The sequence below is a fragment of the Siccibacter colletis genome, assembly GCF_000696575.1.
Lineage (GTDB): Bacteria > Pseudomonadota > Gammaproteobacteria > Enterobacterales > Enterobacteriaceae > Siccibacter > Siccibacter colletis.
The window spans coordinates 1-52,740 of the sequence record NZ_JMSQ01000020.1 but is presented as its reverse complement, the minus strand read 5'-3'; the positions used below and the strand labels follow the sequence as shown (position 1 = coordinate 52,740).

Sequence of the window (52,740 nt, the reverse complement as noted above, 5' to 3'; positions counted from 1 at the left end):
GAAACGCCGACCGAAACGCCGACCGAAACGCCGACGGAAACGCCGACCGAAACGCCGACCGAGACGCCGACCGAGACGCCGACCGAAACGCCGACGGATACGCCGGAGCCGTAAATACCGCGATCGAGCCATGGCGGGGTTACGTACCCGCCATGATAGTAAAATCATATTCAGGACAATCACACTATGCAAAACGCCGCACGTCTAAGCGATGCCATCAACCACGGGGGATCCGTTACCAGCGGTTCCGGTGATGTTTTTATCAACAATATTTCTGCTGCGCGGGTCGGAGACAGCGTAAATTGTTCCCAGCACGGAGGTAGCTCAATTGCCGCCGGATCCGGCAGCGTTACCATAAATGGCGCTCCGGCAGCGCGTCTTGGCGATCCTGCCGGTTGCGGAGCCACGATCTCAAGTGGTTCCGGGGACGTGTTGATTGGGTAATCGTTATGGAGTTGAGGCTTATCTGGCCTGATACTCAGGCCGCTTTTCAGATTACAGAAGGGTTTACATCGGAGCACCCGGCCTGGTTCTGTCCCGAACGGGGACTTTTTTCCACGTCATGTCCCGAGAGCGAGGCCGAACGCATCCTGTTTTACTGGCTTTTTTCGCTGCCGGTGATCGTTAATCGTTCGCGGGATTATCTGTGCCGCGTTGGCACACATATTCTGGACTATGGTCAGTCTCGCCCGCTGTTACCGGGGCTGGAAATCCAGATCGGGCAATATCGTATGCAGGTGCAGCAGTATGCCGCATCGTCGCCTGCGGGTGATGCGCTGGCGAAGCGCGTATTTAGTAGCGCCATGCAGGAGGCCGTGTCGGAGATGCCGGAGGATCTTCTTCCTCATATCGGGCACTACATGGCATGGCGGGCGCAGCACATTGAGGGCGATGAGGATAACAATCCGCTTAACGCCCTGGCGAATGAGTATAAAAGCGTGGTGCTGTGGGGCGAGCAGGGCAGCCGTACGGGCGTAACGATGGCGCGCGAGATCTCGCCCATGGCACCTGAAAGCGGGCAGTTTCTGGCATTGCGCGAGCAGATGGAAAAGAAAACCGTGACGGATTGTATTCTTGATACCGCCGGTCTGATGACGCGCGTGTGTGAGGAGCTGGATCTCAGCATGCAGGGAGAGATCGTCCAGCCGGAGGCGCCAAAGCATGACATCCTGCTGCTGCTTGCGCCGCCCCATTTGCAGCGCAATAAACCTGCCTCTCATTTATCATCGCTGATGCTTAATGAATTCTACAAAGCCGGGCTGGACACGCTGCTATAAGAGGCGATACCAGTCCCCCGTACGATCAAGGAGGAAGTATGGGGCAAAAAATTAAATATTTACCTACCCTGCTCGACAGGCTGCTGGATGATGAACCAAAAAAACAGCAAGAAGCCTGGGACGCGTTTCATTTTAACAGCCGGACGATGCGCGCCATTGTGCAACGCGATCTGCTGGCAATGCTGAACAATACCAATATTGAAGACCAGCTGGATGAACATCGTCATCACGCCGTCGCCGAGTCAGTTATGAATTACGGCGTGGCGGCGATGACCGGTGGCTGGAGCCATGCTCAGTCATGGACGCGCATTGAAGCGACCATCAGGCGCGCCATTCTCCGTTTCGAGCCGCGCATCATTGCGCAGTCGCTGCTGGTACGGCCCGTACTGGATAAAGACAATCCGTCGCGCTACGGTGTGATTCTTTTCGAAATCAGGGGATTAATCCACTGGGAACCGCGACCCTTCGATCTCTGCTTTCAGGCCGCCTGGGACACTGAAACGCACGGCGCACGTGCTGTCTGATGGGCATTCATCCATCCGCATCAACATAACGCAATGTGATGTGCTTGCTTTCACTCAATTTGGATATTCATGAAAAGGGAAATTAATAATCGGCTCCCGGGAGCCGATTCCGATCGCAGAGTGAAGAGATAAAAGATGTGATGACCGTCGGGGCGGCGCGTATGCCCATCGGCTGCTTTCAGAGCAGGTACTCATTGCCGAAGCCGGACGGCTAGTAACAGGGGCTTCCCCACTTCCGTATTCGCGTGCGCGTTAGTTCCCTGCGGTCCGTAATAGCGGTAACCCTATAGTACCGATCCTCATCGCCTCCCTGTCAAATTGTCGCCGCTCGCCTTGTGCTGCCGTCCAAATAAGAGCGCTATATGATTGTCACTCTTGTTATTATTGTTTTGGAAATAAATAGACATATCTATGACGGTCTGACTTTTTTAAATAAATGAGTAAATACAATCAGTTAAAATAAATTATTCAGGCGGGGTTCATTTTTGGTTTCAAAAATGAAAGTGTGATCGTTATTTGGTTTCAGGAGCCCGCAAGCCATTTTTATTGACGCCAGTCACGCTGCCGTATGCCATTTTTTTTGAAACAGACAACTACGATCTCGATCACCAAAAGCGCAATAATAAAAAAATAAAATCACATTCCATAAAAACGAAACATTATTTCAATAGGGGAAAGGTATGTTTAAGAAAACATTAGCGCTGGCGGTATTATGTGGGTCGAGTTTCGCTGCTCAGGCGGTCACCGTTGATTTACGTCACGAGTATATTGACAGCGGTTCGAATGCTGACCGCGTTGCCGTTTCACACCGTTTTGATAACGGCGTAGGTTTTTCCGTTGAGGCAAAATGGAAATCAGGCGGTGATAAACAGGACCAGCCTTTCTCAGATGTGGTAGGTAACGGTCATGAAGATCAAATTAGCTGGCGCTGGAAGGCCACCGACAATATCGCGATTACGCCAGCGTTCACCATTGAAAGTACTGACAGCCGCACTATCTATAAACCGAATATCCATGCGCAGTACAGCTTTGATAACGGCTTCTACGTGGCGGCACGCTATCGTTATGAATATACACGTAATCCGAGCACACCGGACCGTGAGGATGATAAGGTTAACCGCGGTGATGCATGGGTTGGTTTTGCGCTGGGTGACTGGCGCACCGAGCTGAATTATGTGTATGCAAAAAGCACCGAAGGCACCATTCGTAATAATAACAAAGACTATTCCAACGAATATAATGCCAAGCTGGCATATAAAATTGATAAAAACTGGTCTCCGTATGTTGAAGTGGGTAACGTCGGGGTAAAAGAAACCGATGAGCGTCAGACGCGTTTCCGTCTCGGCGTCGCTTACTCCTTCTGATAAATAACCCTCCTTTCGGCCCCGTTTATTTAAGGGGCCGTTTTTATTTCCCGCCAGGGAATATTTTTGTTTCTGTAAGACAGCATAAAAAAAGGCCCTCCGCGAAGGAGGGCAAGGCCAGTTACAGAAAAACACACTCAGTTAAACGGTAATCATCTCCCGCTGTTCCGGTAATTTCGCAATATACAGTGCCGGCTTACCGTCTTTATCAGAGCTGTACAGGATGGCGGAATCATCCGGCGTGAACGACGGGTGCGGATGGGTGACCTGGCGGCTGTTGGCGAAGGTGGCCCAGGAGGTGTCGTGACGTGCCACGCGGAAATACGCTTTTTGTTTTACATCGAACACGTAGAGGTAAGGATCGTTTTCAATGCGGTAACCGCTGGTGTCTTTTACGTCAACCGGGGTGCCGGAACCGTCGCCAACCAGCAGCGTGCCGTCGAAGTTGCTCATCAGGTGCGAACAGGCCGGTATCGGCATAATTTCTTCATTAATAGCGGTTTCAGGATCGAAGCGGTAAACCGTGCGCCCTTGTTTGCCTTTCAGGTAGGAGACGTACACCAGCGCCGATCCGTTGGGCACCCAGAATTCGTGCGTGCAGCTTTCGCCCTCGGCGTGATCTTTTACCTTGCGTACGTTGCTGCCATCTTCATTCACCAGCCACATACGGGCGTCCACCAGATCGTGCGGCCCCTCGTGACAGAACGCCACGGTATTATCGTCAAACGGACGATAAATAGGATGACCAAGCCAGATGCGCTCATCGTGGATCACGGCACTTTCACCCGTCTGCAGATCGACGCGCAGCAGGCGACAGTGCGGCCCTTTGTGGAAGAACTCCTGGAAAATCTGCCAGTCGTTGAGCGGCACCCAGTCGCTTTTAGCAATTTCGATGCCGACCAGTTTGGTGCAGTCGCTGTTAGCTACCCAGGTGCCGTAGCCAACCCATTCATCGGGAACGCGGTAGATCTCGCGTTCCTCGAGCGTGGCCAGATCGACCTGCAGCAGGGAACGCTCGTTTTTCACATAGTAGAGCGACTTATCGTCCGGGGCCAGGAAGCCGCCAAAGGTGTTATCACCCGCGCCCTCGGTGAGCTGTATCGCGCTGGCATCGACCAGATCGAGTAGATAGTAGTTCCAGTGACCATCGAACTCGCCGGCGAACAGCAGGCGGCTGCCATCCTGGGTGAAGCACTTCTGATAGAAGTAGTTGCGGTGACAGGTTACTTCCGGTGGGGTTAAGCGGGTGACTTCTGCGCCGGTATCCGGGTCCCGGCTTACCTCATAATTAAGCTTAACCTTCATGCCTTTAGCCATCATGCACTCCTTTATTGCCGTCCCCGGCGCGTCGAATATGATTGGTTTGAAAACTAGGTATTAATTTATCAAAACAACGTTTCAAGGTGTGTGATTGCTCACGCACTTTACCAGGCTCGCGCCGATTTTATTTGCCAGGCTTATGAATAACGCCGTGACGCGGGTGCGGCATCACGCCGCCGGGTTAATGAAAAAGGGGTAGCAATACGATCCAGATCAACTCAGGAGTGTTTATATTTAACCAATTGATTATTAATAATTTTTTTCGGCTAGGATTTTCGTGCGCCTGGGCCATTCGTGATCGCAATTCCAATTCTATTAATTCTTTCGCAAAAAAGTGAAACAACGTTTTAGTTATAATTGAAAACACGTTTTAACCGGGATAAGATGACCGTAGTTAAGAAACGGAACAGCGTTTTGCTGTTACATCCACGGGCAAATCGCACCCACCTAATTCCCCAGGAGGTTATTGTGGAAGTCAGACAAAGTATCCACAGCGCACATGCCAAAACCCTCGATACTCAGGGTCTGCGTGACGAATTTTTGGTAGAGAAAGTGTTCGTCGCTGACGAATACACCATGGTGTACAGCCACATCGACCGCATCATCGTTGGCGGCGTGATGCCGGTTGCGAAAACCGTATCCGTCGGCGGTGAAGTCGGTAAGCAACTGGGCGTGACCTATTTCCTTGAGCGCCGCGAACTGGGCGTTATCAACATCGGCGGTCCGGGCACCATCACCGTGGACGGTCAGTGCTACGAGATCGGCCATCGCGACGCGCTGTACGTCGGTAAAGGTGCGAAAGAAGTGGTATTCGCCAGTGTTGATGCCTCTCAGCCCGCGAAGTACTACTACAACTGCGCCCCGGCACACACCACGTATCCGACGAAGAAAGTGACGCCGTCTGAAGTGTCGCCGGTGACGCTGGGCGATCCGCTCACCAGCAACCGCCGCACCATCAATAAATACTTCGTGCCGGACGTGCTGGAAACCTGCCAGCTCAGCATGGGTCTCACCGAGCTGGAGCCGGGCAACCTGTGGAACACCATGCCGTGCCATACCCACGAGCGCCGCATGGAAGTCTACTTCTACTTCAACATGGACGAAGACGCGTGCGTGTTCCACATGATGGGGCAGCCGCAGGAGACGCGTCATATCGTTATGCACAACGAGCAGGCGGTGATTTCACCGAGCTGGTCGATTCACTCAGGCGTGGGTACCCGCGCTTACACCTTCATCTGGGGCATGGTTGGTGAAAACCAGGTCTTTGATGACATGGACCACGTCGCTGTTAAAGATCTGCGCTAGTCGCGGACAGCATGAACTTATGCCTGTCCGGGACAGGCCTGACATAAAGGAAATCACATGATTCTGGATTCATTCTCTCTTCAGGGTAAAGTTGCCATCGTTACCGGCTGTGACACTGGCTTAGGCCAGGGTATGGCAGTAGGTCTGGCTCAGGCGGGCTGCGACATCGTCGGTATCAACATCGTTGAGCCGACCGATACCATTGAACAGGTTACCGCGCTGGGTCGCCGTTTCCTGAGCCTGACCGCCGACCTGCGTCAGATTGATGCCATTCCTTCTCTGATCGAACGCGCCGTTGCCGAATTCGGTCACGTTGACGTGCTGGTGAATAACGCGGGTCTGATCCGTCGCGAAGACGCGATTAACTTTAGCGAAAAAGACTGGGATGACGTGATGAACCTGAACATCAAGAGCGTGTTCTTTATGTCCCAGGCCGTGGCGAAGCAGTTTATCGCCCAGGGTAACGGCGGCAAGATCGTCAACATCGCCTCCATGCTCTCCTTCCAGGGCGGCATTCGCGTACCGTCTTACACCGCGTCGAAAAGCGCAGTGATGGGCGTGACCCGTCTGCTGGCGAACGAGTGGGCGAAACACAACATCAACGTGAACGCCATCGCGCCGGGCTACATGGCGACCAACAACACCCAGCAGCTGCGCGCCGACGAGCAGCGCAGCGCGGAAATCCTCGACCGTATCCCGGCGGGTCGCTGGGGTCTGCCGAGCGATCTGATGGGCCCGGTGGTGTTCCTGGCTTCCAGTGCGTCCGACTACATCAACGGTTACACCGTTGCCGTGGACGGCGGCTGGCTGGCACGTTAATCAACGCCAGTTATGGAAGAACCCTGCTACGGCAGGGTTTTTTTTGACTAAAAACCAGTCAAGTCCATATCAATGCCAGCGAAATATCCATACTTAAATCGACCCGCACTTCGAGTTTCCGTTTTAAATCGATAGTTATTAGCCAGTTGTGATTTGAACTTGAGAATAATCTAAAATTATAAAGCGAAATGTCCATCACAGAACCATAACCCGTAGCAATTAAATCCATATCTTCGCGTAATACCGCCTGACACCTCTGTGCATTGTTCTCCTAACTTCAGATAACGACTTTCTCTGTTCAGGCAAGGAACATGACCACTATCAGCAATCACTCAACTACCATGCCGCGTGCGCTGCAGGATTCACGCCGCATGAATCTGTTTGTTTCCGTCTCCGCCGCCGTGGCGGGTCTGCTGTTCGGGCTTGATATCGGGGTGATCGCCGGGGCGCTGCCGTTTATCACCGATCACTTCGCATTAAGCAACCGCCTGCAGGAGTGGGTGGTGAGCAGCATGATGCTCGGCGCGGCCATCGGCGCGCTGTGCAACGGCTGGCTGTCGTTCCGCCTCGGGCGCAAATACAGCCTGATGGTGGGCGCGATTCTGTTTGTCGCCGGCTCCATCGGCTCGGCCTTTGCCACCAGCGTGGAGATCCTGCTGGTCTCGCGTATCGTGCTCGGCGTGGCAGTGGGTATCGCCTCCTACACCGCGCCGCTCTATCTGTCGGAAATGGCCAGTGAAAACGTGCGCGGCAAAATGATCAGCATGTATCAGCTGATGGTGACGCTCGGCATCGTGGTGGCGTTTCTTTCGGATACCGCATTCAGCTATTCGGGCAACTGGCGGGCAATGCTGGGCGTGCTGGCGCTGCCGGCGGTGATCCTTATCGTGCTGGTGATTTTCCTGCCCAACAGCCCGCGCTGGCTGGCAGAGAAAGGGCGTCATGTGGAAGCGGAAGAGGTGCTGCGCATGCTGCGCGATACCTCGGAAAAAGCGCGGGAAGAGCTGAATGAGATCCGCGAGAGCCTGAAACTGAAGCAGGGCGGCTGGAAATTATTCAAAGCCAACCGCAACGTGCGCCGGGCGGTGTTTCTCGGCATGCTGCTGCAGGCGATGCAGCAGTTCACCGGCATGAACATCATCATGTACTACGCGCCGCGCATCTTTAAGATGGCGGGTTTTACCACCACCGAACAGCAGATGATCGCCACGCTGGTAGTGGGCCTGACCTTCATGTTCGCCACCTTTATCGCCATCTTTATGGTGGATAAAGCCGGACGCAAACCGGCACTGAAAATTGGCTTCAGCGTGATGGCGCTGGGTACGCTGGTGCTCGGTTACTGCCTGATGCAGTTCGATAACGGCACCGCCTCAAGCGGGCTGTCCTGGCTGTCGGTCGGCATGACCATGATGTGCATCGCCGGATACGCCATGAGCGCTGCGCCGGTGGTGTGGATCCTCTGCTCGGAGATCCAGCCATTGAAGTGCCGCGACTTCGGTATTACCTGCTCGACCACCACCAACTGGGTATCGAACATGATTATCGGTGCCACCTTCCTGACGCTGCTGGATGCTATCGGCGCAGCGGGCACCTTCTGGCTCTATACCGCCCTGAACATCGCCTTCGTGGGCGTCACCTTCTGGCTGGTGCCGGAAACCAAAAACGTCACTCTGGAGCATATTGAGCGCAACCTGATGAAGGGCAAAAAGCTGCGCGATATCGGGGTGTAAGGCGGCCAGTTGCCGCTAAAAAAAAGCCCTGCCGTTATCCGGCAGGGCAGGGTAAGACCGCAGTAACGCTTAGCGCATCGCGCGTTTCAGAATGCGCTCCGCCTGACGCTGGAATTCGGCAGCCGTCTCTTCCACGGATTTCTGACCGTAGTCGATGTACTGAATCGCGGTGCCGAACTGAGACACGATCTGCGGATCGTCGAAGTACGGCGAAACCGACAGGGTCGTTGGCAGCGACTGGGCCAGTTTCAGCCCGGCAACCGCCGGATCTTCATCTTTGATCACGCCGTCCTGGGTCAGCTGCGCCACCGCCTGTTTGCTCAGCGGTACGCCGCGCTCCAGGCCCAGCGTCGCCACGCCCTCTTTGCTGTTCAGCAGGAAGTTGATCAGCTCCGCGGCCTGTTTCGGGTTTTTGGTGGACTTACCGATGGACAGCATCTGCGCCGGTTTGAAGAACAGGCCTGCGTCCTTCGCACCCGGCAGCATCGGATACGCGCCCAACTCCAGCTTCGCCGGCGGCTTCAGGTTGTCGGAGTATTTGGTAATGGTGGAGTTCCACATGTAGGTGCCGCCCCACTCCCCGGCAATCCACGGCTTCATCTCGTACATGTTGCTCTTACCAAACGAGGCATAGTATTTGGTGTCCGGCATCACGTGGCTGTCCACCAGCTTTTTGTACATGCCGAAGAACTCAACCCACTGCTCTTTGCTATAGGTGAATTTTTTGGTCTTCTCATCCACCGCCGGGATGTTGTATTTCTGCACCATGTACGAGTTCAGCAGCGCCAGCGTATCCTGGTGCTCCAGCACTACCGGGTAGTACTGTTTACCCAGCTTCGCTTCGAAGGCTTTCCCCGCCGCCATCAGCTCGTCCCAGGTTTTCGGGTACTCAACGCCCGCTTTGCTCCAGGTTTCGTTGTTGTAGTAGAACACGCGCGCCGTTACCGAGATCGGGATGCCGTTAAGCTTGCCGTCGATGGTGGTGGTCTGCAGCTCTTTCGGGTCGAACTGGCTGAGGTCAATGACGTCTTTCACCTGGTTCAGATCGTAGAAGCCATCGCCTTTTTTCGAGAAGATCGGCAGCCAGTTCCAGTTGGTCTGCATCACGTCCGGCTCGGTGCCGCCGGCAATCTGGGTGGTGAGGCGGGAGAGGTGCCCGTCCCAGCCGGTGTACTCCGCTTTCACGGTAATGTTCGGGTGCTGCTTGTGGAACTCCTCCAGCGCTTTCAGCGTCACCTGGTGACGGCCGTTGCCGCCCCACCAGGACATACGCAGCGTCACATCGTCAGCGGCATGGGAAGGAAAGGCACAGAGGGTAACGGCAGAGGCAATCGCTGTGCTAATCAGGACTTTTTTCATGGTACAGGACTCCTGTCAGAGGGAGATGTTCTGTTCTGTTTTTGCGTCAAAAAGATGACACTTATTCATATCGAACGTGAAATACACCTTACGATTCAGCCCCTTCTCAATCATCGGTTTGGCTTCATCGGAAGGAATGCGGCAGGTCAGCTCGAAGTCCGCCACCTTCAGGTAGACGAAGAACTCGTGACCCATATTCTCTACGCGCACCATCTCGCCGGTGACGTAGTCGCCCGCCAGCGGCTCATCAGACAGCACCACGAATTCCGGGCGCACGCCGAAGAAAATGTCCTGGCCCTGATAGCCGGCGGCTTTCTCCTGCAGGCGGTCGTTCAGCGCGAGGGTGTCATTTCCCACCGTAATGTGCAGACGGCCCGCTTTCTCAATCAGCTTGCTGGGTTTGATGTTCATTTCTGGCGCGCCGATAAAGCCCGCCACGAACATATTTTTCGGAAAGTGGTAGAGGTTGTCCGGGGTATCAACCTGCATGATGTGCCCGAGCTTCATTACGCAGATGCGGTCGCCCATGGTCATCGCTTCGGTTTGATCGTGGGTTACGTACACCGTGGTGGCTGGTTTGCCGGATCTTTTCAACTGCTTATGCAGATCGGAGATGCGGATACGCATAGAGGCGCGCAGCTTGGCATCAAGGTTAGAGAGCGGCTCATCGAACAGGAACACGTCCGGTTTCTTCACGATGGCGCGGCCCACGGCCACGCGCTGGGCCTGACCACCAGAGAGCTGGCGCGGAAGACGATCCATCAGCTCTTCCAGCTCCAGAATTTTCGCTGCCTCATCCACCTGTTGGTTGATCTGCTCCTTCGGCATTTTGCTGAGCTTCAGGCCGAACGCCAGATTCTCGCGCACCGTCATATGCGGATAGAGCGCGTAGTTCTGGAACACCATCGCGATACCGCGCGACTTGGGCGCCAGGTTGTTCACCAGCTTCTCGCCGATGCGCACTTCGCCGCCGCTGATGGTTTCCAGCCCGGCAAGCATACGCAGGGTGGTGGATTTGGCGCAGCCGGACGGGCCGACAATCACCATGAACTCACCGTCCGCAATGGTCAGGTCGATACCATGTACCGCTTTGAAGCCGTTGGAGTAGACTTTTTCCAGTTTGTTGAAAATCACTTCAGCCATGATATTCCCTCGTTAACCTTTGATTCCGCTGCTTGACACGCCCTGCACGAAGTAGCGCTGAGCCAGGAAGAACACAATGATGGATGGCAGGATGGAGATACTCGCCATCGCCAGAATTTCGTTCCACGGCGCCCCTTCGGTGACGTCGATGGACATTTTGAGCGCCAGCGCGATCGGGTATTTATCCACGCTGTAGACGTAGATCAGCGGTCCGATAAAGTCGTTCATCGACCACATGAACTGGAACAGCGCCACCGAGATAATCGCCGGCTTGAGGATTGGCACCACCACATACCACAGCACCTGGAACGAGTTGCAGCCGTCGATCTGCGCCGCTTCTTCCATGTCACGCGGCACGCCGCGCAGGAACTGGATCAGCATGAAAACAAAGAACCCTTGCGTGGCGAACGCCAGCGGCAGGTAGAGCGGCAGGTAGCTGTCCAGCATGCCCATTTCGCGGAACATCAGGTACTGCGGGATCAGCAGCACGGTGCTCGGCAGCAGCATGGTGGCGATAAGCGTGGTGAACCAGAACTTCTTCCACGGAATTTCGAAGCGGGCGAAGCCGTAGGCCACCACCGTGGAGGAGATGATGGTCAGCAGCACTTTCGGGATCACATACTTAAAGGTGTTCAGCATGTAGTGCCCGAAGTTGTACTCGGTCCCGGTCTTCCAGCCGTTGATAAACCCGTCCCAGGTGGCGTTTGACGGCCACAGCCCGAGGGTAGTGAAGATCTCATGGTTCGGTTTGAACGACGCCGAGAACATCCACGCCAGCGGGTAGAGCATCAGCAGGCCGACAAACAGCAGAATGATGTAGCGGAACCAGGCGCTGACTTTTTCGCGGCGCAGGGTGCGGGCCACTTCCACCTCGCCGGCCTGCATCCGTGCGGATAACTGACTCTGTTGAATATCAGCCATTTTTGCCTCCCTTATCGGCAGAGTAGAACACCCAGTACTTCGACGATTTGAAGGCAATCGAGGCGAAGAGCGCGACCACGAGGAACAGCACCCACGCCAGCGCTGCGCCGTAGCCCATATCAAAGTATTTAAACGCCGTGTCGTAGATGTAGAGCGAAAAAAGATAGGTGTAGTAGGTCGGGCCGCCGCCGGTGATCACGTACGGGCCGGTAAACTCCTGGAACGCCTGGGTGGTCTGCATAATGAAGTTGAAGAAGATAACCGGGGTGATCAGCGGCACGGTGACCTTCATGAACATCTGCCACTTCGACGCGCCGTCGATCATCGCGGCTTCATACTGCGACTGCGGCACGTTTTGCAGCGCGGCGAGGAAGATGACCATTGCCGAACCGAACTGCCAGACGCGCAGCAGGGTCACCGACATCAGCGCCAGCGACGGCTCACCCAGCCAGTTGATCGGGTCGAGGCCGAACACGCCAATAAAACTGTTCAGCAGGCCGTCGATGGCAAACAGCGCACGCCACAAAACGGCGATGGCCACGGAGCTACCGAGGATCGACGGAATGTAATAGGCGGTACGGAAAAAGCCGATGCCGCGCAGTTTGAAATTAAGAACAAACGCGATGCCCAGCGCAAATGCCAGCTTGAGCGGAATAGTAATAAACACGTAGGCGAATGTGACGCCCATCGATTTCCAGAACAGATCGTCCTCGGTCAGCATGTAACGGTAATTTTCAATACCGTTAAATACCGGTGGGTTCATCAGGTCATACTCGGTAAAGCTGAGGAAGAACGATGAGACAAAGGGGAAGGCGGTAAAGACTATCAGCCCAATTATATAGGGTGATATCCACGCCAGTCCCAGCAGCTTGTTTTCATTCATACATACCTACCTGGTATTCCAGAGTTAATAAAATCGTGGTCAAGAAAGTGAGTCGGTGCGTGCCACCTGAAACTGTCACATAACGCAACCAGTACCCGACGTAAGCTAAAGCGATACACAGGTATGCTGCTGTTATTAAATGTTTTTTAAACATGGTGATGCGGGCGCAGTCTGGTGGGAAGCATCGGTTTTAGAAATCTGATGAACCGCTGTTCCTGATTTGTAAAACGCCGTTTTAATTTATCTTATTGCGATTTGTTTCGGCGTCATTCTATTCATTTCAGAAATGTGATCAGGGTCGAAACGGCATTTCAATTAATTGAAGTGGACGTCAAAATCCGAATCTGAGGGTTGAGTTGGTGTAAAAGCCAATTTATTTGCGCACGCTCACAAAAAATAATTCAACGCTTAATCATTGCTGTTTTGCTGCGGCTTATGCGCAAGTAAATGTGACGGGATTAAAAAAACGAACGCAACGGTTCAGGTTCAATAATTACCGACGGCGCGACCGCCGTTATTTCACTGCCGGTTGAATAACCGGAGGGAGGGCTCTGGAACATAAACGCGGCACGTCAGCCAGTTTCAGAGGGCGGGTAAGCCTGCGCCCCGCCACGGCTGCGTTTCCAGAGGTGGGTGCTGATGCCGAAACAAAAAAGCCGCTTCAGGAAGCGGCTTTTTTACGACAGAACTACTGCAAAAAGTCTTCCCGCACCGGGGTGAAGGTATCAAGCAGCGTGCCGGGTTTGATGCAGACGCAGCCGTGCATGATGTGCGGCTCTTTATAGAGCGTATCCCCGGCTTTGACGCGGCGCGTCTCGTCGCCGATGGTGAAGTCAAACTCGCCGCTCATCACGTAGGTCAGCTGCTCGTGAGGATGGTTATGCATCGGGCCGACGGCACCCGCTTCGAAATTCACTTCCACCTGCATCATTTTGCCGTTGTGGGCAAGGATGCGGCGCGTGACGCCGTTACCTAAATCTTCCAGCCGGGTGTCCTGATGAAATACAAACATTCTGGCATCCTGTTAAGAGTGAAACATTGTTTCAAAGAATTTATCCTGGGCTGGCTAAAAAGAAAACGACAGCGGGCTGAACTGGAGCATGGATCACATTTGTTTCGGTTTCGCACGGTGGGGGTTTAACGGTATAACCAGAGGCTGACACCGCATGGAGACGAAAATGAACACTATCGCCTTACTGGGCGGCATGAGCTGGGAATCCACCATTCCCTATTACCGGCACATCAACGAAGGGGTGCGCGATCGTCTTGGCGGCCTGCACTCGGCCTCGCTGCTGCTGCACAGCGTCGATTTTCACGATATCGAACTGTCCCAGAGCCGCGGCGAGTGGGATAAAGCCGGCGAGATCCTCGCTCGCGCCGCCGTCGGGCTTGAGCAGGCCGGGGCGCAGGCCATCGTGCTCTGTACCAATACCATGCACAAGGTCGCCGGGCAGATCGAGGCCGCCTGTCGCGTGCCGCTGCTGCATATTGCCGACGCCACCGGGCGCGCCATTAATGACCGCAGCATGAAACGCGTGGCGCTGCTCGGGACGCGCTACACCATGGAGCAGGATTTCTACCGCGGCAGGCTGCTGGCACAGAGCGGGATTGAAACCCTGATCCCCGATGAGCCCAGCCGGGTGCGCATCAACCAGATTATTTTTGATGAGCTGTGCCTCGGGAAAATCACCGCCGAATCCCGGAACTATTACCTGTCCGTGATCCAGCAGCTGGCGGAGGAGGGGGCAGAAGGGGTGATCTTCGGCTGTACCGAGATTGGCCTGCTGATCCCGGAAGCGGCGTCACCGCTGCCGGTATTCGATACCGCCCTGCTGCACGCCCGCGAGGCGGTAGACTTTATGCTCAGCCCCGCGCCAGTAGCTGTTCCAGCGGCGCGGTAAATTGCGTCATCGCGTTCTGCATATGGTCACAGAACGCATCCACCAGCGCAGAAGCCGGGCGGTGGCGCGGGCGGATCAGGCTGACGGTAAAAGGCACCTCCACGCTGAAGCGGCGCACGACCACGCCGCTTTGTGCGTAATCCAGTGCGGTTAGCGGATTGACCACGGAGATGCCAACGCCCGCCCGAACCATGGCACAAATAGAGGCCGCGCTGTGGGTCTCCATCACCATCCGCCGTTTCACGTCGTGCTCGTGGAACAGGGCGTCCAGCAGTTGCCGGTAGCTGTCGGTGCGCGACAGGCTGATGTAATTTTCCCCGGCGAAATCCTGCGGCGTCAGCGCGCTTTTATGCGCCAGCGCGTGCCCTTCCGGTAACACGCACACTTCGTTCATCGTCAACAGCGTTTCGCGCGTGGTGCCTGCCGGCGTGGTGATGGTTTCGGTCAGGCCGAGATCGTGGCGCTGGGCCGACAGCCACTCTTCCAGCAACGGCGACTCCTGCGGCACGATATTGATGCTGAGTTCCGGGTAACGCGCCAGAAACGGCTGTATCAGCGACGGCAAAAATGACTGAGAAAAGACCGGCAGGCAGGCGATGGAGAGCTCTCCCTGGCGAAACTCGCGCAGGCTCTCCGCCGCACTGACGATACGGTCCAGCCCGTACCACGAGCGCTGCACCTCTTCAAACAGCCGCAGTCCCTGTACCGTCGGGTGCAGACGCCCGCGGCTGCGCTCGAACAGCGCCAGGCCCGTTACCTTTTCAAAGCGCGCCAGCTCGCGGCTCACCGTCGGCTGGGAGGTGTGCAGCAGCGCGGCGGCCTCGGTCAGGTTGCCGGTGGTCATCACCGCATAAAAGATTTCGATATGGCGCAGGTTAACGGCGGGCATGAGGGTCTCCGGGTCAGCTAAGCCATATCATTTTTGCATAGACATTAAAGAAAACGATATTTTTTATTGCGAAGCGGCTGTGGCGTAATGAGGAAAATAGTAAGGAGATGCCCCATGCCGCGCCCGCACAACGATACCGCTCTCAATCCTTCCCGCCTGGTAGCCCTGAGCCAGCAGCACGGCTGCCCGGTCTGGATCTACGATGCCGATACCCTTCGCCGCCAGATCGCCAGGCTGCGCCAGTTCGACGTGGTGCGCTTCGCCCAGAAGGCCTGCTCGAATATTCATATTCTGCGCCTGATGCGTGAGCAGGGCGTGAAGGTGGATTCGGTGTCGCTCGGGGAGATCGAGCGCGCGCTGGCCGCCGGGTACGATCCGCAGGCGAACCCGGACGACATCGTGTTTACCGCCGATCTGATTGATGCCCCGACGCTCGATCGCGTGCGCGAGCTGGCGATCCCGGTAAACGCCGGGTCGATCGACATGCTGGCCCAGCTTGGCGAAGTGTCGCCGGGCCACCGCGTCTGGCTGCGGGTTAATCCGGGCTTCGGGCATGGTCACAGCCAGAAAACCAATACCGGCGGTGAAAACAGCAAGCATGGCATCTGGTACGGCGATCTGCCGGATGCCTTCGCGACGCTGGCGCGCTACCAGCTGAAGCTTGCCGGTATTCACATGCATATCGGTTCCGGCGTCGATTACGGTCATCTGGAGCAGGTGTGTGGCGCAATGGTGCGCCAGGTGGTGGAGTCCGGGCAGGATCTGGAGGCTATCTCTGCCGGCGGCGGGCTGTCGATTCCGTATCGCGACGGTGAAGAGGCGATCGATACCGATCACTACTACGGTCTGTGGAATGCGGCGCGCGAGAAAATCGCGGCGCACCTCGGGCATCCGGTCACGCTGGAGATCGAGCCGGGGCGCTTCCTGGTAGCGGAGTCCGGGGTGTTGATCGCTCAGGTGCGCAGCACCAAAGCGATGGGCAGCCGTCACTTTGTGCTGGTGGATGCCGGGTTTAACGATCTGATGCGCCCGGCGATGTACGGCAGCTATCACCATATCACCGCCATTGGCGCGGATGGGCGTAGTCTGGCGCAGGCACCGCTTATCGATAGCGTGGTGGCCGGGCCGCTGTGCGAGTCGGGGGATGTGTTTACCCAGCAAGAGGGCGGCAAGGTGGAAACCCGCGCCCTGCCTGCGGTAGCCCCGGGCGACTATCTGGTATTCCACGACACCGGGGCCTACGGTGCGTCAATGTCCTCTAACTACAACAGCCGCCCGCTGCTGCCGGAAGTGCTGGTGGACGGCGATACCACGCGCCTGATCCGCCGCCGCCAGACCATTAGCGAACTGCTGGCGCTGGAGCTGCTGTGATCAGGCTGCCGGGTGGCGATAGTGTGGCCCGGCGGTCACCGACTCGCGCAGCACCAGCGTGCCGGTAAAGGGCGCGATCGGCGGCAGCGGCTGGTCGCTGGCCAGCATAATTGCCCGGTCGATAGCGGTAACGATCATGGTATCGATGGGCAGGTAGACCGTGGATAATCCCGGCTCCAGCCAGCGTGCGCTGGGCGCATCGTCAAAGCCAAACAGCGAAATATCCTGCGGAATGCGCCGTCCCGCCTGGTAAATAGCTTTCGAGGCGCCCAGCGCCATATCATCGTTGCAGGCAAACAGCGCGCTGAACGGCGTGCGGCTCGCCAGCAGCGCCTGGCACAGCTCATAGCCGCGGGTCATGGTAGAGTCGCCGTTTTTGACCCGGCTCTCATCCCAGGCGATGCCGTGTTTCTCCAGCGCATCGCGATAACCCTGCAGCCGCGCTTTCCCGGTCGGGGTGGCGAGCGGCACTGTGATGCAGGCGATCTCCCGATGGCCCTGCGCAATCAGATACTCCACCGCCTGAAACGCGGCGTTACGCTGCTCGAAGAACACGCAGCGCTCGCGCGCCTCCTTCACATCCCGGTTAATCACCACCAGCGGTACGTTGATGTTGTCGATCAGCGCCATAATGGCCTGCTCGCTCATGTGGCGGGTGTAGAGAATAATGGCGTCGCACTGGCGGTCGGCCAGCATCTGCACCGCTTCGCGCTCGCGCTCAGGGGTGTCGTGGCCGTCAGTGACGATAAGCTGTTTGCCGTGGGATTCGGTCTGGCGTGACGCCTGCTGCAGCAGCCGCCCGAAGTAGAAACCGTCGAAGGTAGACACCACCAGCCCGATGCTATTGCTGGTGCGGTGCGCCAGCGAACGGGCGAGAAAATTAGGGCGGTAGCCAAGCTCTTCCATCGCGCTGAAAACCTGCTGGCGGGTGGACTCCTTCACCTGCCCGGTGCCGTTCAGCACGCGCGACACCGTCGCTTTCGACACGCCCGCGCGCGCAGAGACATCCCGCATTGTTACCATCAACGATATTCCTGATTAGCCCCGTTTTTTATGCAGTTTACCACACTCGACCGGTACGTAAGATCTCCCGCCCCCTCTCCGGCAGACAAACACGATCCCGACGAAAGCCCGCCGCGATCCGCCGATGATCCTCATGAGCGCGCTACCTGACGCTATTTTATGTGGCATACCAATTAGGCACCTTGATGCAGCTTCTGGAATACCAAATACAGGTTGTGAGAACAAAGTCACAGAATAAAGCGGCGGGTGCCACTATGTTTTGGCATACCAAAACGGTACTCAGCTGTAACCCTACACAACAAAATAACGCCCCTTACTGAGGTATAACCCCATGGCACTACAGGAAAAGCTGATAGATTCTCTGGGCAGTTTTGCAACGAAGTTCAACAGTTACCGCTATATCATGGCCATCAAGGCCTCGTTCATCACGCTGATGCCGGTGATCATCGTCGGTGCGTTTTCAGTGCTGATCTCTAACATGGTGCTCGACCCGAAAAACGGTCTGGCCAGCTTTGAGTCGCTCTCGTTCCTGGCGTCGCTGAAGCCGATCACCAGCGCCATCAACTACGCCACGCTCAACTTCCTGAATATCGGCGCGGTATTCCTGATAGGCATTGAGCTTGGGCGCATCAACGGCATTAAGACGCTGTTCCCCGGCCTGCTGGCGGTGATCTGCTTTATCTGCGTGACGCCAACCACGGTTGAAATGCTGGTGGATGGCGAGATGCACGTGGTGAAAGACGTGCTGCTGCGCCAGTTCTCGGATACCCGCAGCCTGTTCCTCGGCATGTTTATCGCTATCCTGTCGGTCGAAGTCTATTGCTGGCTGGAGGGTCGTCCCGGCCTGAAAATTAAAATGCCGGACACCGTGCCGCCTAACGTCTCCGCCTCGTTCTCGGCGCTGATCCCGGCGATCATTACCACCACGGTCATCGCCACCTTCGGCTTCGTATTCCATCAGGTCACCGGCATGTATCTGTATGACGCGGTGTACCAGGTGGTGCAGCAGCCGCTGGAGCGCGTGATGCAGAGCCTGCCGGGAATTCTGCTGCTGATGTTCGTCGCGCAGCTGTTCTGGGTGATCGGCATTCACGGCAACCAGATGATCAAGCCGATCCGCGAGCCGCTGCTGCTGGGGGCGATCACCGTCAACATGAGCGCGTTCGAGCAGGGCAAAGAGGTGCCGAACATCATCACCATGCCGTTCTGGGACGTCTACATGAGCATCGGCGGTTCCGGCCTGACCATCGGCCTGCTGATCGCCGTGATGATCGCCAGCAAGCGCAAAGAGATGAAAGAGATCGCCAAGCTCTCCTTTGGCCCTGGGGTGTTTAACATCAACGAACCGGTGATCTTCGGCATGCCGATCATGCTCAACCCGATCCTGGCGATTCCGTTCATCATCACGCCGCTGATCACCGGCTCTATCGGCTATTTCGCTACCGTTATGGGCTTTGCCGGTAAGGCCGTGGTGATGGTGCCGTGGACCACGCCGCCGCTGATTAACGCCTGGCTCTCAACCGCTGGCTCGATGGGCGCGGTGGTGACGCAGCTTATCTGTATCCTGGTTTCCATTCTGATCTATCTGCCATTCGTGAAAATTGCCTCGCGTCGTGCGGAGCAGGCGCAGCTGCAGGCTGCAAAAACCGAAATGGCAAACAACGCGTGAGGACGATATGAGTAAACACACCGTGACGCTGCCGCAGGACTTTATTCTGGGTGCGGCCTCGTCCGCCTGGCAGACCGAGGGCTGGAGCGGCAAAAAGGACGGCCAGGATTCGTATATGGATCTCTGGTACAAAAACGACCGCCACGTCTGGCATGACGGCTATGGTCCGGCGGGGGCCACCGACCTGTTCAACCGCTACGAAGAGGACGTGGCGCTGATGAAGCAGGCGGGCCTCACGCACTACCGCACCTCCATCAACTGGTCGCGCTTCTTTACCGACTATGAAAACGGCGTTATCGATGAAGAGTACGCCACGTATTACGACCGCTTTATCGATGCCATCCGTGCGGCGGGCGTGGAGCCGATGATCTGTCTGGAGCATTACGAGCTGCCGGCATACCTGTTTGAAACCTACGGCGGCTGGTCATCGAAAAAAGTGGTTGAGCTGTTCGTGCTGTACGCGGAAAAGGTCTTCGCCCGCTACCACCACAAGGTGACGCGCTGGTTCACCTTTAACGAGCCGATTGTGGTGCAGACCCGTGTTTATCTGGATGCGCTGCGCTGGCCGTACGAGCAGAACACCCACACCTGGATGCAGTGGAACCACCACAAAAACCTCGCCACCGCGAAGGTGGTGCAGCTGTTCCGCGAGAAGGGGTATCAGGGCAGCGTAGGGGCGATCCTCAACCCGGAAGTGACCTACCCGCGCTCCAGCGCCGCTCACGATGTGCAGGCCGCCGAGCGCTATGACCTGTTCTACAACCGCGTCTTCCTCGACCCGATGGTGAAAGGGGAGTATCCGGCGGAGCTGATCCGCCTGCTGGATCACCACGGCGTGAAGTGGGAGTACACCGCCGACGAACTGGCGATTATCCGCGAAAACACCGTGGACGAGCTGGGGATCAACCTCTACTACCCGCATCGCGTGAAGGCGCCGTCCCGCGCCTGGAACCCGGAGACGCCGTTCCATCCGGCCTGGTATTACGAGCCCTTCGAACTGCCGGGCCGCCGCATGAATAAGTCCCGCGGCTGGGAGATCTATCCGCGCATCATCTATGACATGGCGATGCGCATTAAGGATGAGTACCGCAATATTCCGTGGTTTATCGCTGAAAGCGGCATGGGCATTGAGAACGAAGGCCAGTTCCGCAACAGCGATGGCGTGATTGAAGATGACTACCGCATCGCCTTTATCGGTGAGCATCTCTTTGAGGCGCTGCGCGCCCGGGAAGCGGGAGCCAACTGTCTGGGCTACATGCTGTGGGCCTTCACCGATAACGTCTCCCCGATGAACGCCTTTAAAAACCGTTACGGGCTGGTGGAAATTGACCTGCAACACCAGCGCGCGCGCCGCCTGAAAAAGTCGGCGACCTGGTATCGTGGCGTGAGCGAATCGCGCAGCCTGACCCTGAACCTTGATGATGACTGGAAATAAGGAGCGCAGATGAAACGCATTGTCCTGTGTTGTTCCGCTGGCATGTCCACCTCGCTGGTGGTGACCAAAATGGAAAAGACCGCTGCCGAGCGCGGTCTCGAACTGAAAATTTACGCCATTCCCGAGCAGAATCTGCGCGATGAGTTACAGAGCTACGCGGCGGATATCCAGGCGGTACTGCTGGGTCCGCAGGTGCGCTTCAAGCTGGCGGAGAACAAAAAGCTCACCGACGAGCACGGCATTCCCATCGCGGTGATCGATTCGGTGGCCTACGGCACGCTAAACGGCGCGAAAGTTCTCGATCAGGCACTGAGTTTGGTAAGCTAGCCGCCAACGATCGGCCGGGGTGATGCTCTGGCCGATCGTGGTTCACTACCCTTCGGAATAACGCCTGACGGGTAGACCTCTATTCAGAGCACAGGTGATATTGTGGATAAGGCAGTTGTCCCGCCCGAAAAAAAACAGTACCAGGAAATTGGCGACGATCTGAGAGCGCAAATCATTGCGGGCCACTACCCGCCAGGCTCGCGGCTGCCGCCGGAGCGCAACATCGCGGAGAAATACGGCGTCAGCCGCACCATTGTGCGCGAAGCGCTGCTGATGCTGGAACTGCAGGGGACGGTGGATATCCGCCAGGGATCGGGCGTCTACGTGATGCGCATTCCGCAGGAGCACGACGCCGAAGAGGATCGTTTTCTTAGCAGCGACGTCGGGCCGTTCGAAATGCTGCAGGCGCGCCAGTTGCTGGAGAGCAATATCGCGGCGTTCGCCGCCAAAATGGCCACTAAGGCTGATATCGACAATCTCAAGCGCATCCTTGAGCAGGAGCAGCGCGCCATCGCCATCAATGATTCCAGCCAGGATAACCAGAAAATGTTCCATCTGGTGCTGGCCGGCGCGTCGCAGAATCAGATGCTGTTAGCCACGGTGGAAAGCATCTGGCACCACATGGACAGCAGCCCGCTGTGGCAGCAGCTGAGCGTCCATATTCAGAGCCGTACTCACCGCCTGAAATGGTTAAGCGATCAGCAAACTATCCTCGCCGCGCTGCGCCGCCGCGACGTGATGGGCTCCTGGCAGGCAATGTGGCAGCATCTGGAAAACGTAAAAAACAGTCTGCTGGAGCTGTCTGATGCCGATGCGCCAGATTTTGACGGCTATCTGTTTGAGTCAGTGCCCATTTTTCAGGGCAAAATCGTATGATGATCCAGCCGCTGTATCAGGCTCCGCACCATGCAGAGCAGGTGACGGAGTGGCTGTGGCAGGCGTTCGGGCAGGGATTAAGCCGCGCATTTTTTGCCAGCGTGATCGAGCACAGTCAGCAGCCGGACGCGCTGCCACTGACGTTTATCGCTACGGAAGGGGAGACGCTGCTGGGTACCGTCGGGCTGTGGCGCTGCGATCTGATAAGCCGTCAGGATCTCTTTCCCTGGCTGGCTGCGCTCTACATTGACGGGCCGCAGCGCGGCAGAGGGCTGGGACAGGCGCTGCAACAGCATGTGATTCAGTACGCGCGCCAGCAGGGCTATGCCAGTCTGCATCTGTACGCGGCGTTTCGCGACTACTACGAACGTTTCGGCTGGCAGCATATTGGCGAGGGCATCGACTACCCCGACACCCGCGTCAACCTGTACCGCTATACGCTTTAACCGTCAGACGGGCTGACTACCGAGTGGCGACGTACCAGCGTCGGGCTGAACAGGTGAGTGGTTTCTGGTGCAGGACGGTTATCCGCCAGCGACATCGCTAACTCTGCCGCCTGGGTTGCCATCGTCACGATTGGATAGCGCACGGTGGTCAGGCGCGGACGGACGTAGCGGGAAATCAGCACATCATCAAAGCCGATAATGGAAATCTCATTCGGCACATCGACACCGTTATCATTCAGCACCCCCAGCGCGCCGGCGGCCATAGAATCGTTGTAGCAGGCTACGGCGGTAAAATTACGCCCGCGGCCCATCAGCTCGGTTATCGCATTCTCGCCGCCGCTTTCATCCGGCTCGCCAAAACTCACCAGCCGATCGTTGCAGGGCAGGCCGTGCTCTTTCAGCGCATCGTAATAGCCGCGCAGACGATCGTCGGCGTCGGAGATCGGGTGATTGGAGCAGAGATAGCCGATGCGGGTGTGGCCCTGCGCGATGAGATGGCGGGTCGCAAGCCAGGCGCCGTAGCGATCGTCCAGCGCCACGCAGCGCTTCTCAAAGCCGGGCAGAATGCGGTTAATCAGCACCATACCGGGGATCTGCTTCATCAGGCCGGTCAGCTCGCTGTCGGAGAGCATCTTGGCATGCACCACCAGCGCTGCGCAGCGGTGACGGATAAGCTGCTCTATGGCCTGACGCTCTTTCTGTTCGTTGTGGTAGCCGTTACCAATCAGTAAAAAATTGCCGGTCTGGTAGGCGACCTGTTCCACGGCTTTCACCATTGCCCCAAAGAACGGATCGGAGACATCCCCCACCACCAGCCCGACCGTCTCGGTATTCTGCTGGGCCAGCGCGCGCGCATTGGCGTTAGGGTGGTAGTTGAGCTGCTCCATCGCACTCTGTACCGCCTGGCGCGAGGCATCGCTGGCTTTGGGCGAATCATTGATAACGCGGGATACCGTGGCGACCGAAACGCCTGCGAGTCGGGCTACATCCTTTATTGTCGCCATAGTACGCTTCCTGTTGGGTAAACGGTTACACTGCAAATAGTGTTGCGGAAAAGCGTGGGTAGTTCAAGGGCGGTGCCGGAGCGAGTATCGCAAAGCGGGATGAGAATCACCGTGCCATGTAACAATTACAGCAATCTTTAAAACACGGTGATAGCGCATGCCGGGATATTAGTCGCGCTCATCAGCACGTTTTCCCCAATTTTTTCCGTTACTTGTAACAGTAAAACATGTTTTTCACACCTGGTTGCACTTAGGCGCATTCCTTTGCTTTTTTCCAGTGGCGAAGGTGAGGGTGCCAATCCACAATCAAAGTCCCAGAGGTATTGATTGGTGAGAATTCCTGTACTTCTCGTACAATGCTTTGCACCAACCTGCGCGGATGCGCAGGTTTTTTTTCGCCCATTTTTTGGGGTCGCCCCTCGCTTTTAACTCGTATACACTGCCTCGATTTCGTCCCCAACTGCAGGGGAGCTACACAGGGAGTTGTTATGCTGACAGGTTTTTTGCGTTCACTGTTGCGCGTGTTGTTTCGGGTCGAGGTGCTGGGCGATGCGCAGGCGCTGCGTGACCAGCGGGTGATCATCACGCCAAACCACGTCTCGTTCCTTGATGGCGTGCTGCTGGCGCTGTTCCTGCCGGTGCGCCCGGTATTTGCCGTCTACACTTCAATCAGCCAGCAGTGGTATATGCGCTGGGTCAGTTCAGTCATCGACTTTGTCCCCCTCGATCCCACCAAACCGATGTCGATCAAGCACCTGGTGCGCCTGGTTAACCAGGGCCGTCCGGTGGTGATCTTCCCGGAGGGGCGGATTTCAGTGAGCGGCTCGCTGATGAAAATCTACGAGGGTGCCGGCTTTGTGGCCGCGAAAGCGGACGCGACGGTGGTGCCGATTCGCATCGACGGTGCGGAGCTGACCTTCTTCAGTCGCCTGAAAGGGCTGGTTAAACGCCGCCTGTTTCCGAAAATCACGCTGCATATCTTACCGCCGACCTCCCTGCCGATGCCGGACGCACCGCGGGCGCGGGATCGCCGTAAAATCGCCGGCGAAATGCTGCATCAGATCATGATGGAAGCCCGTATGGCGGTACGCCCGCGTGAAACGCTGTTCGAGGCGCTGCTGGCCGCCCAGTATCGTTACGGCGAGCGTAAACCCTGTGTGCAGGACATTAATTTCAAACCCGACAGCTACCGTGGGCTGCTGCTGAAAACGCTGTTTGTAGGCCGCATCCTTGAGAAATACAGCAAGCAGGGTGAAACCATCGGGCTGATGCTGCCCAACGCCGCCATCACTCCGGCGGTGATTTTTGGGGCCGTCTCCCGCGCCCGTATTCCGGCGATGATGAACTACACCGCCGGCGTGAAAGGCATGACCAGCGCTATTACCGCCGCGCAAATCAAAACTATCTTCACCTCACGCCAGTTCCTCGACAAAGGCAAACTCTGGCCGCTGGTCGAGCAGATCGACCAGGTTCGCTGGGTGTTCCTCGAAGATCTGAAATCTGAGGTCACGCTGAAAGATAAAGCCTGGATCTTCAGCCACCTGCTAATGCCGCGCCTGGCGCAGGTGCCGCAGCAGCCCGAAGACGCGGCGGTGGTGCTGTTTACGTCCGGCTCGGAAGGCAATCCGAAGGGCGTGGTGCACAGCCATAAAAGCCTGCTGGCCAACGTCGAGCAGATCCGCACCATAGCGGACTTTACCGCCAATGACCGCTTTATGTCGGCCCTGCCGCTGTTCCACTCCTTCGGGCTGACCGTGGGGCTGTTCACGCCGCTGTTTACCGGGGCGGAAGTGTTCCTCTACCCGAGCCCGCTGCACTACCGCATCGTGCCGGAGTTGGTCTACGACCGGAACTGCACCGTGCTGTTCGGTACCTCTACCTTCCTCGGGCACTACGCGCGTTTTGCCCATCCGTATGACTTCTATCGCCTGCGCTACGTGGTTGCCGGTGCGGAGAAGCTGCAGGAGAGCACCCGCACGCTGTGGCAGGACAAATTCGGCCTGCGCATTCTGGAAGGCTATGGCGTTACCGAATGCGCGCCGGTGGTCTCGATTAACGTACCGATGGCCGCGAAACCGCACACCGTGGGGCGCATTCTGCCCGCGATGGATGCGCGTCTGCTGGCGGTGCCCGGCATTGAGCAGGGCGGTCGCCTGCAGCTTAAAGGCCCGAACATCATGAAGGGCTATCTGCGTGTCGAGAACCCTGGGGTGCTGGAAACACCGGCTGCTGAGAACGCGGCGGGCGAGATGGAAGCGGGCTGGTATGACACCGGCGATATCGTGACCTTTGATGAGCAGGGCTTTGTGGCGATCCAGGGTCGCGCGAAGCGCTTTGCCAAAATTGCAGGCGAAATGGTCTCGCTGGAGATGGTCGAGCAGCTGGCGCTGGCGGTATCGCCGGATAAGCTTCATGCCACGGTCATCAAAAGCGACGAGGCTAAAGGGGAGGCGCTGGTGCTGTTTACTACCGATCCTGAGCTGAAGCGCGATGTGCTTCAGCGACAGGCGCGCAGCAGCGGCGTACCTGAACTGGCGGTGCCGCGTGATATCCGCTATATCAAACAGCTGCCGCTGTTGGGTAGCGGCAAACCGGATTTCGTCACCCTGAAAACCATGCTTGAACAGGCAGAGACCCCACATGAATAATGCCGGACTCACTTCCCCCTCTATCTGGTCACGGGGCATGGTGGCGGTTATCGCCGCCCAGTTCCTCTCCGCTTTTGGCGATAATGCGCTGCTGTTCGTTACCCTGGCGGTGCTGAAAGCGCAGTTCTACCCGGACTGGAGCCAGCCGGTGCTGCAGATGGTGTTTGTGGGTGCTTACATTCTGTTTGCCCCGTTCGTCGGGCAGATTGCGGACAGCTTCTCGAAAGGGCGCGTGATGATGTTCGCCAACAGCCTGAAGCTGCTGGGTGCGGCCTCCATCTGCCTCGGCGTGAACCCGTTTATCGGCTATACCCTGGTGGGCGTTGGCGCTGCGGCGTACTCTCCCGCCAAGTACGGCATCCTCGGTGAGCTGACCTCCGGCGATAAGCTGGTGAAAGCCAACGGGCTGATGGAGTCGTCCACTATCGCTGCCATCCTGCTGGGGTCGGTCATGGGCGGGATCCTCGCCGATCTCAACCTGCTGCTGGCGCTGGGCCTGTGCGCTCTGGTGTATGCCGCGGCAGTGGTGGCTAACCTGTTTATTCCGAAGCTCGACGCCGCGCGCCCCGGCCAGTCCTGGCGTTTCGGGCCGATGACTCGCAGCTTCTTCTGCGCAAGCCGCACTCTGTGGCGCAGCGACGAAACCCGCTTCTCGCTGATGGGTACCAGCCTGTTCTGGGGGGCCGGGGTGACGCTGCGTTTCCTGCTGGTACTGTGGGTGCCACAGGCGCTGGGTATTACCGATAACGCCACGCCGACCTATCTGAATGCGATGGTCGCCATCGGCATCGTCGTTGGTGCCGGCGCGGCGGCTAAGCTGGTTACGCTGGATAAGGTTGCGCGCTGCATGCCTGCCGGGGTGCTGATTGGCGTAGCCGTGGCCATCTTCGCGGTGCAGCAGGCGCTGCTTCCGGCTTACGGGCTGCTGATCCTTATCGGCGTGCTGGGCGGTTTCTTTGTGGTGCCGCTCAATGCGCTGTTGCAGGAGCGCGGGAAACACACCGTCGGCGCGGGCAATGCGATTGCGGTGCAGAACCTGGGCGAGAACACCGCCATGCTGGTCATGCTGGGACTCTATTCGCTGGCGGTAAAAGCCGGGGCTCCGGTGGTCGGCATTGGCGTCGGGTTTGGCGTGCTGTTTGCCCTGTCCATCGGCGGACTGTGGCTCTGGCGCCGCAAGCAGTAATAAAAAAGACCCACTCAGGCGGGTCTTTTTTTGTCTCACTGGCGCGAAGACGTTCAGGGGGCCGGGTAGGTATAGACCTGATGCACCGCTTCCAGTTCGGCCAGCACTTCTTCGCTGAGCGTTACGTTCAGGCTTTCAACGTTCGTTTTCAGCTGCTCCAGCGTGGTGGCACCCAGTAACGTGCTGGCGACAAACGCCTGCTGACGGACAAAGGCCAGCGCCATCTGTGCCGGGTCCAGCCCGTGGCGTTTCGCGATCTCAACATACGCCGCCACCGCTTTCTGGGTCTGCTCGCCGCTGTAGCGCGTAAAGCGGCTGAACAGCGTGTTACGCGCTCCGGCAGGCTGTGCACCGTTCAGGTATTTACCGGTCAGCACGCCAAATGCCAGGCAGGAGTAAGCCAGCAGCTCAACGCCTTCATACTGGCTGACTTCGGCCAGGCCCACTTCAAAGCTGCGATTCACCAGGCTGTAAGGATTCTGAATGGTGACGATGCGCGGCAGGTCGTGCTTCTCCGCCAGATGCAGGTAGCGCATTACGCCGAACGCGGTTTCGTTGGACACGCCGATATAGCGGATCTTCCCGGCACGCTGGCACTCTGCCAGGGCTTCCAGGGTTTCGAGCAGCGTCACCGGCGGAGTGGTGTCGGTCCAGGTATAACCCAGCTTGCCAAAGCAGTTGGTCGGACGCTGCGGCCAGTGTACCTGATAGAGATCGAGATAATCGGTTTGCAGACGCTTCAGGCTGGTGTCCAGCGCTTCGCGGATGTTCTTGCGATCCAGCACCTGATTCGGGCGAATGGCGTTGTCGTTGTTGCGGCTCGGGCCGCTGACTTTAGAGGCGACGATCAGTTTTTCACGATTGCCGCGCTTCGCCAGCCAGTTACCGACGTAGGTTTCGGTCAGCCCCTGGGTTTCAGGGCGTGGCGGCACGGGATACATCTCTGCTACGTCAATCAGGTTGATTCCCTGGCTTACGGCGTAATCAAGCTGCGCGTGGGCATCGGCTTCGCTGTTCTGCTCACCAAACGTCATTGTGCCCAGCCCCAGCTGACTTATTTCAAGTGAACTATGGGGGATACGGTGATAATGCATAGCCGGCTTCCTGTTATCTGTCTGTCAGCGTCAGGTTATCCTGACGACAAGCGTCGTCCTCATTCACGCATCACATGAAGAGGGGGCTATAAACATGGCAGAGGGGAAGGCAAAGGGGAAGTGGGCAGGGCAATAAAAATCAAAAGGCCAGCAGATGGCTGACCTTACACTTTAGCGCTCGATAATCTGTGATACGTCGTCGCGGTTGATCTGCATTTCATTGCCCTGCGGATCGCGGTAGCTCACCAGACCGGTATCGTCATCAACCTGCGGCTTGCCTTCGGTCAGGATCATACGGCCATCTTTGGTTGCCATGACATAATCGCTGCTACAGCCGGAAACAGCAAACGCCAAACCCACAGCGGAAATTGCTACAGCCCATTTCTTCATCGTTATACGCCTCTTATGGTTCGGGTAAATAAATATAGAGTGTAGTAATAACTGCTAACTATGGGAGGGGTAAAGGAGGGAAATCTTAAAAAATGTGTCTTTTGGCGATGAAACCGGTAAAAACGAGACTTCTTCCTCCCCCGGTTAAGGGAGGAAGAAGCGTGCAACGGGCGTGTCAGAGCGGATTTTTCTTGCTGCGCAGCAGGTTAAGGCTCTCGACGGCAATGGAGAAGAACATCGCGAAGTAGATGTAACCTTTCGGCACATGCACATCGAAGCTCTCCAGCATCAGGGTGAAGCCCACGAGGATCAGAAACGACAGCGCCAGCATTTTTACCGAGGGGTGACGATCCACGAATTCGCCGATAGGACGCGCTGCAAACATCATCACGCCAACTGCGATAACCACCGCCGCCATCATGATAAACAGATGATCGGACAGGCCAACCGCGGTAATCACCGAGTCCAGGCTGAAGATGATATCCAGCAGCATGATCTGGAAAATCGCTCCGAAGAAGGAGTGGACGTTGGTTTTAAGTCCTTCCTCTTCACCCTCGATCGATTCGTGGATCTCCTTACAGGCTTTCCAGATAAGGAACAGCCCGCCGAGCAGCAGAATCAGGTCACGCGCGGAGATCTCCTGACCAAACACCGTAAATAACGGGTTTGTCAGGCGGATAACCCATGCGATGGACGCCAGCAGCGAAAGACGCATGATCATTGCACCCGCCAGACCCAGCTTACGCGCCTTCGCCTGTTGGTGTTTTGGTAGCTTCGCCACAACCAGAGAGAGAAAAATAATATTATCGATACCCAGCACAATCTCGAGCAGCGTCAGCGTGCCGAGCGCGAGCCATGCGTTGGGGTCCGTTATCCATGCAAACATCTAAAAAATCCTGCCATAAAATAAAACGTCAATTATATGCCGCCCCCGCAGGCGCATACAAAAATAATTGAGCACCCGCAGCGCGGTTTACATCATGAAATGGCGCGCCAGCAGCGCGGCGGTAAAATTCTTTTTCAGATAAAAGCCGCGCGGCAGGGTAAGAATGGGTTCGCCATGCGCGCCGAAGGCCTCGGTCAGGGCTTTGCTGTTTGCGGCTTTAGGGCGCAGCTGCAGCACTTCGCCGTGGCGGGCTGTGATACGTTCGACCTGGCCCAGCACTATCAGATCCATCAGCTCCTCCCAGTCGCGGCGCAGCTGCTCTTCTTCTTCCCGATCCGGGCTCCACAGTAGCGGGCTGCCGACGCGGCGCTCCGCTACCGGGATGGCGCGTTCGCCCTCTACCGGGATCCAGAGTACGCGCTTAAGTTTGTGGCGCACGTGGCTGGTTTCCCAGATCACACCGGTATTGCCAGTCAGCGGTGCCACGCAAACAAAGGTGGTTTCCAGCGGGCGCCCCAGGCTGTCTATCGGAATGGTTTTGAGTTCAATGCCAATGGCTGCGAAGTCTTGCTCGGGCTTACTTCCCGCGCTGGCACCAAGCCACAGCTCCAGCAATACCCCGATCCAGCCTTTATCGCGCTTCAGATCGGCCGGCGGGGTCAGCCCCACCCGCAGGGCCAGTTCCCCCAGCGTCAGGCCCGCGAGCCGCTGCGCTTGTGCCAGCAGTTCCGCTTCGTTTTCGGGGGGATGCGCTAATGGTTCGAGGGCATGCATAACAACTTTTACCTGTGGCGAAAAAATGAACAGCAGTTTTGCACCGTGTGGAAAACCTGAAACCGAACTTGTGCATCATAAGCAATATGATGATTTCACATGCTTTTTTTTCGTTAAATTTTTGGCTGCGCGATGACGGCTGCGGGTTTTCCAAAACTGGTCACTGACAATAAACAGGATCTTACACCATGTTATCCACAGAAAAATGGGATAACTGGGAAAACTTACCACTACTGGTTCGATCCACAGCCTTGACGGATGCGGATAATCGAAATTTTACCCAATAGCTGGCCAGGAAACTGGCATTATCTGTGGATAAATACGTCTCTGGTCGATCTTTCATCATCACCAGGATCGTTGATGTGACGATCATCACACAAAGCGGCGTGAGACGCTGGGTGGTACGAGTAACATGATGAATTTAAGCAAGAAAAATTAAGGCGTTTCTGCGCGTCCTCCAGGAACTTTCTCACTTGTCCTCCGGTAATCATTCACTTCTTCACAGTGATATCCACAGAAAAAGTGAATAAAACCGCCTGACACACACCATGCTTGTTTATAACTATCATCATTTTTGTGAGTTATTTAAATGTTATCCGGGTAACGGGGCCGCAAGAGAGTGGTTTACCGTCACAAAGGAGTATGAAACAATCGTTAATATTCAGGTTTATTTGAGGTAGTCCCGTGATCGACGATGATGGCTACCGCCCGAATGTTGGTATCGTAATCTGTAACCGTCAGGGCCAGGTGATGTGGGCCAGGCGCTTTGGTCAGCACTCCTGGCAGTTCCCGCAGGGTGGGATCAATCCAGGCGAGTCGGCAGAGCAGGCGATGTATCGGGAGCTTTTCGAAGAAGTAGGTCTCCAGAGAAAAGATGTCCGCATACTGGCCTCCACCCGCAACTGGTTACGTTACAAGTTACCAAAACGTTTGGTGCGTTGGGATACAAAGCCGGTGTGTATCGGCCAAAAGCAAAAATGGTTTCTTCTGCAGTTAATGAGCAACGATGCCGATATCAATATGCAAACCAGCAGCACGCCTGAGTTCGATGGCTGGCGCTGGGTAAGCTACTGGTATCCGGTGCGCCAGGTTGTTTCGTTTAAACGCGATGTTTACCGCCGGGTGATGAAAGAGTTCGCCAGCGTAGTGATGGCTTTGCAGGAGACAACTCCGCAGCGGAATTCGCCGCCTGCTTATCGACGTAAAAGAGGTTAAGCCACGTAATCATGCTCACCCGCCTGCGAGAAATAGTCGAAAAGGTTGCCAGCGCCCCGCGCCTCAACGAGGCGCTCAATATTCTGGTGACTGATATCTGCCTCGCAATGGACACCGAGGTCTGCTCGGTGTATCTCGCGGATCATGACAGACGTTGCTACTACCTGATGGCGACGCGCGGTCTTAAAAAACCGCGCGGTCGCACCGTCACTCTTGCCTTTGATGAAGGTATTGTCGGCCTGGTGGGCCGGCTTGCCGAACCCATCAACCTTGCGGATGCGCAAAAGCACCCCAGCTTCAAATACATTCCTGCGGTAAAAGAGGAGCGCTTCCGCGCTTTTCTCGGCGTACCTATTATTCAGCGTCGCCAGCTGCTTGGCGTGCTGGTCGTGCAGCAGCGCGAACTGCGCCAGTACGATGAAAGTGAAGAGTCATTCCTGGTCACTCTCGCCACCCAGATGGCGGCAATCCTCTCTCAGTCCCAGCTGGCGGCGCTGTTTGGCCAGTACCGCCATACGCGTATTCGTGCGCTGCCCGCTTCCTCTGGCGTGGCGGTAGCTCAGGGCTGGATGGATTCCACTCTGCCATTGATGGAGCAGGTTTCAGCCGCATCGACGCTGGATACCGCTCTTGAGCGCGAAAGACTTACTGCCGCGCTTGAAGAGGCCGCAGCGGAGTTTCGTCGTTACAGCAAGCGTTTTGCTGCCGGTGCGCAGAAAGAGACGGCGGCGATTTTCGATCTCTACTCGCATCTGCTCTCCGATGCGCGCCTGCGCCGCGAGCTGTTTGCTGAGGTGGATAAAGGCTCGGTTGCCGAGTGGGCGGTGAAGCAGGTTGTCGAAAAATTTGCCGAGCAGTTTGCGGCCCTGACCGATGGCTATCTTAAAGAGCGCGCTGGCGACCTGCGCACGCTTGGGCAGCGTCTGCTGTTCCATCTCGACGATACTATTCAGGGGCCAAATACCTGGCCGGAACGTTTTGTGCTGGTGGCAGATGAGCTTTCTGCCACCACGCTTGCTGAACTGCCACAGGATCGTCTGGTTGGGGTCGTGGTTCGTGACGGCGCAGCTAACTCTCATGCCGCCATCATGGTGCGTGCGCTGGGCATTCCTACCGTTATGGGTGCCGACATTCAGCCGTCTGTCCTCCATCAGCGCACCCTGGTAGTGGACGGCTACCGCGGCGAACTGCTGGTCGATCCTGAGCCGCTGCTGTTACAGGAATATCAGCGTCTCATCAGCCAGGAGAATGAGTTAAGCCGGCTGGCTGAAGATGATGTTGAACAGCCCGCAGAACTCAAAAGTGGTGAGCGCGTTCAGGTCATGCTTAACGCCGGGTTAAGCCCTGAACATGAGCAGAAGCTTGGCAGCCGCATCGACGGCATTGGTCTGTACCGCACCGAAATTCCCTTCATGCTGCAAAGCGGCTTCCCCTCTGAAGAGGAGCAGGTTGCGCAGTATCAGGGAATGCTGCAAATGTTCAACGATAAGCCGGTCACCCTACGCACCCTGGACGTGGGTGCTGATAAGCAGCTGCCGTACATGCCGATTAGCGAGGAAAATCCCTGCCTCGGCTGGCGCGGGATCCGCATCACCCTCGATCAGCCTGAGATCTTTTTGATCCAGGTGCGTGCGATGCTGCGTGCCAATGCCGCGACCGGTAACCTCAGCATCCTGCTGCCGATGATCTCCAGCATCGATGAAGTTGACGAAGCGCGTCGCCTGATTGACCGCGCCGGCCGCGAAGTCGAAGAGATGCTGGGTTACGCCATTCCGAAGCCTCCCGTTGGCGTCATGATTGAAGTTCCCTCAATGGTCTTCATGCTGCCGAACCTGGCCAGCCGCGTAGATTTTATCTCGGTTGGCACCAATGACCTGACCCAGTACCTGCTGGCAGTCGATCGCAACAACACGCGGGTCGCGAACCTGTACGATACGTTGCATCCGGCCATGCTGCGCGTGCTGGCGCATATCGCCCAGGAAGCACAGCGCGCTGAAATCGAGCTTTGCCTGTGTGGCGAAATGGCGGGTGACCCAATGTGCGTCGCGTTGCTGGTGGGCATGGGTTACCGTCATCTGTCTATGAATGGCCGCTCGGTCGCGCGCGTAAAATACTTACTGCGCCATATCGATCTTGAAGACGCGCAGACCCTGGCCCGACGGAGTCTCGAGGCACAGCTTGCCACCGAAGTCCGGCATCAGGTGGCGGCGTTTATGGAGCGCCGTGGCATGGGCGGGCTCATTCGCGGCGGGCGTTAAGTCCTGCGCTTTACTCTCTGCCGCTACGCTGCGCTGTCGTCGCATTCCGCTGAACTTGTCTGCGTTCACCTGCCTTTTCCACCGGTCCCGGTATTACATATCTTTTAAAACTTGCAGCCACCCGAGCCGGTTACGTTTATGTTATGATTCGCCACCTTATGGCGCCCGCCTGACGGGCATGCTTATCACCCGCTGTCCACTTCAGCGGTATAACAACGAATCGTGGTGACAGATGAATAGTGGCTATCTGCGTTTTCCAGAGTTTGATCCGGTAATTTTCTCAATCGGTCCGCTCTCTCTTCATTGGTACGGTCTGATGTACCTCGTCGGTTTCGTCTTTGCTCTGTGGCTTGCGGTGCGTCGCGCTAATCGCCCGGGCAGCGGCTGGACCAAAAACGAAGTCGAAAATCTGCTTTATGCCGGTTTCCTTGGCGTATTTTTAGGCGGCCGCATCGGGTATGTCTTCTTCTACAACCTGCCGCTGTTCCTTGAGAACCCACTCTATCTGTTCCGCGTCTGGGACGGTGGGATGTCGTTCCACGGCGGGCTTATCGGTGTGATTGTCGTCATGCTGATATTTGCTAAACGTACCAAACGCCACTTCTTCCAGGTTGGCGACTTTATCGCGCCGCTGATCCCGTTTGGCCTGGGGGCCGGACGTCTGGGCAACTTCATCAACGGCGAACTGTGGGGCCGCGTCGATCCGAACTTCTCACTGGCGATGCTGTTCCCCGGTTCGCGTGGCGAAGATGCCGCTCTGCTGGCTACTCACCCGGAATGGCAAACGCTGTTCAACACATACGGTGTACTGCCGCGTCATGCTTCTCAGCTGTACGAGATGGTGCTTGAAGGGATCGTGCTGTTTATCATCCTCAACCTGTACATTCGTAAGCCTCGTCCGATGGGCGCTGTCTCCGGTCTGTTCCTGATTGGCTATGGCGCGTTCCGTATCATCGTGGAATTCTTCCGCCAGCCCGATGCGCAGTTTACCGGCGCGTGGGTTCAGTACATCAGCATGGGGCAGATTCTCTCCATCCCGATGATTCTGGCAGGCATCGCCATGATGGTATGGGCATATCGTCGTCGCCCGCAGCCACAAATTTCGTGAGGACCCATGAAACAGTATCTTGACCTGATGCAGAAGGTGCTTGATGAAGGCACCCCAAAAAACGATCGTACCGGCACCGGCACACTGTCTATTTTTGGCCATCAGATGCGCTTCAACCTGCAGCAGGGGTTCCCGCTGGTAACAACGAAACGTTGCCATTTGCGCTCCATCATTCATGAACTGCTGTGGTTCCTTAATGGCGATACTAACGTCGCTTATCTGCACGAAAATAACGTCACCATCTGGGACGAATGGGCAGATGAAAACGGCGATCTCGGGCCGGTCTATGGCAAACAGTGGCGCTCATGGGCTACGCCAGACGGCCGTTATATTGACCAGCTTTCCACCGTGCTGGAGCAACTAAAAAACGACCCTGATTCACGTCGTATTATTGTCTCCGCCTGGAACGTGGGTGAGCTGGACAAGATGGCCCTGGCGCCGTGCCACGCGTTTTTCCAGTTCTATGTCGCCGATGGCAAGCTTTCCTGTCAGCTATATCAGCGTTCCTGCGACGTGTTCCTGGGCCTGCCGTTTAACATCGCCAGTTATGCCTTACTGGTGCATATGATGGCTCAACAGTGTGACCTGGAAGTGGGCGATTTTGTCTGGACCGGTGGGGATACTCACCTGTACAGCAATCACCTCGATCAAACCCGACTGCAGCTGACCCGTGAACCGCGTCCGTTGCCGAAGCTGATTATCAAACGCAAGCCGGCTTCGCTGTTTGATTACCGCTTCGACGATTTTGAAATCGAAGGCTACGATCCGCATCCTGCGATTAAAGCCCCCGTCGCTATCTGATGAAATTATCCTGACACAACCGGCGTCGCTTTCGCGCCGGTTTTTTTACGCCTGTTTTTAGCTTTACGACGCGAATTCCATTTTTTTTGCATCTTTCTGCAACCGCTAAAATTTCTTTCGAGACGCTTTCAGAGCTGAATAACTGACGCTGGTACTGCATCGCCTTTCTGCCAGACTGCCGCCATGAACAGAAAACAACAGGGCTTTAGCCTCGTGGAAATGATGGTAGCAATGATCGTTGTGCTCATTCTGAGTGCCGGTGGGGTTTCAGCGTGGCAGCAGTGGCAGGCACAGCAGAGACTCGATCAAACCGCCCGGCAAATCCGCACCTGGCTTACGCTATTACGAAATAATGCCAACTGGCATAACCATGACCACCAGGTGCGGCTGCAGCGCAACGGCGAAATGTGGTGCCTTGTCAGTAACGGGTCGACTGGCGAACCCTGTCTGAAGGGGACGACTTTTCAGTTTATGTCTGAATGGCCCGATATTCGCCTGGCGGAGCTCACTGAGGGGCTGGCATTTTATGGCTTACGTAACTCAGCATGGCCTGGGCATATACGTATCTGTAATCGCGCCGGGGAGCGACTCGTCGTTTCGTCGGTGTGGGGACGTATTCGTATTGTCGACACGCCAGGGGAGGCGGTATGCCAATAGCGCGTGGCTTCTCACTACTGGAAATACTGATTGCTATGGCAATCAGCAGTACGTTGATGCTCAGTTCGCTGAAGCTGCTGCCCTCACTGCAAATGGCGGTGTTGCGTCAGTCTCAGGACATTATCATTCAGGAGGATCTCTGGATGATGGCCAGGGTTATTGGAAAGCATCTTCAACGTGCAGGGTATTGCGCTGGCCCCTGTTCCGGAGAAGGACTGACGGTAAGTAATAATGGGCGATGCATTATTGTGCGCTGGGATGCGAATAATAATGGCGTGTGGGAAAAGGCCATTCCCGGCGAATCAGAGCTGACCGGGTTTCGGCTGCATGATAATGCGCTGGAAACCTTACGCGGTGCGAGAGCGTGCACAGATAGCGGCTGGGAGAAGATAAGCGAACCAGCGCTGTTTAGCATCACCGATTTTCAGGTCGTTACGCGTAATCTGCAGGGCTACCCTCCCCGAATGATTGTCACACTTGATGCCGTCGCAACACGAAATAGTGAGCAAACCTACAGAGTCAGCCATCAGGTAACCGGGTATAACCTGCCATGAACAAGATGAATGGTTTCTCTTCGATTGGCATGGTCATGCTGCTGTTGCTATGCGGTGGTCTGATGCTGGGCGGGTTACAGCTACAATTGAATCCGCAACGCGCTGCCGCGGTAAGCGAAAGTGCGGCGATTAAAGCCTTCGTACAGGCTGAGGCCGCGCTGAGCTGGGGGATCCATCAGCCGTGGCAGCCAACAGCAAGCTGGCAGTGCCGCCTAACCGACCTGGCTTTCTCCCGCGCGTGTGTATTGATGACGGCAAGAAACCGCGTGATGCTCGCGGGGGTAGGAGGGGAGGGGCAAAAGACAATAACACTCTGGCAGGCTGCTGCTTATGAGCAGGGCATCATTATGCCTTTGCCTCACCGCTGGTCCGATTTTTGCCCTTTCAAGGAGGCCTTGCGATGCAAACTTCCATGACGTCCTGCGAAGCAGGTTTCAGCCTGATTGAAGTAATGATGGCAATGGTACTGATGGTCCTCGTCAGTACTTCGTTGATGGGTTATCACCGCGTTGTGAAAGAGGGGTTCAATGCACAGTGGCAGTACCGGCAGCTGTGGCGTATTGCGCAGGAGCAGGCCGATATTCTGCCGCCCACGCTCCCAGTGCGCTGGAAGGTGAGCCGGATGCAGACATCAGGGGCGGGATGTGTCAGCATCACCGCTACGGTAACCAGCCCTTCGGGCCGGGAAGGGCAACTGACGCGACGTCACTGCCCGGTAAATGAAATTTCGCGTTAGGGTTGTCAGGAGCGAGCATGTTACGGGTTTATCACTCAAACCGCCTGGATGTTCTGGAAGAAATCATGGAGTTCATCGTTGAACGCCAGCGGCTTGACGATCCTTTTGAATCTGAAGTGGTACTGGTGCAAAGCACCGGTATGGCGCAATGGCTTCAGATGACCCTTGCTCGTCGTTTTGGTGTGGCGGCAAACATTGATTTTCCCCTCCCTGCACGTTTCATCTGGGAAATGTTCATTAATGTGCTCGACGGGATCCCAAAAGAGAGCGCATTCACCAAGCAGAGCATGAGCTGGAAATTGATGAGCATTTTGCCGGAGATGCTGTCCCGCCCGGAATTTGCCATGCTGGGGCATTATCTGCAGGAGGACGACGATGACCGTAAGCTCTTCCAGTTGGCATCGCGAATTGCCGATCTTTACGATCAGTATCTGGTTTACCGGCCGGAGTGGTTAAGTCGCTGGGAGGCCGGGGACCTTATCGACGGTCTGGACGATGCTCAGCGCTGGCAGGCTCCGCTCTGGAAAGCGCTGGTGGAGCATACCGACGCGCTGGGGCAACCCGGATGGCATCGTGCCAATCTGTATCAGCGTTTTATCACTACGCTTGAGCGTGCCGAGAGTTGCCCGCCAGGGTTGCCTTCCCGTGTGTTTATCTGTGGGATTTCCGCTTTACCACCGGTCTACCTGCAGGCGCTGGAAGCGTTAGGGAAACATATTGATGTCCACCTGCTGTTTACCAACCCCTGTCGTTACTACTGGGGCGACATCAAGGATCCGACTTTTCTTGCACGGCTTCAGAGCCGACGCCGTCAGCGTACGGCTCAGGCCGAAAGCCGTGCGTTGTTTAAAGATAACGATGCTGCGCCCTCGTTGTTTAACGATGATGGCGAGCAGGAGGTTGGTAATCCGCTTCTGGCTTCGTGGGGTAAGTTGGGGCGCGACTATACCTTTTTGCTTTCAGGCCTGGAGCGTTTTGAAGAGTTTGATGTCTTCGTTGACACCGAACCCGGCACGTTACTGCGCAATATTCACCACGATCTGCTGGAGCTGCACAACGCAGCGGTTGAAGGCAGCACGCTGGAAACGTATGAAACTAGCGTACAAAAACGTCAGCTTTCGCCTGACGATCGCAGCGTCACTTTCCATATCTGCCATAGCCCGCAGCGTGAGGTAGAGATCCTGCACGATCAGCTGCTGGCTATGCTAGAAAACGATCCCGAGCTGACCCCGCGCGATATTATCGTCATGGTTGCCGATATCGACAGCTACAGCCCGTATATCCAGGCCGTATTTGGCAGTGCCAGCAGCGATCGGTGGCTACCGTTTGCTATTTCCGACCGCCGCGCCCGTGAAGCACACCCGGCAGTTCAGGCCTTTTTAACACTGCTTTCGCTGCCAGATAGCCGTTTTGTGTCGGAAGACGTGCTGGCGCTGCTGGAAGTGCCATCGCTTGCCGCACGCTTTAACATTGACGAAGAAGGGCTGCGCTATCTGCGCCTGTGGGTGCATGAATCAGGCGTTCGCTGGGGAATGGATGATGACAACGTCCGCGATTTTTCACTCCCCGCCACCGGACAACACACCTGGCAGTTCGGCTTAACCCGTATGCTGCTCGGTTATGCGATGGAAAGCAGCGTCGGGGAGTGGCGCGACGTCCTGCCCTATGACGAATCAAGCGGGCTGATTGCAGCACTGGTTGGGCATCTTGCCGATCTGCTGATGCAGCTGAACCTCTGGCGCAGGGGCTTAACGCAGGCGCGGCCACTGGTTGAATGGCTACCGGTTTGTCGCGATATGCTGGAGAGTTTTTTTGCAGCGGATCCGGAAACCGAAGCGGCACTGGCGCTTATTGAGCAGCAGTGGCAGGCCATGATTGAGCAGGGCGTTGAATCCCGTTATCAGCGCGAAGTGCCGCTCACGCTGCTACGCGATGAGCTGGCGCAGCGTCTGGATCAGGAGCGTATCAGCCAGCGCTTTCTGGCCGGCCCGGTTAACTTCTGCACGTTAATGCCAATGCGATCTATCCCATTTAAGGCAGTGTGCCTGCTGGGCATGAATGATGGTGTTTACCCGCGAACCCTTGCGCCGCTCGGCTTCGATCTGATGAGTCAGAAACCGGTGCGCGGCGATCGCAGTCGTCGGGATGACGATCGTTATCTTTTCCTCGAAGCGCTGATTTCAGCGCAACAAAAACTGTATATCAGCTATATCGGTCGCGATATTCAGGACAACAGCGAACGTTTCCCTTCTGTGCTGGTTCAGGAGTTGCTGGATTATATCGGCCAGAGCCATTACCTGACGGGGGACGAGGCGCTCAACTGCGACGAAAGCGCGTCGCGCGTCAAAGCACATCTGGTACAGGTACATACCCGTACCCCCTTTGACGCGGCAAACTTTCTGCCGGGTCATGAGCGCCAGAGCTACGCACGCGAGTGGCTGCCCGCCGCATCGGAAGAGGGCGTGCCTCATGAAGCTTTCATCAAAACCTTACCGGCGCGCATTGAAGAGGAAATCAGCTTTGAGCAGCTTCAGCGCTTCTGGCGCCATCCGGTACGGGCATTTTTCCAGATGCGTCTTGGGGTCAATTTCCGCCTGGAAGAGCCAGGCCTGCCGGACGCTGAGCCGTTCACCCTGGATGGGCTCAGCCGGTATCAGCTTAATCAGCAGCTGCTGAACGCCCTGGTTGAGTCGCGAGATCCGGAGCCGCTATTCCGCCGCTACCGCGCCGCGGGCGAGCTGCCTTACGGCGCTTTTGGCGAAATATTCTGGGAATCGCAGCTGGCTGAGATGCAGTCTCTGGCAGACAAAGTACTGGCAGGGAGGGTGGAAAGCGAGAGTCTGGAAATCGATCTGACCCTCGATGGTGTACGTTTGACCGGCTGGTTAATGCAGGTACAGCCGGATGGCCTGCTGCGCTGGCGTCCGTCGATACCCGGTGTGCGTGAAGGATTGCAACTCTGGCTCGAACATCTTGTCTACTCTGCTTCAGGTTATAACGGTGAAAGCCGGTTGTATGGACGCAAAGATACCCAGTGGCGCTTCCCGGCAATGGATGCGTCACAGGCGAAAACCTATCTCGCGGCGCTGATTCAGGGTTATCAGCAGGGGCTGACTACACCGCTGATCCTGCTGCCAAAAAGCGGTGGTGCCTGGCTTGAAGCCTGTTATGACGCAACGACGGACGCTATTTTGTGGGATGAAGAGACCCAGCAAAAAGCGCTTAACAAGCTGCTTCAGGCCTTTGAGGGAAATCAGATGGTTGAAGGCGAAGGTAGTGATATTTGGTATCAGCGGTTGTGGCGCGGTATGGTGCCAGAGTACCAGGCCGCCATTATTGAACAGGCGCAGCGTTATCTGCTACCGCTGTTTCGGTTTAACCAGCCTGAATAAGTTATGAAGCGACCGGATCCGGTGCCTGGCATCATAACCAGATTATGCCCGGGCCGGAAAATGACTGCTGCCGAATACAGGCCGCGGCAAGCAATAAATGATGATTAGCCGAAGTAACGCGATTGTGAGGTTCGTTAATGCCCGTGTACCGCACCTGGATTAAAGCATGTCTGTTCTCTTTTGCCCTCTGGGCACCTTTAAGTCAGGCCGCGCAAACCTGGCAACCCATACAGGAAACCATCAGGAAAAGCGAAAAGGATAACCGCCAGTACCAGGCGATTCGCCTCGATAATGGAATGGTTGTGCTGCTGGTATCCGATGCGAAAGCGGTGAAATCCCTGTCGGCTCTGGTTGTACCGGTAGGTTCGCTTCAGGACCCGGACAGCCACGCCGGGCTGGCGCACTATCTGGAACATATGTCGCTGATGGGGTCGAAAAAGTATCCGCAGCCCGATGCGCTTTCTGAGTATCTCAAGATGCACGGCGGTAGCCATAATGCCAGTACTGCACCCTACCGTACTGCCTACTACCTGGAGGTGGAAAACGATGCGCTGGAAGGCGCGGTAGATCGTCTTGCTGATGCCATCGCTGAACCTTTACTGGCAAAAAAATATGCTGCACGTGAGCGTAACGCGGTAAATGCCGAGCTAACGCTGGCTCGGGCGAGAGATGGTATGCGCATGGCTCAGGTCAGCGCCGAAACGCTTAATCCGGCACATCCAGGCGCGCGCTTTTCAGGTGGTAATCTTGAGACGCTAAGCGACAAGCCCGGTAGCCCAGTACATGAGGCGCTACGGGCGTTTCACGATAAATACTACTCTGCCAACATCATGAAAGCCGTGGTTTATAGCAACAAGCCGTTACCCGAGCTGGCTCAGCTGGCGGCCAGTACATGGGGACGCATCCCCAATAAATCGATAACGAAGCCGGAAATTAGCGTGCCGGTGGTTACTGACGCTCAGAAAGGCATTATTTTGCACTACGTGCCTGCCCAGCCGAGAAAAATGGTCCGCGTTGAGTTTCGTATCGATAATAACAGCGACCAGTTTCGCAGCAAAACCGACGAGCTGGTGGGATATCTGATCGGCAATCGTAGTCAGGGCACGCTTTCCGACTGGCTGCAGTCGCAAGGGTTGGCTGAAAGCGTACGCGCTGATTCAGATCCCGTGGTAACCGGCAATAGCGGGGTGTTTGCCATCTCCATAGCCTTAACCGATAAAGGACTCGAACAGCGTGATAAGGTGGTGGCTGCCGTCTTTAGCTATCTGAACCTGCTGCGCGAGAAAGGTGTTGATAAGCGCTATTTCGATGAGCTGGCGCGGGTACTGGATCTCGATTTTCGCTATCCCTCGATTACCCGCGATATGGGATATGTAGAGTGGCTGGCTGACTCAATGATCAGGGTTCCGGTCGAACATACCTTAGACGTGGTTAACCTGGCTGACCGCTATGACCCGCAGGCAATTAAATCACGCCTGGACATGATGACGCCTGAAAATGCCCGCATCTGGTACATCAGCCCGGATGAGCCGCATAATAAAACGGCCTATTTTGTCCAGGCGCCTTATCAGGTTGAAAAAATCCCGGCAACGACCTTCCGTGGATGGCAGCAACAAGCGCAGCAGATCGCATTGACGTTACCGGCGCTTAATCCCTATATCCCGGATGATTTCACGTTGATCAAAGCCGACAAGGCTTATAAGCACCCAGAGCTGTTGGTGGATGAGCCTGGCCTGCGGGTGATTTATCAGCCCAGCCAGTACTTCGCCAGCGAACCCCGGGCAGATGTGTCCGTAGTGCTCCGCAACCCGAAAGCAATGGACAGCGCACGGCATCAGGTGCTTTTCGCGCTAAACGACTACCTCGCTGGCCTGGCGCTGGATGAGCTAAGCAATCAGGCGGCGGTCGGCGGGATTGGCTTTTCCACCAATGCAAACAACGGGCTGATGGTAAATGCCAATGGCTACACACAGCGGCTGCCGCATCTTTATCAGGCGTTGCTGGAGGGCTATTTCAGTTATACGGCAACCAATGAACAACTGGCGCAGGCGAAATCATGGTATGCCCGCATGATGGATTCCGCCGAGAAAGGAAAAGCCTACGATCAGGCCATCATGCCGGTGCAGATGTTATCTCAGGTGCCTTATTTCCAGCGCGAGGATCGTCGGGCGCTACTCCCCTCGATTACCCTGGACGAGGTATATGCCTATCGGTCAATGCTTAAAACTAACGCCAGCCCTGAATGTATGGTGATAGGAAACATGAGTGCGGCGCAGGCGATACAGTTTGGCCGGACGGTGAAAACCTCACTGGGAACAGAGGGGGCGGCATGGAGTCGGAACCGGGATGTTGAGGTAGAGAAGACGCAGCAGGTGTTATTCAACAAGCCTGGCATTACCACTGACTCCGCACTGGCTGCAGTATTTGTCCCAAAAGGCTATAGCGAAGCGAGCAGCGCAGCATCCAGCGCCATGCTGGGGCAAATCGTGCAGCCTTGGTTTTACAATCAGCTGCGCACCGAGGAGCAACTCGGGTATGCCGTGTTTGCATTCCCGATGAGCGTGGGCCGTCAGTGGGGGGTGGGCTTCCTGCTACAGAGCAGTGATAAACAGCCTGCTTATCTCTGGCAGCGCTACGAGGCGTTTTTCCCTGATGTAGAAAAACGGCTACGCGGGATGGATGAAACCACGTTTAATCAGATTAAACAGGGGGTTATCAGCCAGATGCTGCAGGCTCCCCAGACGCTTGGCGAAGAAGCATCGAAACTGAGTAAAGACTTCGATCGTGGTAATATGCGCTTCGATTCGCGCGACAAGGTTGTAGCCAGCATTGATGCGCTGACGCCGCATCAGCTTGCTGATTTCTTCCACAAGGCGGTGGTGGCACCCCAGGGCATGGCTATTCTGTCGCAAATTTCCGGCCAGCAGGCTGGCAAGCCAGGCTATGCCGCGCCGACAGGCTGGAAAGAGTGGGATAACGTCAGCAACCTGCAAAAAACATTACCGCTAGTGAGTGAGAAAGAATGATTTCCCCCGCAGAACCGCTTAATCCGTTACGTTTGCCGCTTACCGGTGAGCGGCTCATTGAAGCGTCTGCGGGGACGGGAAAAACCTTCACCATTGCAGCGCTCTATCTGCGCCTGCTGTTGGGGCTGGGTGAGGAGAAGGCGTTTCCACGACCGCTTTCGGTTGAAGAGCTGCTGGTGGTGACGTTCACCGAGGCTGCCACCGAGGAGCTCCGCGGGCGTATTCGCGCCAATATTCACGAATTGCGTATCGCCTGCGTGCGCGGTCAGAGTGATAACCCGCTCTACAGCAGTCTGCTGGATGAAATTGACGACAAGCCCCATGCGGCGAAAACGCTGCTACTGGCCGAACGGCAGATGGATGAGGCGGCTATTTTTACCATCCACGGTTTTTGCCAGCGCATGCTTAGCCTGAATGCTTTTGAGTCCGGCATGCCGTTTGAGCTGAAGCTGATTGAAGACGAGTCGCTGCTGCGATATCAGGCCTGCGCCGATTTCTGGCGACGTCACTGCTACCCGCTGCCGAAATCAGTGGCTCAGGTGATCAGCGAGACCTGGAGTGGCCCGGACGATCTGCTGCGGGACATCAACTTTTACCTCAGCGGCGAAGCGCCGCGCATCAAAACGCCCCCTGCGGATGATGAAACCATTGAGGCCCGGCATGAAAGACTGGTCGCGCTGATCGATGAAGTAAAAGCATTGTGGCGCGAGGCGCAGCCCGAGCTGGACGCAATTATCGAAAACTCCGGCATCAACCGGCAGCGCTTCAACCGTAAAAACCAGGCCGGCTATATGGACAAGGTGAATGCCTGGGCGCAGGAGAGCACCGTCAGCTATACGCCGCCTGAGGCGCTGGGGAAATTTGCCCAGAGTTTTCTTGATAGCCGCATTAAAGAAGGTGGAGAGCCGCCACGTCATCCGCTGTTCAGCGCTATTGATGCTTTACTGGCCCAGCCGCTGACGTTGCGCGACCTGGTTATCACCCGGGCAATGGCTGAGATCCGCGCCACGGTTGCCAAAGAGAAACGCCGCCGCGGTGAACTGGGCTTTGACGATATGCTCAGCCGCCTCGATAGCGCCCTGCAGCAGCCCGGTGGGGAGGCGCTGGCGCTGGCTATCCGCACCCGTTTTCCCGCGGCGATGATCGATGAGTTTCAGGACACCGATCCACAGCAGTACCGTATCTTTCATCGCATCTGGCATGGACAGGAAGGAACCGCCCTGCTGCTGATTGGCGATCCAAAGCAGGCCATCTACGCTTTTCGCGGCGCGGATATCTTTACCTATATGAAGGCACGCAACGAAGTTAGCGCTCACTACACTCTGGATACTAACTGGCGCTCATCGCCCGCGATGATTGAGTGCGTGAACCGTCTGTTTTCACAGGTAGATAATCCTTTCCTGTTCCGCGATATCCCGTTTCAGGCGGTAAAGTCGGCGCCGCGCAACAGCGGATTACGTTTTACCTGGCAAGGTGAAACCCAGCCTGCGATGGCGCTCTGCCTGATGGAGGGCGATGGCGTCGGAGTAAGTGATTACCAACATTTTATGGCACGCGTCTGCGCCCAGCAGATCCGCGACTGGCTGGCTGCGGGCCTGCGCGGTGACGCGCTACTATGGCGCGGCGAGACCGCGCGGCCAGTCGCGGCCTCCGATATTACCGTGCTGGTGCGCAGCCGTAACGAGGCCGCGCTCATCCGCGATGCGCTATATGCGCTGAATATACCTTCTGTCTATCTTTCGAATCGCGACAGCGTTTTCAGTACGCCGGAAGCGCTGGAGCTGCTCTGGCTATTGCAGGCAGTGCTGGCTCCGGAAGTTGAAAATGCGCTGCGCAGCGCTATGGCGACCAGCATGCTGGGGCTGACAGCGGTAGACATTGAGCTGCTGAATAATGACGAGCAGGCCTGGGATACGCTGGTGGACGAGTTTGACGGCTATCGCCAGGTGTGGCTGAAGCGCGGTGTGATGCCCATGCTGCGGGCGCTGATGACGCGGCGTCAGGTAGCGGAAAATCTACTGGCTACGCCGGGCGGTGAGCGACGCCTGACCGATATTCTGCATCTCAGTGAGCTGCTGCAGGAGGCCTCTGCCCAGACCGACAGCGAACACGCGCTGGTACGCTGGCTGGCGCAGCACATTGCCGAGCCAGATGCTAATGCATCAAGTCAGCAGCTACGGCTGGAGAGCGACCGGCATCTGGTGCAGATCGTCACGATTCATAAATCGAAGGGGCTGGAATATCCGTTGGTCTGGCTGCCGTTTATCGCCAATTTCCGCGAGCAGGATCAGGCCTTCTACCATGACCGTACCACCTTTGACGCGGTACTGGACCTCGACAAAGACCCGCAGAGCCTTGAGCTTGCCGAAGCCGAGCGCCTGGCGGAAGATTTGCGTCTGCTTTATGTGGCGCTGACCCGTTCAATCTGGCACTGCAGCCTGGGGATTGCGCCGCTGTTCCGCGGGCGCGGGGCGAAGAAGGGCGCTACCCATTTTCATCAGAGCGCTATCGGACGCCTGCTCCAAAAAGGCGATGCGCTGGAAGCATCGCAGCTTGTGGCCTGTCTTGAGGCGTTTTGTCACGGTCCGGTAGCACTGCTGCGCCCGGAAGCGGACGATGATTCCCCCTGGCTGCCGCCGGTGCGCGAAACCGCAGAGCTTGGCGCGCGAGCGCTGGCAAGGCGCGTGGTTGATGACTGGCGGGTCACCAGTTATTCAGGATTGCAGCAGCACGGAGCCAGCGTGGCGCAGGATCTGATGCCGGGACTCGACCTGGATGCCGCCGGAGAAGCGCATCCTGCAGAGCCTGCCGCCCCCTCGGCCCACAACTTTCCGCGCGGCGCTTCGCCAGGTACCTTTCTGCACGGCCTGTTTGAGAGCCTTGATTTTACCCAGCCGGTTGAGGCGCAGTGGGTAACCGAGCAGTTGCAGCTCGGTGGGTTTGATGAGAGCTGGCAACCGGTGTTGACCGACTGGCTGGAGGCCATTCTGCAGGCGCCGCTCAACGAAACGGGCGTGTCGCTACGGCAGCTGGGCGCAAAAGAGAAACAGGTGGAACTGGAGTTCTATATCCCGATTGACGCCCCTCTACAGCCCCAGGCGCTTGATGCCCTGATTCGTCATTACGACCCGCTGTCGGCGGATTGCCCACCGCTAAACTTCCGTCAGGTGCGCGGTATGCTGAAGGGCTTTATTGACCTGGTGTTCCGCTGGCAGGGGCGCTATTACCTGCTGGACTATAAATCCAACTGGTTGGGTGACAGCGGAGAAGCCTATACCCGTGAGGCAATGGCGCGTGCTATGCAATCGCACCGCTACGATCTTCAGTATCAGCTCTATACCCTGGCGTTGCATCGTTATCTGCGCCATCGTATGGCCGACTATGACTACGATCGCCACTTCGGCGGCGTCATTTATCTCTTTTTACGCGGCGTTGAGGGCGATGGCGCCAGTCAGGGCATTTTCACCACGCGCCCGGACGCGGTATTGATTGAAAAAATGGATAAATTGTTTGCCGGCGAAACTGCCGGGGAGAAGACGCAATGAAAATGCGTGAGCTACTGATCCAGGCCGTGGAGCGTAAATGTCTGCGGCCGCTGGATGCGCAATTTGCCATGATGATTGCTGGCGAAGACGAACCCGCCCTGATGCTGGCTGCGGCGCAACTGAGTTTTGACGCCGGTGAGGGACATGTGTGCCTGCCGCTGGCATCCCTGACGCCGCACGACAGCTTTGCCTGGCGTGATGCCACACTGGCGAAAGCGCTGTTCGATGAGGCGGGCGTGGAAGGTGACTGGCGCGCGGTGCTGCAGCACTCACCTGCGGTCGCCAAAGACGACGAGCCTGCGCCGCTCAAGCTTATCGATAATCGTCTCTACTTTAACCGCATGTGGCGCAACGAGCAGTGCGTGGCCGCGTTTTTCCGCGACGGCAACCGCGTTATTGAGCACGACGAAGCACGCATAGCGGCTACGCTCAATGCGCTGTTTCCCGGTGACGAAGCCCTTAACTGGCAGAAAGTTGCCGCAGCGGTAGCGCTGACGCGGCGTATCTCGGTGATCTCCGGCGGGCCGGGCACCGGTAAAACCACCACCGTGGCGAAGCTGCTGGCCGCACTACTGCAGATGGCGCAGGATAAACCGCCGCGCATTCAGCTGGCAGCGCCGACCGGTAAAGCCGCGGCGCGTCTGACCGAGTCGCTCGGCAAAGCGCTGCGCCAGCTCCCGATCAACGATGCGCAAAAGGCGCTGTTCCCGGCGGAGGCGCGCACGCTGCATCGTCTGTTAGGCGCGCAGCCGGGGAGCCAGCGCATGCGGCATCACCGCGATAACCCGTTGCATCTCGACGTGCTGGTGGTGGATGAAGCCTCGATGATCGACCTGCCGATGATGGCGCGGCTGATCGAGGCGCTGCCGCCCGCGGCGCGAGTGATCTTTTTAGGCGACCGCGATCAGCTGGCCTCGGTCGAGGCGGGGGCGGTGCTGGGCGATGTCTGCCACTTCGCCAGCTACGGCTATACCTCATCACGCGCCGGGGAGCTGCAGCGGCTAACCGGGTGCGAGCTGCCGTGCGGTGATGAGGCGCGAGCAGCGCCGCTGCGTGATGCGCTCTGCCTGCTGCAAAAAAGTTATCGCTTCGGCAGCGATTCCGGCATCGGTCAGCTGGCTTTCGCGGTTAACCGTAGCGATCTGGCGGCGGTCAAAAGCATACTTCAGCAGCCGTTTGCGGATATCGCGCTGCAGTCGCTGCACACCCGTGAAGAGTGCGTCGCGATGGTGGATGCCCTGGCGCAGGGTTATCGCGAATTTTTGCAGGCGATTACAGCACGAGCGGCACCCGAGGTGGTACTTGAGGCGTTCAGCCGCTTTCAGGTGTTGTGCGCGCTACGTGAAGGGCCCTTTGGCGTGGCCGGGCTGAATGAGCAGATTGAGCAGGTGCTGGCGCGCGGCAGGCATATTCGTCCCGATCCGCTCTCCCGCTGGTATGAAGGACGTCCGGTGATGATTGTGCGTAACGACAGCGCGCTGGGGTTGTTCAACGGCGATATCGGCATTGCGCTGGATCGAGGGCAGGGGCTGCGCGTCTGGTTCCCGATGCCTGATGGCACAATTAAGTCAGTCCAGCCGGGGCGTTTACCGGCTCACGAGACGGCATGGGTAATGACGGTGCACAAGTCGCAGGGCTCCGAGTTTGATCATGCTGCGCTGGTGCTGCCGACGCAGTTTACCCCGGTGGTGTCGCGCGAACTTGTCTATACCGCCATCACGCGAGCGCGCAGTAAGCTGTCGCTCTATGCCAGCGAACGCGTGCTGGAGCAGGCGATAGATACGCGTATTGAACGGCGCAGTGGCCTGACGGCGATCTTTGGCGCGCACCAGATCCAGGCTCCAGAGGGAGCCTGAATCTGTCAGGTGAGGTCGGCCATCAGCACTTTCGAGCGGCGCTGATAGTTGTACATCTCTTTTTTACTCTCAGGCAAAGAGTCAATGTCCACTGGCGTAAAGCCGCGCTCCTGGAACCAGTGAATGCTGCGCGTGGTGAGTACAAACAGTTTGCTCAGCCCCATCTGCTTTGCCTGGGTTTCAATACGCTGCAGCAGAACTTCGCCCCGCGCCGAGCTGCGGTAGTCCGGATGTACCGCCACGCAGGCCATCTCGCCGATTTTTTCCTCCGGGAAAGGATAGAGGGCGGCGCAGGCGATGGTCAGATTGTCGCGCTGAATAATGGTGAACTTATCAATCTCCATTTCCAGCTGCTCGCGGGAGCGGCGCACCAGAATTCCCTGCTGTTCCAGCGGGCGAATTAGCTCAAGGATGCCGCCGATGTCGTTGATATTAGCCCGGCGGATCTGCTCGGCACTCTCCATAACAATCTGCGTACCGATGCCGTCGCGGGAAAACAGCTCCTGCAGCAGCGCGCCATCCTCCTGATAGCTGATTAAGTGGCTGCGGCGCACGCCGCTTCGGCAGGCTTTCACTGCGCCGCGCAGGAAACGCACCGTCCCGGAGTGAAAGTCGCCTTTCTCTTCGAGGGCTTCAACCCGGGCCTGGGCTTCATTGGGGAACAGCTCGGAAATAATATTGCCGTCGTCATCGATGACGCCCTGAGACGAGCAGAAGCCAATCATTTTTTCCGCTTTCAGTTTGCTCGCCAGCTGGGTGGCAATCTCTTCTGAGGTGAGGTTAAAACTCTCACCGGTAACCGATACGGCAACCGGCCCCATCAGCACGATAGCGCCGCTGTCGAGCTGACGGTGGATCGCTTCTTCATCGATGCGGCGAATACGGCCGCTGTGGCAGTAGTCGATGCCGTCGTCCACGCCTAACGGCTGAGCAATAATAAAGTTGCCGCTCACCACGTTGATATGTGCGCCCTGCAGCGGCGTATTATTCAGGCTCATAGAAAGGCGAGCGGTGATATCAAGCTGCAGCAGTCCCGCTGCCTGCTTAACCAGTTCGAGGGTTTTGGCGTCGGTCACGCGCGTGTGCTTGTGGTACACCGGTTCATGATGATGCGCCGCCAGGTTTGCGTCGATCTGCGGACGCGCGCCATAAACCAGCACCAGGCGGATGCCCAGACTGTGCAGCAGACCAATATCGTTGACGATGCTGGAGAAGTTCTCATGCTCAATGGCTTCGCCGCCAAGCATAATGACGAATGTCTTACCCCGGTGGGCATTAATATAAGGAACAGAATGGCGGAATCCCTGCACCAGTTCGATTCTACGCTCCTTAACCACGGCAACCCCTCATTGAATTTTTATTCGTAATTTTTGTATTTTTATTCTTTTGTGGCGCAGTGTGCAAGCAGGAATTTCATCCGCTCATGAGGGTACGCGCCGAGGGTGAAGGAGATATGACGTAATGTTTACCCTTTTATAGATGACAGCGTTAGCGCCTTTCGCTAAAGTTTTGCTCCAATTTTAACAATCTACGCAGAATTTCAGGTTATTTACCCGGGAGTGGCATGTCAGGTTTTAATTCAGGCGTAAGCCGTCGTCATCTTTTGCAGGGGGCGGGGGCAATGTGGTTATTAAGCGTCAGTCAGGTTGGGCTGGCGGCTTCAGGCCAGGTCATCGCGGTGCGCGTCTGGCCTGCCTCCACCTATACGCGCGTGACCATTGAATCAAACCGCGTGCTGAAATATCGCCAGTTTGCGCTGAGTAACCCGGAACGCGTGGTGGTGGATATCGAAGGGATCAACCTGAACGCCGTGCTGAAAGGGTTGGGCAACCAGATCCGCAGTGACGATCCCTTTATTCAGTCGGCACGCGTCGGCCAGTTCGATCCCAATACCGTGCGTATGGTGTTTGAGCTGAAGCAGAACGTGTCGCCGCAGCTGTTTGCACTGGCCCCGGTGGCTGAGTTCAAAGAGCGCCTGGTGATGGATCTCTATCCGGCTAACGGCAATCACGCGGAAGATCCGCTGCTGGCGCTGCTTGAGGATTACAACAAGGGTGAACTGGAGCAGAAAACCCCCTCCGGTGGCCCGCAGCCGGGTAAAGCCGGGCGCGATCGCCCGATTGTCATCATGATCGATCCCGGTCACGGTGGGGAAGATCCCGGCGCTATCGGCAAGTACAAGACCCGAGAAAAAGACGTGGTGCTGCAGATCGCTCGCCGTCTGCGCGCTCTGATCGAGAAAAAGAACAACATGAAGGTCTTTATGACGCGCAACGAGGATGTGTTTATCCCACTCAAGGTGCGCGTTGCCAAAGCCCAGAAGCAGCGGGCGGATCTGTTCGTCTCGATTCACGCAGATGCCTTCACCAACCGCGCGGCGCGGGGGTCGTCGGTATTTGCGCTTTCCACCAAAGGGGCCACCAGCACGGCGGCAAAGTATCTGGCGCAGACGCAGAACGCCGCGGATTTGATCGGTGGGGTGAGCAAAAGCGGCGATCGCTATCTCGACCATACGATGTTCGACATGGTGCAGTCGCTCACCATTACCGACAGCCTGAAGTTCGGGAAAGAGGTGCTCAAGCGGCTGGGTGGCGTGAATAAGCTGCACAAAAACAGCGTCGATCAGGCCGGGTTTGCGGTGTTAAAAGCCCCTGAGATCCCGTCGATTCTGGTGGAAACGGCGTTTATCAGTAACGTGGAAGAAGAACGTAAATTGCGTACCGCGGCGTTTCAGCAGCAGGTGGCGGAGTCGATTCTGGCAGGGATTGAAGCCTATTTTGCCGATGATGCACGGATGGCGCGGCGCGGATAACGCGCCGTTTTTTGGCTGCGCTGAATTTCAGGCATAAAAAAACACCCTTAAGGGTGCTTATTTATAAGTTGGTTGCGGGGGCCGGATTTGAACCGACGACCTTCGGGTTATGAGCCCGACGAGCTACCAGGCTGCTCCACCCCGCGTCCGTCTTACTACTTCTTCTTTTTATTACGCGCTTTTGGCCGTTGCCAGCATCGTAATTGGTTGCGGGGG

At 56.7% G+C, this 52,740-nt stretch carries 44 protein-coding genes and 1 tRNA gene; 29 read left to right on the top strand and 16 right to left on the bottom strand.

The window, feature by feature from the left end:
- The first annotated feature begins 186 nt into the window (after positions 1-186).
- The 4 genes from ET34_RS22090 to ET34_RS0116905 all read left to right on the top strand — a co-directional run bounded on the left by ET34_RS22090 (position 187) and on the right by ET34_RS0116905 (position 3,165).
- Positions 187-444: a PAAR domain-containing protein gene (locus ET34_RS22090; RefSeq protein WP_072002055.1), complete on the top strand. Its 258-nt coding sequence runs from the start codon at positions 187-189 to the stop codon at positions 442-444.
- Positions 445-617: 173 nt separating this feature from the next.
- Positions 618-1,277, top strand: coding sequence for a TagK domain-containing protein (locus ET34_RS0116915; protein WP_160165455.1), 660 nt, complete (start codon positions 618-620; stop codon positions 1,275-1,277).
- 38 nt (positions 1,278-1,315) lie between these two features.
- Positions 1,316-1,801 (top strand): type VI secretion system baseplate subunit TssE, encoded by a 486-nt coding sequence (gene tssE / locus ET34_RS0116910; RefSeq protein WP_031524023.1) that lies wholly within the window; start codon positions 1,316-1,318, stop codon positions 1,799-1,801.
- A gap of 680 nt (positions 1,802-2,481) precedes the next feature.
- Positions 2,482-3,165: an oligogalacturonate-specific porin KdgM family protein gene (locus ET34_RS0116905; RefSeq protein ID WP_031524021.1), complete on the top strand. Its 684-nt coding sequence runs from the start codon at positions 2,482-2,484 to the stop codon at positions 3,163-3,165.
- 141 nt (positions 3,166-3,306) lie between these two features.
- Here the strand turns inward: ET34_RS0116905 and ET34_RS0116900 are convergent, their stop codons facing one another.
- Positions 3,307-4,482, bottom strand: a complete 1,176-nt coding sequence (locus ET34_RS0116900; protein WP_031524019.1) for an oligogalacturonate lyase family protein — start codon at positions 4,480-4,482, stop codon at positions 3,307-3,309.
- Between the two features lie 471 nt (positions 4,483-4,953).
- Here ET34_RS0116900 and kduI point away from each other — a divergent pair, with 471 nt between their 5' ends.
- The 3 genes from kduI (at position 4,954) to araE (ending at position 8,339) form a co-directional block, all read left to right on the top strand.
- Positions 4,954-5,790: a 5-dehydro-4-deoxy-D-glucuronate isomerase gene (gene kduI / locus ET34_RS0116895; protein WP_031524018.1), complete on the top strand. Its 837-nt coding sequence runs from the start codon at positions 4,954-4,956 to the stop codon at positions 5,788-5,790.
- Between the two features lie 57 nt (positions 5,791-5,847).
- Positions 5,848-6,609, top strand: a complete 762-nt coding sequence (kduD, locus tag ET34_RS0116890) for a 2-dehydro-3-deoxy-D-gluconate 5-dehydrogenase KduD (protein ID WP_031524016.1) — start codon at positions 5,848-5,850, stop codon at positions 6,607-6,609.
- A 311-nt stretch (positions 6,610-6,920) separates the two neighbouring features.
- The gene (gene araE / locus ET34_RS0116885; RefSeq protein WP_031524015.1) at positions 6,921-8,339 is read left to right on the top strand and encodes an arabinose-proton symporter AraE; all 1,419 of its coding nucleotides are present in this window, start codon (positions 6,921-6,923) and stop codon (positions 8,337-8,339) included.
- Positions 8,340-8,408: 69 nt separating this feature from the next.
- Here araE and ET34_RS0116880 read toward each other — a convergent pair whose 3' ends face one another.
- From ET34_RS0116880 to ET34_RS0116860, 5 genes are all read right to left on the bottom strand, one after another.
- Positions 8,409-9,698: an ABC transporter substrate-binding protein gene (locus ET34_RS0116880; RefSeq protein WP_031524013.1), complete on the bottom strand. Its 1,290-nt coding sequence runs from the start codon at positions 9,696-9,698 to the stop codon at positions 8,409-8,411.
- Between the two features lie 15 nt (positions 9,699-9,713).
- A complete protein-coding gene (locus tag ET34_RS0116875; protein ID WP_031524011.1) occupies positions 9,714-10,841 on the bottom strand; it encodes an ABC transporter ATP-binding protein in 1,128 nt (375 codons plus the stop codon).
- Between the two features lie 12 nt (positions 10,842-10,853).
- Positions 10,854-11,762, bottom strand: coding sequence for a carbohydrate ABC transporter permease (locus tag ET34_RS0116870; protein WP_031524010.1), 909 nt, complete (start codon positions 11,760-11,762; stop codon positions 10,854-10,856).
- A complete protein-coding gene (locus ET34_RS0116865; RefSeq protein WP_024549389.1) occupies positions 11,755-12,645 on the bottom strand; it encodes a carbohydrate ABC transporter permease in 891 nt (296 codons plus the stop codon). Before ET34_RS0116865 ends, ET34_RS0116870 begins: the two co-directional genes overlap by 8 nt.
- A 688-nt stretch (positions 12,646-13,333) precedes the next feature.
- The gene (locus ET34_RS0116860; protein ID WP_031524008.1) at positions 13,334-13,657 is read right to left on the bottom strand and encodes a cupin domain-containing protein; all 324 of its coding nucleotides are present in this window, start codon (positions 13,655-13,657) and stop codon (positions 13,334-13,336) included.
- Between the two features lie 166 nt (positions 13,658-13,823).
- On the opposite strand from ET34_RS0116860, the gene ET34_RS0116855 reads away from it, so the two are divergent.
- On the top strand, positions 13,824-14,546 hold the full coding sequence (locus ET34_RS0116855) for an amino acid racemase (RefSeq protein WP_031524006.1): 723 nt from the start codon (positions 13,824-13,826) through the stop codon (positions 14,544-14,546).
- On the opposite strand, the gene ET34_RS0116850 is transcribed toward ET34_RS0116855, so the two are convergent.
- Positions 14,509-15,435 (bottom strand): LysR family transcriptional regulator, encoded by a 927-nt coding sequence (locus tag ET34_RS0116850; protein WP_031524003.1) that lies wholly within the window; start codon positions 15,433-15,435, stop codon positions 14,509-14,511. The two genes, ET34_RS0116855 and ET34_RS0116850, sit on opposite strands and share 38 nt — an antisense overlap.
- A 114-nt stretch (positions 15,436-15,549) precedes the next feature.
- Here ET34_RS0116850 and lysA point away from each other — a divergent pair, with 114 nt between their 5' ends.
- Positions 15,550-16,806, top strand: a complete 1,257-nt coding sequence (lysA, locus tag ET34_RS0116845; RefSeq protein WP_031524002.1) for a diaminopimelate decarboxylase — start codon at positions 15,550-15,552, stop codon at positions 16,804-16,806.
- On the opposite strand, the gene ET34_RS0116840 is transcribed toward lysA, so the two are convergent.
- Positions 16,807-17,820, bottom strand: coding sequence for a LacI family DNA-binding transcriptional regulator (locus ET34_RS0116840; RefSeq protein WP_169738125.1), 1,014 nt, complete (start codon positions 17,818-17,820; stop codon positions 16,807-16,809).
- 340 nt (positions 17,821-18,160) lie between these two features.
- Here ET34_RS0116840 and ET34_RS0116835 point away from each other — a divergent pair, with 340 nt between their 5' ends.
- From ET34_RS0116835 to ET34_RS0116815, 5 genes are all read left to right on the top strand, one after another.
- Complete coding sequence (locus ET34_RS0116835) at positions 18,161-19,498, top strand: PTS sugar transporter subunit IIC (protein ID WP_031523998.1); 1,338 nt, start codon at positions 18,161-18,163, stop codon at positions 19,496-19,498.
- A 7-nt stretch (positions 19,499-19,505) separates the two neighbouring features.
- Positions 19,506-20,933, top strand: a complete 1,428-nt coding sequence (locus ET34_RS0116830; RefSeq protein WP_031523997.1) for a glycoside hydrolase family 1 protein — start codon at positions 19,506-19,508, stop codon at positions 20,931-20,933.
- Between the two features lie 9 nt (positions 20,934-20,942).
- Positions 20,943-21,260, top strand: a complete 318-nt coding sequence (locus tag ET34_RS0116825; RefSeq protein ID WP_031523995.1) for a PTS sugar transporter subunit IIB — start codon at positions 20,943-20,945, stop codon at positions 21,258-21,260.
- Between the two features lie 102 nt (positions 21,261-21,362).
- Complete coding sequence (locus ET34_RS0116820; protein WP_031523993.1) at positions 21,363-22,136, top strand: GntR family transcriptional regulator; 774 nt, start codon at positions 21,363-21,365, stop codon at positions 22,134-22,136.
- Positions 22,133-22,582, top strand: a complete 450-nt coding sequence (locus ET34_RS0116815; protein ID WP_031523991.1) for a GNAT family N-acetyltransferase — start codon at positions 22,133-22,135, stop codon at positions 22,580-22,582. Before ET34_RS0116820 ends, ET34_RS0116815 begins: the two co-directional genes overlap by 4 nt.
- Here ET34_RS0116815 and galR read toward each other — a convergent pair.
- Positions 22,579-23,586: an HTH-type transcriptional regulator GalR gene (gene galR, locus ET34_RS0116810; protein ID WP_031523990.1), complete on the bottom strand. Its 1,008-nt coding sequence runs from the start codon at positions 23,584-23,586 to the stop codon at positions 22,579-22,581. The two genes, ET34_RS0116815 and galR, sit on opposite strands and share 4 nt — an antisense overlap.
- Before the next feature lie 488 nt (positions 23,587-24,074).
- Between galR and aas the strand changes: the two genes are divergently transcribed.
- Together aas and lplT are read left to right on the top strand one after the other, a co-directional pair.
- On the top strand, positions 24,075-26,234 hold the full coding sequence (gene aas, locus ET34_RS0116805; protein ID WP_031523989.1) for a bifunctional acyl-ACP--phospholipid O-acyltransferase/long-chain-fatty-acid--ACP ligase: 2,160 nt from the start codon (positions 24,075-24,077) through the stop codon (positions 26,232-26,234).
- Positions 26,227-27,420 carry a lysophospholipid transporter LplT gene (gene lplT, locus ET34_RS0116800; RefSeq protein ID WP_031523988.1) on the top strand — a complete coding sequence of 398 codons (1,194 nt, stop codon included), beginning with the start codon at positions 26,227-26,229 and terminating at the stop codon, positions 27,418-27,420. Before aas ends, lplT begins: the two co-directional genes overlap by 8 nt.
- 53 nt (positions 27,421-27,473) lie before the next feature.
- On the opposite strand, the gene ET34_RS0116795 is transcribed toward lplT, so the two are convergent.
- The 5 genes from ET34_RS0116795 to ET34_RS23015 form a co-directional block, all read right to left on the bottom strand.
- The gene (locus ET34_RS0116795; RefSeq protein WP_031523986.1) at positions 27,474-28,514 is read right to left on the bottom strand and encodes an NADP(H)-dependent aldo-keto reductase; all 1,041 of its coding nucleotides are present in this window, start codon (positions 28,512-28,514) and stop codon (positions 27,474-27,476) included.
- Between the two features lie 171 nt (positions 28,515-28,685).
- A complete protein-coding gene (locus ET34_RS0116790; RefSeq protein WP_024549403.1) occupies positions 28,686-28,904 on the bottom strand; it encodes a YgdI/YgdR family lipoprotein in 219 nt (72 codons plus the stop codon).
- A 175-nt stretch (positions 28,905-29,079) separates the two neighbouring features.
- Positions 29,080-29,790, bottom strand: coding sequence for a TerC family protein (locus ET34_RS0116785; RefSeq protein ID WP_031523985.1), 711 nt, complete (start codon positions 29,788-29,790; stop codon positions 29,080-29,082).
- Between the two features lie 87 nt (positions 29,791-29,877).
- Positions 29,878-30,564: a DNA mismatch repair endonuclease MutH gene (gene mutH, locus ET34_RS0116780; protein ID WP_031523983.1), complete on the bottom strand. Its 687-nt coding sequence runs from the start codon at positions 30,562-30,564 to the stop codon at positions 29,878-29,880.
- Between the two features lie 75 nt (positions 30,565-30,639).
- A complete protein-coding gene (locus ET34_RS23015) occupies positions 30,640-30,795 on the bottom strand; it encodes a hypothetical protein (RefSeq protein WP_236633892.1) in 156 nt (51 codons plus the stop codon).
- Positions 30,796-31,248: 453 nt separating this feature from the next.
- On the opposite strand from ET34_RS23015, the gene rppH reads away from it, so the two are divergent.
- From rppH to recD, 12 genes are all read left to right on the top strand, one after another.
- A complete protein-coding gene (gene rppH, locus ET34_RS0116775; protein WP_031523981.1) occupies positions 31,249-31,779 on the top strand; it encodes an RNA pyrophosphohydrolase in 531 nt (176 codons plus the stop codon).
- 11 nt (positions 31,780-31,790) lie between these two features.
- Entirely contained in the window at positions 31,791-34,037 is a 2,247-nt protein-coding gene (gene ptsP, locus ET34_RS0116770) for a phosphoenolpyruvate--protein phosphotransferase (RefSeq protein ID WP_031523979.1), read from the top strand.
- 232 nt (positions 34,038-34,269) lie between these two features.
- Complete coding sequence (lgt, locus tag ET34_RS0116765) at positions 34,270-35,145, top strand: prolipoprotein diacylglyceryl transferase (RefSeq protein ID WP_031523977.1); 876 nt, start codon at positions 34,270-34,272, stop codon at positions 35,143-35,145.
- 6 nt (positions 35,146-35,151) lie between these two features.
- Complete coding sequence (gene thyA / locus ET34_RS0116760; protein ID WP_031523975.1) at positions 35,152-35,946, top strand: thymidylate synthase; 795 nt, start codon at positions 35,152-35,154, stop codon at positions 35,944-35,946.
- A 183-nt stretch (positions 35,947-36,129) separates the two neighbouring features.
- A complete protein-coding gene (locus ET34_RS0116755) occupies positions 36,130-36,603 on the top strand; it encodes a prepilin peptidase-dependent protein (RefSeq protein ID WP_031523974.1) in 474 nt (157 codons plus the stop codon).
- Entirely contained in the window at positions 36,594-37,157 is a 564-nt protein-coding gene (locus ET34_RS0116750) for a prepilin peptidase-dependent protein (protein ID WP_031523972.1), read from the top strand. The genes ET34_RS0116755 and ET34_RS0116750 overlap by 10 nt, the downstream gene beginning before the upstream one ends.
- Positions 37,154-37,573 carry a DUF2509 family protein gene (locus ET34_RS0116745; protein ID WP_051640567.1) on the top strand — a complete coding sequence of 140 codons (420 nt, stop codon included), beginning with the start codon at positions 37,154-37,156 and terminating at the stop codon, positions 37,571-37,573. Before ET34_RS0116750 ends, ET34_RS0116745 begins: the two co-directional genes overlap by 4 nt.
- Entirely contained in the window at positions 37,558-37,893 is a 336-nt protein-coding gene (locus ET34_RS0116740; protein WP_031523968.1) for a prepilin-type N-terminal cleavage/methylation domain-containing protein, read from the top strand. Before ET34_RS0116745 ends, ET34_RS0116740 begins: the two co-directional genes overlap by 16 nt.
- Before the next feature lie 17 nt (positions 37,894-37,910).
- Positions 37,911-41,285, top strand: coding sequence for an exodeoxyribonuclease V subunit gamma (gene recC, locus ET34_RS0116735; RefSeq protein WP_031523966.1), 3,375 nt, complete (start codon positions 37,911-37,913; stop codon positions 41,283-41,285).
- A gap of 137 nt (positions 41,286-41,422) precedes the next feature.
- Complete coding sequence (gene ptrA / locus ET34_RS0116730) at positions 41,423-44,311, top strand: pitrilysin (RefSeq protein WP_031523964.1); 2,889 nt, start codon at positions 41,423-41,425, stop codon at positions 44,309-44,311.
- Positions 44,308-47,856, top strand: a complete 3,549-nt coding sequence (recB, locus tag ET34_RS0116725) for an exodeoxyribonuclease V subunit beta (protein ID WP_031523962.1) — start codon at positions 44,308-44,310, stop codon at positions 47,854-47,856. Before ptrA ends, recB begins: the two co-directional genes overlap by 4 nt.
- A complete protein-coding gene (recD, locus tag ET34_RS0116720; RefSeq protein WP_031523960.1) occupies positions 47,853-49,712 on the top strand; it encodes an exodeoxyribonuclease V subunit alpha in 1,860 nt (619 codons plus the stop codon). Before recB ends, recD begins: the two co-directional genes overlap by 4 nt.
- A 5-nt stretch (positions 49,713-49,717) precedes the next feature.
- Here recD and argA read toward each other — a convergent pair whose 3' ends face one another.
- Positions 49,718-51,049 (bottom strand): amino-acid N-acetyltransferase, encoded by a 1,332-nt coding sequence (argA, locus tag ET34_RS0116715; RefSeq protein WP_031523958.1) that lies wholly within the window; start codon positions 51,047-51,049, stop codon positions 49,718-49,720.
- Between the two features lie 227 nt (positions 51,050-51,276).
- Here argA and amiC point away from each other — a divergent pair, with 227 nt between their 5' ends.
- On the top strand, positions 51,277-52,524 hold the full coding sequence (gene amiC / locus ET34_RS0116710; protein ID WP_031523955.1) for an N-acetylmuramoyl-L-alanine amidase AmiC: 1,248 nt from the start codon (positions 51,277-51,279) through the stop codon (positions 52,522-52,524).
- A 69-nt stretch (positions 52,525-52,593) separates the two neighbouring features.
- On the opposite strand, the gene ET34_RS0116705 is transcribed toward amiC, so the two are convergent.
- Positions 52,594-52,670, bottom strand: a tRNA-Met gene (locus ET34_RS0116705).
- Positions 52,671-52,740: the final 70 nt, after the last annotated feature.

What these genes read in the sequence shown, in the direction of transcription:
- araE (WP_031524015.1), top strand. Translation starts at nt 6,921, where the DNA reads ATGACCACTATCAGCAATCACTCAACTACCATGCCGCGTGCGCTGCAG.
- ptsP (WP_031523979.1), top strand. Translation starts at nt 31,791, where the DNA reads ATGCTCACCCGCCTGCGAGAAATAGTCGAAAAGGTTGCCAGCGCCCCG.
- ET34_RS0116740 (WP_031523968.1), top strand. Translation starts at nt 37,558, where the DNA reads ATGCAAACTTCCATGACGTCCTGCGAAGCAGGTTTCAGCCTGATTGAA.
- ET34_RS0116855 (WP_031524006.1), top strand. Translation starts at nt 13,824, where the DNA reads ATGAACACTATCGCCTTACTGGGCGGCATGAGCTGGGAATCCACCATT.
- ET34_RS0116815 (WP_031523991.1), top strand. Translation starts at nt 22,133, where the DNA reads ATGATGATCCAGCCGCTGTATCAGGCTCCGCACCATGCAGAGCAGGTG.
- ET34_RS0116860 (WP_031524008.1), bottom strand. Translation starts at nt 13,657, where the DNA reads ATGTTTGTATTTCATCAGGACACCCGGCTGGAAGATTTAGGTAACGGC.
- ET34_RS0116785 (WP_031523985.1), bottom strand. Translation starts at nt 29,790, where the DNA reads ATGTTTGCATGGATAACGGACCCCAACGCATGGCTCGCGCTCGGCACG.
- ET34_RS0116750 (WP_031523972.1), top strand. Translation starts at nt 36,594, where the DNA reads ATGCCAATAGCGCGTGGCTTCTCACTACTGGAAATACTGATTGCTATG.
- ET34_RS0116865 (WP_024549389.1), bottom strand. Translation starts at nt 12,645, where the DNA reads ATGAATGAAAACAAGCTGCTGGGACTGGCGTGGATATCACCCTATATA.
- ET34_RS0116825 (WP_031523995.1), top strand. Translation starts at nt 20,943, where the DNA reads ATGAAACGCATTGTCCTGTGTTGTTCCGCTGGCATGTCCACCTCGCTG.
- ET34_RS0116790 (WP_024549403.1), bottom strand. Translation starts at nt 28,904, where the DNA reads ATGAAGAAATGGGCTGTAGCAATTTCCGCTGTGGGTTTGGCGTTTGCT.
- ET34_RS0116875 (WP_031524011.1), bottom strand. Translation starts at nt 10,841, where the DNA reads ATGGCTGAAGTGATTTTCAACAAACTGGAAAAAGTCTACTCCAACGGC.
- ET34_RS0116755 (WP_031523974.1), top strand. Translation starts at nt 36,130, where the DNA reads ATGAACAGAAAACAACAGGGCTTTAGCCTCGTGGAAATGATGGTAGCA.
- ET34_RS22090 (WP_072002055.1), top strand. Translation starts at nt 187, where the DNA reads ATGCAAAACGCCGCACGTCTAAGCGATGCCATCAACCACGGGGGATCC.
- ET34_RS0116905 (WP_031524021.1), top strand. Translation starts at nt 2,482, where the DNA reads ATGTTTAAGAAAACATTAGCGCTGGCGGTATTATGTGGGTCGAGTTTC.
- ptrA (WP_031523964.1), top strand. Translation starts at nt 41,423, where the DNA reads ATGCCCGTGTACCGCACCTGGATTAAAGCATGTCTGTTCTCTTTTGCC.
- recB (WP_031523962.1), top strand. Translation starts at nt 44,308, where the DNA reads ATGATTTCCCCCGCAGAACCGCTTAATCCGTTACGTTTGCCGCTTACC.
- ET34_RS0116850 (WP_031524003.1), bottom strand. Translation starts at nt 15,435, where the DNA reads ATGCCCGCCGTTAACCTGCGCCATATCGAAATCTTTTATGCGGTGATG.
- lgt (WP_031523977.1), top strand. Translation starts at nt 34,270, where the DNA reads ATGAATAGTGGCTATCTGCGTTTTCCAGAGTTTGATCCGGTAATTTTC.
- aas (WP_031523989.1), top strand. Translation starts at nt 24,075, where the DNA reads ATGCTGACAGGTTTTTTGCGTTCACTGTTGCGCGTGTTGTTTCGGGTC.
- thyA (WP_031523975.1), top strand. Translation starts at nt 35,152, where the DNA reads ATGAAACAGTATCTTGACCTGATGCAGAAGGTGCTTGATGAAGGCACC.
- ET34_RS0116840 (WP_169738125.1), bottom strand. Translation starts at nt 17,820, where the DNA reads ATGCGGGATGTCTCTGCGCGCGCGGGCGTGTCGAAAGCGACGGTGTCG.
- lysA (WP_031524002.1), top strand. Translation starts at nt 15,550, where the DNA reads ATGCCGCGCCCGCACAACGATACCGCTCTCAATCCTTCCCGCCTGGTA.
- recD (WP_031523960.1), top strand. Translation starts at nt 47,853, where the DNA reads ATGAAAATGCGTGAGCTACTGATCCAGGCCGTGGAGCGTAAATGTCTG.
- ET34_RS0116835 (WP_031523998.1), top strand. Translation starts at nt 18,161, where the DNA reads ATGGCACTACAGGAAAAGCTGATAGATTCTCTGGGCAGTTTTGCAACG.
- ET34_RS0116870 (WP_031524010.1), bottom strand. Translation starts at nt 11,762, where the DNA reads ATGGCTGATATTCAACAGAGTCAGTTATCCGCACGGATGCAGGCCGGC.
- ET34_RS0116880 (WP_031524013.1), bottom strand. Translation starts at nt 9,698, where the DNA reads ATGAAAAAAGTCCTGATTAGCACAGCGATTGCCTCTGCCGTTACCCTC.
- mutH (WP_031523983.1), bottom strand. Translation starts at nt 30,564, where the DNA reads ATGCATGCCCTCGAACCATTAGCGCATCCCCCCGAAAACGAAGCGGAA.
- ET34_RS0116830 (WP_031523997.1), top strand. Translation starts at nt 19,506, where the DNA reads ATGAGTAAACACACCGTGACGCTGCCGCAGGACTTTATTCTGGGTGCG.
- galR (WP_031523990.1), bottom strand. Translation starts at nt 23,586, where the DNA reads ATGGCGACAATAAAGGATGTAGCCCGACTCGCAGGCGTTTCGGTCGCC.
- amiC (WP_031523955.1), top strand. Translation starts at nt 51,277, where the DNA reads ATGTCAGGTTTTAATTCAGGCGTAAGCCGTCGTCATCTTTTGCAGGGG.
- ET34_RS0116795 (WP_031523986.1), bottom strand. Translation starts at nt 28,514, where the DNA reads ATGCATTATCACCGTATCCCCCATAGTTCACTTGAAATAAGTCAGCTG.
- tssE (WP_031524023.1), top strand. Translation starts at nt 1,316, where the DNA reads ATGGGGCAAAAAATTAAATATTTACCTACCCTGCTCGACAGGCTGCTG.
- recC (WP_031523966.1), top strand. Translation starts at nt 37,911, where the DNA reads ATGTTACGGGTTTATCACTCAAACCGCCTGGATGTTCTGGAAGAAATC.
- lplT (WP_031523988.1), top strand. Translation starts at nt 26,227, where the DNA reads ATGAATAATGCCGGACTCACTTCCCCCTCTATCTGGTCACGGGGCATG.
- kduD (WP_031524016.1), top strand. Translation starts at nt 5,848, where the DNA reads ATGATTCTGGATTCATTCTCTCTTCAGGGTAAAGTTGCCATCGTTACC.
- ET34_RS0116900 (WP_031524019.1), bottom strand. Translation starts at nt 4,482, where the DNA reads ATGGCTAAAGGCATGAAGGTTAAGCTTAATTATGAGGTAAGCCGGGAC.
- ET34_RS0116745 (WP_051640567.1), top strand. Translation starts at nt 37,154, where the DNA reads ATGAACAAGATGAATGGTTTCTCTTCGATTGGCATGGTCATGCTGCTG.